This window comes from Streptomyces sp. MspMP-M5 (genome assembly GCF_000373585.1).
Taxonomy (GTDB): domain Bacteria; phylum Actinomycetota; class Actinomycetes; order Streptomycetales; family Streptomycetaceae; genus Streptomyces.
The window spans coordinates 1-55,786 of sequence record NZ_KB891914.1 but is presented as its reverse complement, the minus strand read 5'-3'; the positions used below and the strand labels follow the sequence as shown (position 1 = coordinate 55,786).

56 protein-coding genes (1 of these 56 cut by a window edge) are annotated in these 55,786 nt (G+C 72.8%); 31 read left to right on the top strand and 25 right to left on the bottom strand.

Annotated features, from left to right (window positions below):
- The 14 genes from B073_RS0128315 to B073_RS0128250 all read left to right on the top strand — a co-directional run.
- On the top strand, positions 1-460 hold the 3' portion of the coding sequence (locus tag B073_RS0128315; protein WP_018541460.1) for a hypothetical protein. 566 nt of this gene lie to the left of the window's left edge; 460 of the gene's 1,026 nt are visible here — the last part of the coding sequence; its start codon lies off the left edge, out of view; it ends in the stop codon at positions 458-460.
- On the top strand, positions 457-1,101 hold the full coding sequence (locus tag B073_RS0128310; RefSeq protein WP_018541459.1) for a TetR/AcrR family transcriptional regulator: 645 nt from the start codon (positions 457-459) through the stop codon (positions 1,099-1,101). Before B073_RS0128315 ends, B073_RS0128310 begins: the two co-directional genes overlap by 4 nt.
- A gap of 170 nt (positions 1,102-1,271) precedes the next feature.
- The gene (locus tag B073_RS0128305; protein WP_018541458.1) at positions 1,272-2,459 is read left to right on the top strand and encodes a cytochrome P450 family protein; all 1,188 of its coding nucleotides are present in this window, start codon (positions 1,272-1,274) and stop codon (positions 2,457-2,459) included.
- A gap of 124 nt (positions 2,460-2,583) precedes the next feature.
- Entirely contained in the window at positions 2,584-2,781 is a 198-nt protein-coding gene (locus B073_RS0128300; protein WP_018541457.1) for a ferredoxin, read from the top strand.
- Between the two features lie 3 nt (positions 2,782-2,784).
- A complete protein-coding gene (locus tag B073_RS0128295; protein WP_202487243.1) occupies positions 2,785-4,071 on the top strand; it encodes an NAD(P)/FAD-dependent oxidoreductase in 1,287 nt (428 codons plus the stop codon).
- 757 nt (positions 4,072-4,828) lie between these two features.
- On the top strand, positions 4,829-5,407 hold the full coding sequence (locus tag B073_RS0128290; RefSeq protein WP_018541455.1) for an acyl carrier protein: 579 nt from the start codon (positions 4,829-4,831) through the stop codon (positions 5,405-5,407).
- Positions 5,408-5,462: 55 nt separating this feature from the next.
- Positions 5,463-6,812: a beta-ketoacyl-[acyl-carrier-protein] synthase family protein gene (locus tag B073_RS0128285; protein ID WP_026247808.1), complete on the top strand. Its 1,350-nt coding sequence runs from the start codon at positions 5,463-5,465 to the stop codon at positions 6,810-6,812.
- Between the two features lie 17 nt (positions 6,813-6,829).
- Positions 6,830-8,038, top strand: a complete 1,209-nt coding sequence (locus B073_RS0128280; RefSeq protein ID WP_018541453.1) for a beta-ketoacyl synthase N-terminal-like domain-containing protein — start codon at positions 6,830-6,832, stop codon at positions 8,036-8,038.
- Entirely contained in the window at positions 8,035-9,312 is a 1,278-nt protein-coding gene (locus B073_RS0128275; RefSeq protein WP_018541452.1) for a beta-ketoacyl-[acyl-carrier-protein] synthase family protein, read from the top strand. The genes B073_RS0128280 and B073_RS0128275 overlap by 4 nt, the downstream gene beginning before the upstream one ends.
- Positions 9,302-10,681: a beta-ketoacyl synthase N-terminal-like domain-containing protein gene (locus tag B073_RS0128270; protein WP_018541451.1), complete on the top strand. Its 1,380-nt coding sequence runs from the start codon at positions 9,302-9,304 to the stop codon at positions 10,679-10,681. The genes B073_RS0128275 and B073_RS0128270 overlap by 11 nt, the downstream gene beginning before the upstream one ends.
- A gap of 13 nt (positions 10,682-10,694) precedes the next feature.
- A complete protein-coding gene (locus tag B073_RS0128265; protein ID WP_018541450.1) occupies positions 10,695-13,598 on the top strand; it encodes an aminotransferase class III-fold pyridoxal phosphate-dependent enzyme in 2,904 nt (967 codons plus the stop codon).
- 114 nt (positions 13,599-13,712) lie between these two features.
- On the top strand, positions 13,713-14,459 hold the full coding sequence (locus B073_RS0128260) for a 3-oxoacyl-ACP reductase family protein (RefSeq protein WP_018541449.1): 747 nt from the start codon (positions 13,713-13,715) through the stop codon (positions 14,457-14,459).
- Between the two features lie 10 nt (positions 14,460-14,469).
- Complete coding sequence (locus B073_RS0128255) at positions 14,470-15,279, top strand: SDR family NAD(P)-dependent oxidoreductase (protein ID WP_018541448.1); 810 nt, start codon at positions 14,470-14,472, stop codon at positions 15,277-15,279.
- Positions 15,269-16,105, top strand: coding sequence for a thioesterase II family protein (locus B073_RS0128250; protein ID WP_018541447.1), 837 nt, complete (start codon positions 15,269-15,271; stop codon positions 16,103-16,105). Before B073_RS0128255 ends, B073_RS0128250 begins: the two co-directional genes overlap by 11 nt.
- A 21-nt stretch (positions 16,106-16,126) precedes the next feature.
- Here the strand turns inward: B073_RS0128250 and B073_RS0128245 are convergent, their stop codons facing one another.
- The 6 genes from B073_RS0128245 to B073_RS0128220 all read right to left on the bottom strand — a co-directional run bounded on the left by B073_RS0128245 (position 16,127) and on the right by B073_RS0128220 (position 23,856).
- Positions 16,127-17,659 carry a TraM recognition domain-containing protein gene (locus B073_RS0128245; protein WP_018541446.1) on the bottom strand — a complete coding sequence of 511 codons (1,533 nt, stop codon included), beginning with the start codon at positions 17,657-17,659 and terminating at the stop codon, positions 16,127-16,129.
- Between the two features lie 14 nt (positions 17,660-17,673).
- The gene (locus B073_RS0128240) at positions 17,674-19,149 is read right to left on the bottom strand and encodes an ATP-binding protein (protein ID WP_026247805.1); all 1,476 of its coding nucleotides are present in this window, start codon (positions 19,147-19,149) and stop codon (positions 17,674-17,676) included.
- A 53-nt stretch (positions 19,150-19,202) separates the two neighbouring features.
- Complete coding sequence (locus tag B073_RS0128235) at positions 19,203-20,768, bottom strand: SCO6880 family protein (RefSeq protein ID WP_018541444.1); 1,566 nt, start codon at positions 20,766-20,768, stop codon at positions 19,203-19,205.
- A complete protein-coding gene (locus tag B073_RS0128230; RefSeq protein WP_018541443.1) occupies positions 20,765-22,072 on the bottom strand; it encodes a hypothetical protein in 1,308 nt (435 codons plus the stop codon). Before B073_RS0128230 ends, B073_RS0128235 begins: the two co-directional genes overlap by 4 nt.
- Complete coding sequence (locus B073_RS0128225) at positions 22,062-22,913, bottom strand: hypothetical protein (RefSeq protein ID WP_018541442.1); 852 nt, start codon at positions 22,911-22,913, stop codon at positions 22,062-22,064. The genes B073_RS0128230 and B073_RS0128225 overlap by 11 nt, the downstream gene beginning before the upstream one ends.
- Positions 22,914-23,547: 634 nt before the next feature.
- Positions 23,548-23,856, bottom strand: coding sequence for a hypothetical protein (locus B073_RS0128220; RefSeq protein WP_018541441.1), 309 nt, complete (start codon positions 23,854-23,856; stop codon positions 23,548-23,550).
- A gap of 406 nt (positions 23,857-24,262) precedes the next feature.
- Between B073_RS0128220 and B073_RS0128215 the strand changes: the two genes are divergently transcribed.
- Both B073_RS0128215 and B073_RS0128210 read left to right on the top strand, forming a co-directional pair.
- A complete protein-coding gene (locus tag B073_RS0128215) occupies positions 24,263-25,267 on the top strand; it encodes an NlpC/P60 family protein (RefSeq protein ID WP_026247804.1) in 1,005 nt (334 codons plus the stop codon).
- A gap of 220 nt (positions 25,268-25,487) precedes the next feature.
- Positions 25,488-26,222, top strand: a complete 735-nt coding sequence (locus B073_RS0128210) for a phosphatase PAP2 family protein (RefSeq protein ID WP_018541439.1) — start codon at positions 25,488-25,490, stop codon at positions 26,220-26,222.
- A 74-nt stretch (positions 26,223-26,296) separates the two neighbouring features.
- Here the strand turns inward: B073_RS0128210 and B073_RS0128205 are convergent, their stop codons facing one another.
- Positions 26,297-27,880 (bottom strand): FAD-binding oxidoreductase, encoded by a 1,584-nt coding sequence (locus B073_RS0128205; protein WP_018541438.1) that lies wholly within the window; start codon positions 27,878-27,880, stop codon positions 26,297-26,299.
- Between the two features lie 253 nt (positions 27,881-28,133).
- Positions 28,134-28,319 (bottom strand): hypothetical protein, encoded by a 186-nt coding sequence (locus B073_RS41390; protein WP_037812999.1) that lies wholly within the window; start codon positions 28,317-28,319, stop codon positions 28,134-28,136.
- Positions 28,320-28,571: 252 nt separating this feature from the next.
- Here B073_RS41390 and B073_RS0128195 point away from each other — a divergent pair, with 252 nt between their 5' ends.
- A complete protein-coding gene (locus tag B073_RS0128195) occupies positions 28,572-29,432 on the top strand; it encodes a hypothetical protein (RefSeq protein WP_018541436.1) in 861 nt (286 codons plus the stop codon).
- Between the two features lie 137 nt (positions 29,433-29,569).
- Entirely contained in the window at positions 29,570-29,764 is a 195-nt protein-coding gene (locus tag B073_RS0128190; protein ID WP_234025183.1) for a hypothetical protein, read from the top strand.
- A 19-nt stretch (positions 29,765-29,783) separates the two neighbouring features.
- On the opposite strand, the gene B073_RS0128185 is transcribed toward B073_RS0128190, so the two are convergent.
- Positions 29,784-30,200 (bottom strand): metal-sensitive transcriptional regulator, encoded by a 417-nt coding sequence (locus B073_RS0128185; protein WP_018541434.1) that lies wholly within the window; start codon positions 30,198-30,200, stop codon positions 29,784-29,786.
- Between the two features lie 203 nt (positions 30,201-30,403).
- Here B073_RS0128185 and B073_RS0128180 point away from each other — a divergent pair, with 203 nt between their 5' ends.
- Entirely contained in the window at positions 30,404-31,024 is a 621-nt protein-coding gene (locus tag B073_RS0128180) for a DUF47 domain-containing protein (RefSeq protein ID WP_026247803.1), read from the top strand.
- 10 nt (positions 31,025-31,034) lie between these two features.
- Positions 31,035-32,033, top strand: a complete 999-nt coding sequence (locus B073_RS0128175; protein ID WP_018541432.1) for an inorganic phosphate transporter — start codon at positions 31,035-31,037, stop codon at positions 32,031-32,033.
- A 171-nt stretch (positions 32,034-32,204) separates the two neighbouring features.
- Here B073_RS0128175 and pstB read toward each other — a convergent pair whose 3' ends face one another.
- The 4 genes from pstB to pstS form a co-directional block, all read right to left on the bottom strand.
- Entirely contained in the window at positions 32,205-32,981 is a 777-nt protein-coding gene (pstB, locus tag B073_RS0128170) for a phosphate ABC transporter ATP-binding protein PstB (protein WP_018541431.1), read from the bottom strand.
- A gap of 34 nt (positions 32,982-33,015) precedes the next feature.
- The gene (pstA, locus tag B073_RS0128165) at positions 33,016-34,095 is read right to left on the bottom strand and encodes a phosphate ABC transporter permease PstA (RefSeq protein ID WP_018541430.1); all 1,080 of its coding nucleotides are present in this window, start codon (positions 34,093-34,095) and stop codon (positions 33,016-33,018) included.
- Positions 34,092-35,087 carry a phosphate ABC transporter permease subunit PstC gene (gene pstC / locus B073_RS0128160; RefSeq protein WP_018541429.1) on the bottom strand — a complete coding sequence of 332 codons (996 nt, stop codon included), beginning with the start codon at positions 35,085-35,087 and terminating at the stop codon, positions 34,092-34,094. Before pstC ends, pstA begins: the two co-directional genes overlap by 4 nt.
- Positions 35,088-35,181: 94 nt before the next feature.
- The gene (gene pstS / locus B073_RS0128155; RefSeq protein ID WP_018541428.1) at positions 35,182-36,309 is read right to left on the bottom strand and encodes a phosphate ABC transporter substrate-binding protein PstS; all 1,128 of its coding nucleotides are present in this window, start codon (positions 36,307-36,309) and stop codon (positions 35,182-35,184) included.
- Between the two features lie 441 nt (positions 36,310-36,750).
- On the opposite strand from pstS, the gene B073_RS0128150 reads away from it, so the two are divergent.
- Complete coding sequence (locus B073_RS0128150) at positions 36,751-37,881, top strand: NlpC/P60 family protein (protein WP_018541427.1); 1,131 nt, start codon at positions 36,751-36,753, stop codon at positions 37,879-37,881.
- 542 nt (positions 37,882-38,423) lie between these two features.
- Entirely contained in the window at positions 38,424-39,995 is a 1,572-nt protein-coding gene (locus tag B073_RS0128145) for a PP2C family protein-serine/threonine phosphatase (protein WP_018541426.1), read from the top strand.
- Between the two features lie 81 nt (positions 39,996-40,076).
- Here the strand turns inward: B073_RS0128145 and B073_RS0128140 are convergent, their stop codons facing one another.
- The 3 genes from B073_RS0128140 to B073_RS0128130 all read right to left on the bottom strand — a co-directional run bounded on the left by B073_RS0128140 (position 40,077) and on the right by B073_RS0128130 (position 41,697).
- Positions 40,077-40,421 (bottom strand): DUF2516 family protein, encoded by a 345-nt coding sequence (locus tag B073_RS0128140; RefSeq protein WP_026247802.1) that lies wholly within the window; start codon positions 40,419-40,421, stop codon positions 40,077-40,079.
- Between the two features lie 146 nt (positions 40,422-40,567).
- Positions 40,568-41,209: a hypothetical protein gene (locus tag B073_RS0128135; protein ID WP_018541424.1), complete on the bottom strand. Its 642-nt coding sequence runs from the start codon at positions 41,207-41,209 to the stop codon at positions 40,568-40,570.
- 32 nt (positions 41,210-41,241) lie between these two features.
- Entirely contained in the window at positions 41,242-41,697 is a 456-nt protein-coding gene (locus B073_RS0128130; RefSeq protein ID WP_018541423.1) for a helix-turn-helix domain-containing protein, read from the bottom strand.
- Between the two features lie 188 nt (positions 41,698-41,885).
- Between B073_RS0128130 and B073_RS0128125 the strand changes: the two genes are divergently transcribed.
- The 4 genes from B073_RS0128125 to B073_RS41385 all read left to right on the top strand — a co-directional run bounded on the left by B073_RS0128125 (position 41,886) and on the right by B073_RS41385 (position 45,282).
- Positions 41,886-42,212, top strand: a complete 327-nt coding sequence (locus B073_RS0128125) for a hypothetical protein (RefSeq protein WP_026247801.1) — start codon at positions 41,886-41,888, stop codon at positions 42,210-42,212.
- Positions 42,213-42,218: 6 nt separating this feature from the next.
- A complete protein-coding gene (locus B073_RS0128120) occupies positions 42,219-43,403 on the top strand; it encodes a glutathionylspermidine synthase family protein (protein WP_018541421.1) in 1,185 nt (394 codons plus the stop codon).
- Between the two features lie 190 nt (positions 43,404-43,593).
- A complete protein-coding gene (thrS, locus tag B073_RS0128115; RefSeq protein WP_018541420.1) occupies positions 43,594-44,841 on the top strand; it encodes a threonine--tRNA ligase in 1,248 nt (415 codons plus the stop codon).
- A 120-nt stretch (positions 44,842-44,961) separates the two neighbouring features.
- Positions 44,962-45,282: a hypothetical protein gene (locus tag B073_RS41385; protein ID WP_018541419.1), complete on the top strand. Its 321-nt coding sequence runs from the start codon at positions 44,962-44,964 to the stop codon at positions 45,280-45,282.
- A 71-nt stretch (positions 45,283-45,353) separates the two neighbouring features.
- Here the strand turns inward: B073_RS41385 and B073_RS0128105 are convergent, their stop codons facing one another.
- Together B073_RS0128105 and B073_RS0128100 are read right to left on the bottom strand one after the other, a co-directional pair.
- A complete protein-coding gene (locus tag B073_RS0128105; protein ID WP_018541418.1) occupies positions 45,354-46,253 on the bottom strand; it encodes a maleylpyruvate isomerase N-terminal domain-containing protein in 900 nt (299 codons plus the stop codon).
- 32 nt (positions 46,254-46,285) lie between these two features.
- The gene (locus tag B073_RS0128100) at positions 46,286-47,152 is read right to left on the bottom strand and encodes a putative protein N(5)-glutamine methyltransferase (RefSeq protein ID WP_018541417.1); all 867 of its coding nucleotides are present in this window, start codon (positions 47,150-47,152) and stop codon (positions 46,286-46,288) included.
- A 362-nt stretch (positions 47,153-47,514) separates the two neighbouring features.
- Here B073_RS0128100 and B073_RS0128095 point away from each other — a divergent pair, with 362 nt between their 5' ends.
- From B073_RS0128095 to B073_RS0128085, 3 genes are all read left to right on the top strand, one after another.
- Positions 47,515-47,949 carry a hypothetical protein gene (locus tag B073_RS0128095; RefSeq protein WP_018541416.1) on the top strand — a complete coding sequence of 145 codons (435 nt, stop codon included), beginning with the start codon at positions 47,515-47,517 and terminating at the stop codon, positions 47,947-47,949.
- Complete coding sequence (locus B073_RS0128090; protein ID WP_018541415.1) at positions 47,946-48,317, top strand: transcriptional regulator; 372 nt, start codon at positions 47,946-47,948, stop codon at positions 48,315-48,317. Before B073_RS0128095 ends, B073_RS0128090 begins: the two co-directional genes overlap by 4 nt.
- A 248-nt stretch (positions 48,318-48,565) precedes the next feature.
- A complete protein-coding gene (locus tag B073_RS0128085) occupies positions 48,566-49,552 on the top strand; it encodes an aldo/keto reductase (RefSeq protein ID WP_018541414.1) in 987 nt (328 codons plus the stop codon).
- Between the two features lie 81 nt (positions 49,553-49,633).
- On the opposite strand, the gene B073_RS0128080 is transcribed toward B073_RS0128085, so the two are convergent.
- Positions 49,634-50,008, bottom strand: coding sequence for a VOC family protein (locus B073_RS0128080; RefSeq protein WP_018541413.1), 375 nt, complete (start codon positions 50,006-50,008; stop codon positions 49,634-49,636).
- Positions 50,008-50,589: a TetR/AcrR family transcriptional regulator gene (locus B073_RS0128075; protein WP_018541412.1), complete on the bottom strand. Its 582-nt coding sequence runs from the start codon at positions 50,587-50,589 to the stop codon at positions 50,008-50,010. The genes B073_RS0128080 and B073_RS0128075 overlap by 1 nt, the downstream gene beginning before the upstream one ends.
- A 291-nt stretch (positions 50,590-50,880) precedes the next feature.
- Between B073_RS0128075 and B073_RS0128070 the strand changes: the two genes are divergently transcribed.
- Positions 50,881-51,336 (top strand): VOC family protein, encoded by a 456-nt coding sequence (locus B073_RS0128070; protein ID WP_018541411.1) that lies wholly within the window; start codon positions 50,881-50,883, stop codon positions 51,334-51,336.
- Between the two features lie 45 nt (positions 51,337-51,381).
- Here B073_RS0128070 and B073_RS41380 read toward each other — a convergent pair whose 3' ends face one another.
- The 5 genes from B073_RS41380 to B073_RS41375 all read right to left on the bottom strand — a co-directional run bounded on the left by B073_RS41380 (position 51,382) and on the right by B073_RS41375 (position 55,152).
- Complete coding sequence (locus tag B073_RS41380; protein ID WP_018541410.1) at positions 51,382-51,744, bottom strand: winged helix-turn-helix transcriptional regulator; 363 nt, start codon at positions 51,742-51,744, stop codon at positions 51,382-51,384.
- 134 nt (positions 51,745-51,878) lie between these two features.
- Positions 51,879-52,448, bottom strand: a complete 570-nt coding sequence (locus B073_RS0128060) for an NADPH-dependent FMN reductase (protein WP_018541409.1) — start codon at positions 52,446-52,448, stop codon at positions 51,879-51,881.
- A gap of 195 nt (positions 52,449-52,643) precedes the next feature.
- Positions 52,644-53,075 carry an ankyrin repeat domain-containing protein gene (locus B073_RS0128055; protein WP_018541408.1) on the bottom strand — a complete coding sequence of 144 codons (432 nt, stop codon included), beginning with the start codon at positions 53,073-53,075 and terminating at the stop codon, positions 52,644-52,646.
- 235 nt (positions 53,076-53,310) lie between these two features.
- Positions 53,311-54,339, bottom strand: coding sequence for an asparaginase (locus tag B073_RS0128050; protein ID WP_018541407.1), 1,029 nt, complete (start codon positions 54,337-54,339; stop codon positions 53,311-53,313).
- A 51-nt stretch (positions 54,340-54,390) separates the two neighbouring features.
- A complete protein-coding gene (locus B073_RS41375) occupies positions 54,391-55,152 on the bottom strand; it encodes a hypothetical protein (protein ID WP_018541406.1) in 762 nt (253 codons plus the stop codon).
- A 174-nt stretch (positions 55,153-55,326) separates the two neighbouring features.
- On the opposite strand from B073_RS41375, the gene dtd reads away from it, so the two are divergent.
- Positions 55,327-55,752 (top strand): D-aminoacyl-tRNA deacylase, encoded by a 426-nt coding sequence (dtd, locus tag B073_RS0128040; protein ID WP_026247797.1) that lies wholly within the window; start codon positions 55,327-55,329, stop codon positions 55,750-55,752.
- The last annotated feature ends 34 nt before the right edge of the window (positions 55,753-55,786 follow it).

Sequence of the window (55,786 nt, the reverse complement as noted above, 5' to 3'; positions counted from 1 at the left end):
TGAGCACCGGACGAAGGTGGCGCGGATCGACACGCCGGAGCAGTTCACGCTGCCGCTGGTGCTGGGGCTGGACACGGCGATCACCCGGATCGGGTTCAGTGCGAACTCGTCGACGTCCACGCTGCTGGCGCTGAAGAAGACCGGGTTCTTCCGGTGGGGGCGGGGCGACTCGTTCGAGAAGACGCGGCGGGGGATGCTGTACTCGCCGGGTGAGGGCGGCTGCGCGCTGCTGCGGATCGATGTCCGCGGGCGGGGCGGGGAGCGGCGTACCGCGATCGTCAAGGATGCCGCCGGGCAGGCGCATCTGACCGCGGTGGGCGGGCTGTTGGGGCTGCGCCGGGTGCTGGGTGCGGACGGCGCCGAGGCGCCCACCGGGGTGGTGTTCCCCGAGATGACGCCGGTGCCGCAGGATGTCGTCTCCGCGCTGGAGAAGGCGGGGGTCGAGGTCACGGTGTCATGAGCGAGGAGAAGGGCGGCGGCAAGCCGCAGCTGACGCGGCAGGGGAACCTGCGGCGGACGAGTCTGCTGGATGCCGCCGAGTCCGTACTGGTCGCCAAGGGCAACGCGGATGCGTCGCTGCGGGCCATCGCCGGTGAGGCGGGTGTGCGGGTCGGGCATCTGCAGCACTACTTCCCGACCCGGGCGGACCTGATAAAGGCCGTGCTGGAACGGGCGTTGGACCGCTCGCTGGAGCGGCTGGCGGAGACCACCGGGCTGCGGATGAGCCGGGCGGACCCGTCGGTCATCGAGGTGCCGGAGGGCGGCCGGGCGGAGCCCGCCGAGGTCGTCGCGGTGGTCCTGGCCGAGCAGGAGGACCCCCAGCTCGTCCGGCTGTATGTCGAGGTGTGGGCGCTGGCGGCGCGGGACGACGAGATCGCCGCGGTGGTCCGGGAGTTCTACCAGAAGTACGTGGCGCACGTGGAGGCGTATGTGCAGCAGGGGCGGCCGGAGTGGTCCGCCGGCTTCTGCCGGGCGCGGGCCGAGACGTTCGTGGCGTTGGTCGAGGGGGCGGCCCTGATGCGGTCGGGGATCGCCGGAAGCAGGTCGGGCGCGATGGACGAGCAACTCGCCCGACAGGCAGTGCAGTTGCTCCGGGACTGAGGGCCCGGGCGTCATTTCAGCCGCCGGACGTCGGCGTCCGGTGCGTTTTGCCGTCGGACAGCGGTGTCCGGGGCGGTTTTCTCGGGGCCGGTCGGCCCATGGCCGTGGCGGGTGCGCCGCGGTGTGGGCCGGCGGCCCGTCATCCATGGCACATTCAGGGGGAATTCGTCATGTCCGAGGCAATCGATCTGGCCGAACTGGCGGCCACGGCGGGTCTGGAGCAGGAGCTCGCACGGCTCGCCGCGGACCACGGCATCATCCGTACGCGGCAGTTGAGCGGTCAGGAGACCTGGACGGTGCTGAGCGCGCCGTTGACCCGGGAGCTGCTGAGCGATCCGCGGCTGTCCAACGACGTGCACACGCACGCGCCGCACGGGGCGCTGGTTCCGGGGCTGCAGGTGATGCTGCTGGAACAGGACGATCCGGGGCACGCCCGCTACCGGCGGCTGGTGACCGCGGCGTTCGCGTCGAAGGCGGTGCGGCAGCTGGAGCCCCGGATCGTGGAGATCACCCGGCAGCTGCTGGAGAAGCTGGGCGACAGCGGGACGGTGGACTTCATCGACGCGTTCACCTACCCGATGCCGCTGGAGGTGATCTGCGATCTGCTGGGGGTGCCGCACGAGGACCGGGACCCGTTCCGGAAGTGGGCGATGGACATCTCTGCGGCGCCGTCGCTGGAGGCGATGCAGGCGTCGGCGGGCGAGCTGTTCGCGTACTGCATCGGGCTGATCGGGGCCAAGCGGGCGCGGCCGGCGGAGGACCTGCTCGGTGAGCTGATCGCGGCGCGGTTCGAGGACGGCAGCGGGCTGACGGACGAGGAGTTGTCGTCGTTCGCCGCGGTGCTGCTGATCGCGGGGCACGACACGGTGACGAACCTGCTGGCCAACGCGTTGCACGAACTGCTGACGCACCCGGAGCAGCTGGCGGCGCTGCGCGCGGACCGCTCGCTGGTGGGGGCGGCGGTGGAGGAGGCGCTGCGGTTCCGGGGGTCGGCGATGACCACGGTGAACCGGGTGGCTCTGGAGGACATCGAGGCCGGTGGGGTCACCATCCGCAAGGGCGAGCTGGTGCGGTTCCTGCTGAACGCGGCCAACCGGGACGCGGAGGTGCGGGCGGACGGCCACACCTTCGACCTGGGGCGGGCCACCGCGCAGCATGTCGCGTTCGGGATGGGGCCGCACTTCTGCCTGGGGCAGCGGCTGGCCCGGCAGGAGGCGACGATCGCGCTGACCGAGATCCTGGACCGGTTCCCGACGCTGGAACTCGGGGTGCCGGCGGACGAGGTGCGGTGGCTGGCCTCGGATGCGATCCGGGGGCTGGAGGAGCTGCCGCTGCGCTATGCGCGGGCGGCGGAGTAGGGACGTCGCGGCGGCCGGCGGGGCGGCCCGGTGCGGGTCGTGCCGCCGGCCGGGACGGGTGCGGGTGCGGCGGGGGCGTTCCCCGGTCGCATGACGGGCTTGAGACACAGGGGAGTTGGGGGACATGGCGGTGCGGATCACGGTCGACTACGGGCTGTGCGACGGGCTGGGGCAGTGTGCGCTGGTGGCGCCGGAGGTGTTCGCGCTGGACGACGACGAGCAGCTGGTCGTCGCGCCGGACCCGGGGCCGGAGCTGGCGGGGAAGGTGGCGGCCGCGGCGCGGGCGTGCCCGGTGCGGGCGATCTCGGTCGAGGGGGCCTGAACCTTGCGTGAGGTCGTGGTGGTGGGCGCGGGCCTGGCCGGTGTCCGGGCCGGTGAGGCGCTGCGGGCGCTGGGGTTCTCCGGGGCGCTGACCGTGGTGTCGGACGAGGCGGAACTGCCGTACGACCGGCCGCCGTTGACCAAGCAGGTGGTGGCCGGGACGCTCACCGCGGACGACATCCGGCTGGCGGGCGCCGAGGACTTCGGCGCCCGCTGGGTCCGGGGGACCGCGGCCGTGGGGCTGGACCGGGAGCGGCGCCGGGTGCGGTTGGCCGGCGGTGCGGAGCTGCGGTACGACGGGCTGGTGCTGGCGACCGGGGCGCGGGCGCGGGCCTGGCCCGGGGAGGTGCCGGCCGGGGTGCTGACGGTGCGGGGGCTGGCCGACGTCCGGGCGCTGCGTGCGGCGGTGGACGGCGGGGCCCGTGAGGTGGTGGTCGTCGGGGCGGGTTTCGTCGGGGTGGAGCTGGCGTCGTCGCTGGTCGGGCTGGGGCTCGGGGTGCGGGTGACGTTGGTGGAGCCGTTCGGGCGGCCGTTGCGGGCGCTGGGCGGGACGGTGCCGGACGTGGTGGCCGGGGCGGCCCGGCGGGCCGGGGTGGTGCTGCGGCTGGGCATCGGCGTGACGGGTTTCCGTGCGGAGGGGGCGCGGGTGGCCGGGGTCGAGCTGGCCGCCGGGAGGGTGCTGCCGGCCGAGGTGGCGGTGGTGGCGATCGGGATGGCGCCGGCCACGGGGTGGCTGACGGGGGCCGGGCTGGCGCTGCCGGGCGGGCGGGTGCACTGCGACGAGCGGTTGTTCGCGCGGACGGCGGGGACGGCGGGAGTGGCGGAGGCGGCCGGGGTGGTCGATCCGCGGATCGTGGTGGCCGGGGACGTGGCGCGGTGCGATGCGGTGCGGTCGGCGGACGGGCCGGTGGCGCTGGAGCACTGGAGCAATGCGGCGGCGCAGGGGGAGTTGGCGGCGCGGAACCTGCTGGCGGGGCCGGCGGGGGCCGAGCCGTATGTGCATGTGCCGTCGTTCTGGACGTCGGCGTTCGGGCTGCGGATCAAGTCGGTGGGGCTGCCGGGGACCGGGGACCGGGTGGTCGCCGAGGAGGGCGAGCCGGGGACGGAGAAGCTGGTGGAGGCGCACTACCGGGAGGGGCGGCTGGTCGGTGCGGTGAGTGTGAATCTGGGGAAGCGGCTGGCGGGGTATGCGCGGCGGCTCCAGGAGGAGCAGGGGGCGGCGGGGGTGTCCGGTGAGGCGCTGGCCCGGGTGTCCGGTGAGGTGGCGGCCGGGGGCGGTGCCGCCGGCTGAGCGGCGACATCCGGCCAGTGGCCGAATTTCTGCGCCGTGGCCGGAAAGCGATGGAAGGTAGGGGGGTTTATGGGGGGTAACAGCTGGCGCCTCCGGTTCGAATGGTGAACCCCTATCATTATGAATGGCGCGTGAATTTCTCCATTACCACGGAACTTTCCTCGCGGACCTCTTCCTGAGTGCTCTGGGTCAAGTGACCTATCGCACAAACGAGTGACGATCACGGGTGGCTCTGCTAACGTTTTTATCGCGCCTCCAGTAGAGGCGGAGCGGGCTTTGCGAGTGCGTCACGACGAGGTGGCCACCGGCGATTGACGGCCTGTTCTTGTGTAAGCAGGTGTCGGGGGATCATTTGCTATCGGGGGATGGTCATCATGTGTAACGCCTTCTGCGGCGTGTGAATCGCGGCTTCCGCATCTCCGGAAGCGCTTCCTTTCTCTTGCGCCCGTAGGGTGCGTGCGCCCAACTTTCTGACGGCGCCGAATACTGCCTCGGGTGCGTCATCCATCATCAACTCATCCGTCGTCTGCCGCGCGGCAGCCTGCGATGACGGTCTTCCGTTGAAATTCCGGACGACTTCACACAGGGCTTGCGGAGCGGACTTCCTTCATCGCATTCACTGCGTCCTGTGTATTTCCGGGGGCGCTGGTGCGAGCTTTCGGGAGAACGCTGCCGGATATTTCTGCTGCCGTTTTCCGGGAATTTCCATGGCTGGTCGACGGTGGTCTTCAGAGTGCTCAGAAACGAGGAGAGAACCATGCAGAACCCCTACGAGCCCGAGCAGATCCAGGAGATTGTGCGGGAGGGGCTGGCCCAGGTCCTGGGTACCGGTACCGACGAGATCACCCCGGACGCCACCCTTGTCGGCGACCTCGGCGCGGAATCCCTCGACCTGGTCGAATTCCGCTTCGAGATGGAGACCAAGCTGGGCGTGGCGCTGCCGAAGTCCAACGTCCTGGACCAGCTCGCCGGTGTGCTCGGCGGCTCCGAGCGGCTCTACGACGAGCGCGGCGGCATCACCGAACTGGCCGCCGAGGTCCTGCGCCGCAGCGCGTTCGGCTACTCCGCCGAGCAGGTGCACGCCGGCCAGCGGCCCTACGAGGTCGCCGCGGCGGCCACCAGCGCCCACTGGGCCGCCTTCACCCACGCGATCTTCGACCACCTGCCCGAGAACTGCACCGAGTGCGGCGCCGACAAGGCCGAGCCGGCCGCGTCCGGCAAGGCGGTCTGCGCCGGCTGCGGTGCCGCGCTGGAGGCGGCCACCGGCGACGAGGTGATGGCCGAGGGCGTCCGGAGCGCGCTGGCCGCCCTCGGGCAGGCCCAGCCCGTCGGCTGACCGTCCGGCGGCCGGTGCGGAAGGCGTCGCTCGTCGTGCGAGTCGTGCGAAAGGAATGCAAGTGACACCCCAGATATCCGACGGGGCCGAACACGAGGTCGTGGTGACCGGGATCGGTCTGGTCGCCGGGCAACTGACCGACCCCGAGGCGCTGTTCGACCACATCGCGGAAGGACGCACGCTCATCGCCGAGCACCCCCTCCACAAGGAGTGGGGCGTCCCCTGCGCCGTCTCTGCCCACATCGACCCCCACGTCCGGCAGGCGCTCACGGACGCGGCGCCCGAAGAGGCCGGGCCGCTCGGACCGGCCGGCGTCCTCGCCTGGCACGCCGCCGCCCAGGCATGGGAGCGCAGCGGACTGCCGCGGCGGCTGGACAGCGAGCGCGGCGGCCTCTTCCTCGCCTGCAACCGGATGGTCATGGAACCGGCCGAACTCACCACGCTGGCCGCCCATGTGGACCACGAGGCCGGGGCCCTGGACCTGGACGGCTACCTGGACGCGCTCGACGGCGCCGCGGCGCCCGGCGGAGCCGACACGGCCGGCGGGCTCGACCCGCACCGGCACACCAGGATCCAGCCGGACACCGCCACCGCCGCGCTCGCCGACTACTTCGGCGCGGCCGGCGTCATGGAGACCCACGCGGACGCCTGCGCCGCCGGCGGCATGGCGATCGGCAGCGCCTACCGCTACATCCGCAGCGGCGCGCTGGACGTGGCGCTCGCCGGCGGTGCCGAGAGCCTGACGACGCTGACCTCGATCACCGCCTTCCACGGGGTGGGCGCGCTCGCTCCGGTGGACGGGCGGGACCCGGCAGGGATCAGCCGCCCCTTCGACAAGGACCGCTCCGGCTTCGTCATCGGGGACGGCGCGGCCTTCCTCGTCCTGGAGTCCCGGGCGCACGCCGAGGCGCGCGGCGCCCGCATCCTGGCCAGGGTCGCCGGGTACGCCGGGGTGACCGAGGCGGTGAAGATGACGTCCAGCTCGCGGGACGGCTCGGACTACGCGGAGTGCATGCGGGCCGCGCTGGCCGACGCCGGGCTCGGGCCGGACGACATCGACCACGTCAACGCGCACGGCACCTCGACCGAGGCCAACGACACCTGCGAGGCGGCGGCCCTGCACACCGTCTTCGGGGCGCGCGCGGCGACGCTCCCGGTCACCGGCAACAAGTCCGCCATGGGGCACTCGCTGGCCAACAGCGGGGCGGCCGAGGCGGTGCTGTCGGTGCTCAGCCTCCGGCGGCAGACGCTGCTGCCGACGCTGAACTTCACCGAACCGGACGAGGTGACCGCCGGGCTGGACGTCGTCACCGAGCGGCGCCCGGCACGGGTGACCACGGTGCTGTCCAACTCCTTCGGATTCGGGGGCCAGAACTGCTCCCTGATCCTGGCCGAGGCGGGGTGAGCGCGGCGATGACAGCGATGACAAGGCATCACGTACGGCTGACCGCGCCCGGGCTCTACACCGCGGCCGGCACCGGTCCGGGCGACCTGTGGGAGACCCTGGTCGCCGGCAAGGACACCCGTAGTCCGGCCGAGGCGCTGGCGGGCCCGTGGCCGGAGTTCGACACCGCCTTCCTCGTGGACGACCCGGACGCGGCCACCCTCGGGGTGCACCGCAGGGTCCTGCGCACCTCGGAGAAGCAGGCCCGGATGGCGCTCTACGGGGCGCGGCTGGCGCTCGCCGGCCCGGCGGCGCGCGGCCCGGTCGGCGGCCCCGGGTGGGGGCTCTACCTCGGACTGCCCACCGTGGACGAGGAGTTGCTGCGGTTCTCCGCGCTGGACCGGCTGCACAAGGCGGCCGGTTCGCCGGCGGAGGTCGCCGCCCTCTACGGCCGGGAGGTCCCCCCGTTCAGCGGGCTGTCCCACCTCAACAGCACCGCGGCCGCGCACATCTCGGCGGTCTTCGGGCTGACCGGGGCGATGGCCGCGTACTCGCCGTTCTCCGACGCCGGGCTACAGGCCCTGATCGACGGGGCGCTGTCGGTCGCGGAGGGGGAGAACGAGGCGGCGCTGGTCGGGGCGGTGAGCCCCAAGGTGCATCCGCTGCTCTTCGCGCAGTACGAGGAACTGGGCTGGAACGGGGCGGTGCCCGGAGAGGGCGCGGCCTTCCTGCTCGCCGAGCGGGCCGCCGGCGGCGGCGCGGACGGTGTCGCGAGCGGTGGCGTGGGCTCCGTGGTGGGCGACGGCGCTCCCGGGGCGCGGCTGGCCGGTTTCGGGCGGGCGTTCGGCGCCGGGCCCGAGGACCGGGCCGAGGCGATCGCCGAGGCCGTCCACGCCGCCCTGGAGACGGCCGGTACGGACGCCGGCGGGATCGGCTGGGTGCTGCCCGACGCCGCCTGGACGGCGGACAGCGCACGGGCCCAGCAGGCCGCCCTGGACCGGGTCTTCGCGGGCACCGCGGACCGGCCCGCCGCGTTCACCACCGAGCGCGCCACCGGGGTGCTGGGCCCCGCCCACCCGCTGGCGCACACGCTGCTGGCGCTGCACGGCCTGGCCACCGGGCGGCGGCTGGCCGCCGACGGCGACACGGTGCGCGAGGAGGCGCTGCCCGCCCCGCGGGCCCTGGTGCTGGCCTGCGGCGCGCGCGGCCAGGTGTGCGCCGTCGTACTGGAAGGAGCCGAGAAATGAGCCGCCGCGTCGTGGTGACCGGGCTGGGCGCCGTCTGCGGACTGGGCCTCGACTGGCAGACCATGTGGGACGGGCTGACCGCGGGCCGGTCGGCGATCCGCGCCTGGCGACCGCCCGGCGTCGACGACTTCCCGGTGCGCTACGCCGCGCCCGTCGACGACGCGGAGTTCGCCGCGCGGTACGGCGCCGAGGCGGACCCGGACCGGCCGCTGGAGCGGCGCACCCGCTTCGGGCTGGCGGCCGCCGCGCAGGCGCTGGCCGACGCCGGCCTCGACGCCCCGGGCACGGTGGGCCGGATCGGCACCGCCGTCGGCTCGGGCGTACCGGAGCGGGACCCCTACGAGCTGCTGCACGCGATCGGCGAGGACGGCCTGCCCAGTTGGCAGACGCTGTTCGCCCGGCGCGACCGGCTGGACCGGGCCAGCGGCCTGTTCTGCACCAACGACGCGCTGGCCGCCGGGATCGCGGCCCGGCACCGGCTGCGCGGCCCGGCGCTGAACTTCTCCACCGCCTGCGCCGGCGCCACCCACGCCATCGGCCACGGGCTGCGGATGATCCGGCGCGGGGAGGTGGACGCGATGGTGGTGGGCGGCGCCGACTCGGTGCTGAACCTGCCGACCATGACCGGGCTGCACCTGCTGGGCGCGCCGTCCACCTCCGAGCTGTTCGGGGACCGGCTGTGCCGGGCCTTCGACCGGGACCGCAGCGGGCTGGTGGCCGCCGAGGGCGCGGCCATGCTGGTGCTGGAGAGCGAGGAGAGCGCCCGCCGGCGCGGCGCGGCGGTCTACGCCGAACTGGCAGGTTTCGGCAGCTCGTTGGACGCCTACCAGGTCACCGCCCCGCACCCGGAGGGGCACGGCGCGGCGCTGGCGATGAGCCGGGCGCTGGCGGACGGCGGGGTGGCGCCGGAGGCGGTGGACTCCGTCAACGCGCACGGCACCTCCACCCCGCTGAACGACCCGATCGAGACCCGGGCGATCAAGGACGTGTTCGCGGCCGGCGAGCACTACCGGAAGCTGGCGGTGACCGCCAACAAGACGATGCTCGGGCATCTGATCGCCGCCGCCGGCGCGCCCGAGCTGATCGCCACCGTGCTGTCCGTACGGGACGGCATCGTGCCCCCGACGCTGAATCTGGAGAACCCGGATCCGGCCTGCGACCTGGACTACGTGCCGGAGAAGGCGCGGTACCAGGAGGTGTCGGCGGCTGTGAGCAATTCCTTCGGCTTCGGCGGACTCAACGCCAGTCTGGTGGTGCGTGGTTATGAGCACTGACATCGTTTCGAGTACTGACATCCTTCCCGGCGCCGACCGTGCCGAGAGCTTCGGCAGCGCCTCGCCCGGCGCGTTCGACCCCGACGCGATCGTCGTCACCGGCATCGGCGCGGTGCTGCCCACCGGGCGCGGGCCCGAGGCCCTGTGGACGGCGTGGCGGGAGGCGCGGACCGCGCTCTCGCCGTACCAGGACCCCTACGTCCGGACGAGCAGGATCACCCACTTCGGGCACGTGCCCGCCGAGCTCCAGCAGCTCAGCCGGGACAGCGTTCCCCACAAACTGCGGAAGTTCGGCACCGCGTTCACCTTCAACGCGGTGCTGGCCGCCGAGGACGCCATGGGGCAGGCCGGCGAGAGCTGGCAGGCCATCCCCGAGGAGCGGCGCGGCCTCTACGTCGCCCAGGACGACTCCACCGAACTGAGCGTGGCCGCCTTCCACAAGGCGCTCGACCAGGCCCGTACCGACACCTCGCCGCAGGTCGGCGCGGATCTCACGCGGGTGGTGGCGGAGGCGTTCGGCAACGCCGCGACCTTCAACCCGTTCACCGTCATCCGGGCGCTGAACAACAACACCCTGGCGCTGGTCAGCATCGCCCGGCGGTTCCGCGGCGACTGCGCGGCCTTCGTCCAGGACGCCGGGGCCGCGCTGGGCGCCCTCCAGCGGGCCGCGTTCAGCCTCCGCCAGGGCGACTGCGACACCGCGCTGGTCGTCGGCGCCGGCAGCTACAACGAGCCGCTGAAGCTGGCCGCGCAGTACCGCGCCGGCAACCTCACCGCCGGCGCCGACGGCACCGCCCCGCTGCGCAGCTTCGACGCCGGGCGGGACGGCACGGTGCTGGCCGAGGGCGCGGTGGCGCTGGTCCTGGAGCGGGCCGGGGACGCCGTGGCGCGCGGGGCCCGCCCGCTGGTCACGGTGCTCGGCGCGGCGCTGCGGCCGGCCGTGGACAGCGGTGTCGGCCCGGCCGCGCTGGCCGAGAGCGCCCGCGGACTGCTGGCCGCGCACGGGGTGACGCCGGACACCCTCGGCGCCGTCCTCGCCGACGGCAAGGGCACCGTCCACCACGACGCCGTCGAGGCCGAGCTGCTGCGGGCGCTGCTGAAGGACAGCGGCGTGCCGGTCAGCTCGGTGCGGCCGGTCACCGGCACCCTGGGGGCCGCCGGGCCGCTGGCCGAACTGGCGCTGGCGCCCAGCCTGTTCGCGGCCGGCGAGCTGCCGCCGATCGCGCATCTGGCGACCCCGCCGGACGACGGCACCGACTTCGTCACCGGGACGGCCCGGAAGCGGCGGATCGACACCGTCCTCAGTCTGCACAGCAGTTTCAACGGGTTCGCGGGCGCCCTGCTCGCCGAGCGGCCGCACCTCGTCTAGGAGACCACCAGTCATGTCCACCACGTCAGCGTTCACCGAGTTCGTCCAGCCGCAGATGGGGCGGGTGTTAACCGCCCTCGGGCTGGACGTCGAGTACGAGCGGGCCGAGGGCAACACCCTCTACCACCGCGACGACCAGGGCGAGCAGGTGCCGGTCCTGGACCTGATGGGCGGCTACGGCTCGCTGATCCTCGGCCACAACCACCCGGAGATCGTCGCGCACGCCAGGGAGCTGCTGGACCAGAACCGGGCCGTGCACGCCCAGTTCTCGCTGCGCGGCGAGGCCGGCCGGCTCGGCGCGGCGCTCAGCGACGTCGTCCGCCGGGAGACCGGCATCAAGGAGCCGTACCTCGCCACCTTCGGCAACAGCGGCGCCGAGGCCGTCGAGTCGGCCGTCAAGCACGCCGAGCTGGTCCGGGTGCGCGCGGCCATGGCGCTGGCCGAGGAGGTCGCCGCGCACGTGGCGGCGGCCCGGGACGCGGTCCGCCGCGGTGCGGCCACCGTCGACCCGGACGCCTACCGGCTGCCGGCCCTCCAGGGGCAGGCCGCCCCGGCCGCCGGTATCGAGGGGCTGCTGGCCGCGGTCGGCGCCCACAACGCGGCGGCGCTGGCCACCAAGCCGCTCTTCCTGGCCCTGGAGCGGTCCTTCCACGGCAAGCTCGTCGGCAGCGTCCAGCTCACCTACAACGCCGGCTTCCGCGCCCCGTTCCAGAACCTCGGCACCCGGGTCCGCTTCGTCCCCATGGACCGGCCGGAGCTGCTGGCGGAGATCGCCGAGGACGAGCGGGTGGTGCTGCTCGACACCGAGCTGGCCGACGGCCGGGTGCGGGTCGTCGAACGGGACTTCCCGGCCATCACCGCCTTCCTCGTCGAGCCGGTGCAGGGCGAGGGCGGCATCCACGCGCTCACCGCCGAACAGGGCCGCGCCATCCGGCTGTTCTGCAACAAGGTCGGCACCGCGCTGATCATCGACGAGGTGCAGAGCGGCATGGGCCGCTGCGGCGCCTTCCTGGCCAGCTCGCTGATCGGGCTGCGCGGCGACTACTACACGCTGTCGAAGTCGCTGGGCGGCGGCCTGGCCAAGGTCTCCGCGATGCTGGTGCGCCGGTCGCTGTACCAGGGCGAGTTCGACCTCATCCACAGCTCGACGTTCGCCATGGACGACTTCTCCTCGTCCATCGCCCGCAAGGTCGTCGAGATGCTGGAGGCCGACGACGGGAAGGTGTACCGGCAGGTCACCGAGCGCGGCGAGCGGCTGGTGGAGATGCTCGCCGACCTCAAGTCCGCCTATCCGGACGTCATCGAGGACATCCGCGGCAAGGGCCTGTTCGTCGGCGTCCAGCTGCGCGAGCAGGGCGAGGCCCGCTCCATGGTGCTGCGCGGCAGCGCCTACACCGGGGCGCTGGGCTATCTGCTCTCCGGCTATCTGCTGCGCCAGGAACGCATCCGGATCGCGCCGACCGGCAGCGCCGGCAACGTGCTGCGCATCCAGCCGTCCGCGTACCTCACCGACGAGGAGATCGAGCGGCTGCGCGGCGCACTGGACCGGCTCTGCCGCATCCTGCGCTACGAGGACACCCTGCACCTGGTGCACCCGGCCAGCGACCGGACGATCCCCAAGCCGCGCGCCGAGATCCGCGACTTCCGCGGCGCCATCGAGGGCTACGAGCAGCCCGCGCCGCGCCCGGTGACCGGCCCGGTCCGCAAGGTGGCGTTCGTCAACCACCTGATCACCCCGGCCCATCTGCGGCAGGTGGACCCGGCGCTGGCCGACCTGAGCGACGCCGCGCTGCGCTCGTTCGTGCTCGGCATGGACCCGGTGAAGAAGGCGGCGCCCTACCCGGGCGTGCGGATCGACTCGCCGCTGGGCAGCGCCGTGGAGTTCGCGCTCTACCCGCTGATGGTGGGCTCCGAGCAGATGGGCGGCTATCTCGCCTCCGGCGACGTCGCCGGGATCCGGGCGGACGTCGAGGAGCGGGTGCAGGCGGCCCGCGAGGACGGCTGCGAGGTCGCCGGGCTCGGCATGTACACCTCGATCGTCACCAACAACTGCACCTCCCTGAACGTCCCCGGCATCGCGCTGACCTCCGGCAACGCGCTGACCGTCGCCATGGGCGTGCAAGCCATGGAGCACGGCGCGCGGGACCGCGGCTTCGCGGTCGGCGACGCCACGCTGGCGGTGGTCGGCGCCGCCGGCAACATCGCCTCCGTCTACAGCCAGCTGTTCGCCGAGCAGCTCAGCCGGATCGTGCTGGTCGGCAGCCGCCGGGACGGCTCCGCGCGGCGGCTGCGCACCACCGTGCACGGCATCTACCAGGAGGCATGGGCGCGGATCGTGGAGGGCGGCGAACTGGCCGGCATCCCGGCCCGGCTGGCCGAGGAGCCGCTGATCGCCAAGTGGCTGGCCGACGGGCCGTCCGCCGAGGTCCCGGCCGACGCCGACCGCGGCAAGGAGATCGCCGCCTACCTGGAGGAGCGGTACGGCCAGGACCCGTTCCTGACCGTCACCCAGGACACCGAGGCGCTGCACAAGGCGCAGCTGGTGCTGTGCGCCTCCAACAGCCCCGAACCGTTCCTGACCGGCGAGCACTTCGCGCCGGACGCGGTGGTCTGTGACATCGCGGTCCCCAACAACGCGGTGCCGGACCTGGCCGCACGGCGCCCGGACCTGGCGTACATGCTCGGCGGCATCGTCGCCACCCCCAACGGCGAGAGCCTGCACCCCTCGGCGCGGGCCTTCCTGGAGGCCGGCCAGCTCTTCGCCTGCATGGCGGAGACCGCGCTGATGGGCCTGGCCGGCATCGACCGGCACTACTCCTACGGGAACATCACCCGCCGCCAGGTCATCGACATCGCCGCACTGGCCGACGCCCACGGGCTGCGGCTGGCCGACTACAAGAGCGCGCACTCCGTGTGAGCCCCGGGCGCCGCACGCGACCCGTCGCAGGTTTTCCCGCGTGCGGCGCCCGGCCCTTCGTGCCGTACCCCCCAAAGGGCTTGACCCCAAAGGACTTGAGAGGACGTCAGCGTCATGGAATTCGCAGGCCAGGTGGCACTGGTGACCGGCGGCAGCCGGGGCATCGGCCGCGCCATCGCCGTCAGGCTGGCGGAGCAGGGCTGCGCCATCGCCCTCAACTACCGCAGCGCCACGGCGGAGGCGGAACAGGTCGCCGAGCAGATCGCCAAACTGGGCCGGAAGGTCGAGCTGTACCAGGGGGACATCTCCGACCCCGAGGTGCCGCAGCGGATCGTCTCCGACGTCCGCGCCGCCTTCGGCCGGATCGACGTGCTGGTCAACAACGCCGGGATCACCCGCGACGAACTGCTGGTCAACCAGCGGCTCGCGGACATCGAGGACGTGCTGCGCACCAACCTCGTCGCCCCCATGCTCACCGTCCAGGCGGTGGCGCCCGCGATGCTGCGGCAGCGCTACGGGCGGATCGTCAACATCTCCTCGTCCTCCGCCTCCAAGCCGGGCCGCGGCCAGTCCAACTACGCGGCGGCCAAGGGCGGTCTGGAGTCCTTCACCAAGGCGATGGCGGTGGAGCTGGCCTCCCGCAACATCCTCGTCAACGCGGTCGCCCCCGGCGTGATCAACACCGAGATGACCGACACCATCCGCGCCCACGGCGAGGACGAGATCATGAGCCGGCTGCTGCTGAAGAAGTACGCCGAACCCGAGACGATCGCCGACGCCGTGGCGTACCTCGCGAGCCCGCGCAACACCTACACCACGGGCGAGGTACTGCACGTCGACGGCGGCCTGAAGATGGCGTGAGGAGCCGGCCATGAGTGAACTGGACACCCCCGTAGCAGCCCCGGTACCGGGCGAGCTGGCCGGCCGGACCGCGGTGGTCACCGGCGCCGCCCAGGGCATCGGCCGCGAAGTGGCCCTGCTGCTGGCCGAGTCCGGCGCCGGCCGGCTCGTCCTGCTCGACCGGGACGCCGCCCAACTGGACACCGTCACCAAGGAGGTGCGCGACCTCGGCGCCGAAGCCACCGCGCTCGCCGCGGACCTGCGCGACCGGGACGCGGTCCGCGGCGCCCTGCGCACCGCGCTGCGCGCCGCCGGGCCGCTGCACATCCTCGTCAACAACGCCGGCGTCGCCGACGAGAACGGCCCGGACGACGAGGAGACCTGGCTGCGGGTGCTGGAGATCAACCTCCACGGCACCTTCGCGGTCACCGCCGCCTGCCTGGAACACCTCGTCGACAAGGGCCGGATCGTCAACGTCTCGTCGATCCTCGGCAAGGCCGGCAAGATGCGGAACACCGCCTACTGCGCCTCCAAGCACGGCCTGATCGGCTACACCAAGGGCCTCGCCCTGGACCTCGCCGCCCGCGGCATCACCGTCAACGCCGTGCTGCCGGGCTGGATCGACACCCCGATGCTGCGCCGCGAGATCGCCGCCTCCGCCGAGGAGATCGGCGCCGACCCGGCACGGATGCTGCGCCAGGCGCGCAAGTCCATCCCGCTGCGGCGGCTGGTCGAGGCGCGGGAGGCCGCCGAGCTCATCGGCTTCCTGGTCTCCGACCGGGCGGCCGCGATCACGGCGCAGTCCCTGACCGTGGACGGGGGCTACACCCGTGGGATGTGACCGCGCGACGCTCACCCTGCCGCGGCCCCGGCCGGCCCCCGCCGCCGACCCGTGGCTGCGCCGGCTGCGCCCGGGGCCGGCGCACCCCGCGTCCGGCGCCGCCCGGGTCGTGTGCTTCCCGCACGCGGGCGGCGGCGCCGGCACCTACCGGCCGCTGGCCACCGCCGTCGCCGCCCGCACCGCCGGCGGCCGCCCGTACGAGGTGCTGGCCGTCCAGTACCCGGGCCGCAACGACCGGATCCGGGAGGACCGCGTCGAGGACCTGCGGGCGCTGGCGGCCGGGGTGCACCGGGCGCTGGCGCCGTTGGCCGGCCGCCCGCTGATCCTGCTGGGGCACAGCATGGGCGCCCTGGTGGCCTACGAGGTGGCCCGCCTCCTGGAGCGCGACGGGACCGGCCCGGCGCATCTGCTCGTCTCCAGCGCCTGGGCGCCGTCCCGGGTGCGCGGCGGCACCGTCCACCTCCGGGACGACGACGGCCTGGTCGACGAGATCCGGCGGACCCGGGGCACCGACCCGCGGCTGCTGGACAACCCGGACGTGCTGGCCATGGCGCTGCCGGTGGTCCGCAGCGACTACCGGGCGGTGGAGACCTACCGGCACCGGCCCGGCCCGCCGCTGGCCGCCCCCGTCACCGCGCTGACCGGCGACGACGACCCGCTGGTCGACGTCGAGGAGGTCGCCGCCTGGCAGCAGCACACCACCGGCGGCTTCCGGCTGCGGGTCTTCCCCGGCGGCGACCACTTCTATCTCGCCGGCCACTGGGCCGAGTTGGCCGATCACCTGGTCACCGCGCCGCCGCGGGCGGTGGCGGCGGCGGTCGGGTAGGGCCTGGCCCGGCGGGCGTCCTCAGGCCGGTGCGAAGTCCTGCGGCCAGCGGGCGCGGGCCTGCTCGCGGGAGCGCATCGTGGCCAGCGTCAGCAGCCCGCGCGCCCGGCCCGTCTCCAACAGGCCCGGCAGCGCGGGCAGCGGGGCCAGTGCCGCGATGTCGTCCAGGACGAGGGTGAGTGGTGGGTCGAGCCGACCGTCGGATGACCGTTCGGCCATGCGGCGGCCGTGCTCGACCACGTGCGAGAGGAGTGCGGTGAGCAGCGGCATCGCACCCGGGTCGGTGCGCGGGTCCTCGATGGACTCGCCCACCACGTACAGCGTTCCCCCCTCGGCGATGAATGATTCGAGGACGAGCACATCCGAGCGAAGCGGATTGCTGGCGTCACGGATATGGACCGAGGAGAGCGCGGTCAGCGACCGGCCGACCAACTCCCGCGCCAGCTCCCGGCGTTCGGCGTGCGCCGTGAGCACCGACTCCAGCTCCCCGGCCTGCCCGGCGGCCGCCTTGGTGTGGGTGCGCAGGATGCGGACCGGCTCCTGGGCGCCGCCCGCCGCGTGCGCCCAGCGGTGCAGCTGGCCGAACGGCCGGCCGTCCAGCGCGGCGGCGTGCAGCCAGCAGCGCAGCAGGGTCTGCGCGGCGTCCGCGACGGCCGAGTCCAGGGCACTGGCCGGCCGGACCGGCGCCAGCAGCGCCACGGCCCGGGCGGCGGCGGTGCCGATCTCCTCACAGCCCGCGGTGGGCGACCAGCGCAGCCGGGCCGGGGTGTCCAGGCGGTGCGTGGGGTCGTAGACCGGCACCGGGCCCAGTTTGGCGCGGGCGTCCTTGGTCTCGGCCCAGAGCGCCGGGTCGGTGGTGGCGACGACCAGCGGGCCGGGTGCGGCGGTGGCGACGGCCAGCGTCGCGGCCCGTGCGGCGGCCCGGTCGGGGCCGAACGCTACGCGGGGGAGCGCCGGTTCAGGGCCGGCGGACGCGGGGGCGGGCGCGGACGTCGCGGCCCCGAGCGGCGCCTGCGGGACGACGGGCACGACAGGCGCGGTGGGAACGGTGGGAACGGCGGGTGCGGGCACGGGAGCCGCCGGTGCTGCCGGTGCCGCGGTGGGCTCCGGCGCGGCCGGGAAGGCGGCCTGCGGAGCGACCGGCACGGCCGGCGCCCGCCGGGCCGCCCGGACGGCCCGGTACCGCGCGACCGTCCCCAGCACGAAGATCCCCAGCACCAGCAGCACCAGCAACTCGCCGACGAACAGCCCCCAGAAGAGCCCGTAGCCCGACAGCTCCGCCTTCGGGGTGTGCGGCCAGGCCGCCGCCATGTCGTGCGGCGCGGTGACCAGATGCCGCAGCGCCAGCGGCGTACCGCCGTACGTCACCCCCGACGGCCAGCCGCCGTGCGCGAACAGCCCGGCCAGGCCGGTCGCCGTCCACACCACCAGCGTCAGCCCCAGCAGGAAGCCGATCAGCCCCACCAGCAGGGCGTCGGGCACGCCCCGGCTCCGGGGCCGGCCACCGCCGCGGCCGTACGCGTAGCCGTCCTCGCCGTCGTACCCGCGCTCCACGCCGTATCCGCGACTCACGCCACCGTCTCGCTCGACTCGTCCCGCAACTGCCGTGCCAGCGCGATGGCCTCGGCACGCGCCTCGGCCTCGGCGTCCGCCGCCAGCGACAGGGCCCGTGCCTCGTCCGTCGGCAGGGAGGCCGATTCGGTCATCGCCCGGTCGGTGTAGACCAGCGGCCGCTCGGCCTCGGTGATGAGGTGCTTGACCACCTGGACGTTGCCGTTGACGTCCCACACCGCGATGCCGGGGGTCAGGGTCGGAATGATCTCCACCGCCCAGCGTGGCAGCCCCAGCACCAGCCCCGTGGCGCGCGCCTCGTCGGCCTTCTGCGCATAGATCGTCCGGGTGGACGCCATCTTGAGGATCGCCGCGGCCTCCCGCGCGGCCGCGCCGTCCACCACGTCGCTGAGGTGGTGGACGACGGCCACGAACGACAGGCCCAGCCGACGGCCGAACTTCAGCAGCCGCTGGAACAGCTGTGCCACAAAAGGTGAGTTGATGATGTGCCAGGCTTCCTCGACCAGGAAGATCCGCTTCTTGCGGTCCGGGCGGATCCAGGTGTGCTCCAGCCAGACGCCGACGATCGCCATCAGGATCGGCATCGCGATGGAGTTCCGGTCGATGTGCGAGAGGTCGAAGACGATCAGCGGCGCGTCCAGGTCGATACCGGCCGTGGTCGGGCCGTCGAACATGCCGCGCAGGTCGCCGTCGACCAGCCGGTCCAGCACCAGCGCCACGTCCAGGCCCCAGGCGCGGACGTCGTCTATGTCGACGTTCATCGCCTCGGCGGACGCCGGCTCGGGGTGCCGCAGCTGCTCGACGATGTCGGAGAGCACCGGCTGCCGCCCGCGGGACGCGCTCCTCGCCCCGTTTTCCCCGTCCTCGCCGTCCGCCGTGTCCTCGTAGGGGCTGAGCACCGCCGCGTGCGCCACCTTCAGGGCGAAGCCGGAACGTTCGTCCAGACCGTGCCCCATGGCGACCTCGATGATCGTCCGGAGCAGGGCCAGCTGACCGGTGGTGGTGATCGACGGATCGAGCGGGTTGAGACGGATGCCGCCGTTGAGAGCGGCGGACGGGTCCAGGCGGATGGGCGTTATCCCCAGCTCCTGGGCGATGAGGTTCCACTCGCCGACGCCGTCCTCGCCCTGGGCGTCCAGCACCACGACCTGCCGGTCGCGGAACCGCAGCTGCCGCAGCACATAGGTCTTCTCCAGCGCCGACTTGCCGTTGCCGGACTCGCCGAGGACCAGCCAGTGCGGCGCCGGCAGCTGCTGCCCGTACAGCTGGAACGGGTCGTAGATGTACCCCTTGCCGGAGTACACCTCCCGCCCGATGATGACGCCCGAGTCGCCCAGGCCCGGCGCCGCCGTCGGGAGGTAGACCGCCTGCGCCTGGCCGGTGGAGGTGCGTACGGGCAGCCGTGTCGTCTCCACCTTCCCGAACAGGAAGCTGGTGAAGGCTTCGGTGAGGGCACCGAGCGGATCGAACATGGCCATGACGTACGCGCCTCCCAGGGCTTACAGCGGCGTTGGCGGCTACCGGTCTAGCGGCGGATACCGGTCGCGAACGGAAGGGTGTTCACAAACGCCCGGTGGTGTTCCCGATCGCACCACTCCAGCTTGAGGTAGGACTTGCCCGCCGAGGCACGGATGGTCCGCTTGTCGCGGGCCAGCGCCTCGGGCGAACGGGACGAGACGGTGAGGTAGCCGACGAGGTTGACCCCGGCCGCGCCGGACGCCAGGTCCTCGCCGCGCTGGTCCACCCGCCCGTGGTGCGCCACGTCCCGCGGGTCGACGACCCGGTTCATCTTCGCCGCCCGACTGGCCTCCGCGTCGTCGTTCGTCTTCTCCGTCAGCATCCGCTCGATGGCCACCTCGGTGGGCTCCAGGTCCATGCAGACCGCGACCGTCCGGATCACGTCCGGGGTGTGGACGAGCAGCGGCGCGAGGAAGTTGACGCCCACCGGGGTCAGCGGCCACTCCTTGACCCAGGCGGTGGCGTGGCACCAGGGCGCCCGCGTCGACGACTCCCGGGTCTTGGCCTGGAGGTACGTCGGCTCGGTCGCGTCCAGCTCGGCCGGCCAGGCGTTGCGCCTGCTCATCGCCTGGATGTGGTCGATCGGGTGGTCCGGGTCGTACATGGAGTGCACCAGCGACGCCAGCCGCGCCTGCCCGAGGGGCTGCCGCACCCGGATGTCCGCCTCCGTCAGCCGGGCGCAGATGTCGGTCAGTTCGCGCGCCATCACCACCGCCAGCCCGGCGTCCCGGTCCAGCTTCCGGCGCAGCAGCCCGCTGCGCTGGGCGGCCGCGGCCCGGGCCATGGTGACCGCCTCCGTGGCCAGCTCCCGGGTGTAGTGCATGCACGCGACCAGATAGGCCCGGTGCTGCTCGGAGGACGTGGACACCATCGACTGCAGCTGGTCGTAGGACTCCTGCAGCCACCGCGGGGAGTCGACGGCGCCCCGCTGTGCGACGTCCTTGGCGTGCGCGTCCGGATCGGCGGGCAGCGTCCGCGCCAGCATCTGCAGCCGCGTCACGAAGCCGTCCCCGTTGGCGACGTGCTTCAGCAGCGTGCCGAACCGGTCGACCAGCGCCTCCTGGTCCTCGCTGTCCCGCAGCCCGACGCCCGGCCCCTCGATCTCGATCGCCGCGGTCACCGTCCGCCGGTCGGCGTGCAGCAGCACCGCGATCTCGTCCGGCCCGAACGGCGCCGACAGCCAACTGATCCGCCCGATACCGGGCGGCGGCCCGATCTCCACTTCCCTCCCGTCCAGCCGAACGCCGGCTTCCATCGCCCCGGAGCGGTACACCGCCCCTCCCTTGCGCACCGTACGACGGAAACTCCGCCGGACCTCGAACCACTTGTAGTACGTGCGCCCCTTGTACGGCACGTAGACCACGGCCAGCCCCAGCATCGGGAAGCCGGTCAGCGAGGCGATCCGCAGCGGGAGCGAGGGGACCAGCAGCCCGCACATCATCCCGAGGAACGCCCCGGCGATGATCAGCGCGACCTCGCCGGTCTCCCGGTTCTTGCCGATGACCGCGTTGGGCCGGGCACGGCCGATCAGATACGTGCGCCGCGGCGCGATCGGCTGGGACGGCGCGCTCAACGCCCCTCACCTCCAGGTGCCTTACCGGGGCGGGCGCCGCCGGTACCGGGGTTCGTCCGGGGCGACGGGGCCGCCGGGGCCGACGACGCCGAACGGGAGCCGTGCGCGGCGACGCCGCCGGAGACCGCGTCGGCCGGCCGGGACTGCCCGCCCTGCGCGGCACCGCCGCCGTCCCCGCCCGACCGGCGGGAGCTGTGCGTCTTGATGCCCTGCGACACCAGCGCCGCCGGCGACGAGATCATCGCGGCCGCCTGACTCCCGTCCGTCGCCCGCCCCTTGCTGCTCCGCGCCGACACCATCTCGTCACCGAAGCCCGGCACGAAGCGGTAGATCACCGCACTGGCGAAGATCGCCAGGACGATGATGGCCAGCCCGGACACCACGGCCGAGAAGGCGTTCGGCCCCTTGTCCCCGGACAGCGCGCCGGCGATCCCCAGCACGATCACGATGACCGGCTTCACCATGATCACCGCAATCATGATGCCGGCCCAACGCCGCACATGGCCCCACATGTTCTTGTCGACCAGCCCGGCGTACACCACCGTCCCCAGCAGCGCCCCGACGTACAGCAGCGCGGCCCGGATCACCAGCTCCAGCCACAGCACACCGGCGGCCAGCACCGACACCAGCGAGACCACGATCAGCATGATCGGCCCGCCGCCGATGTCCGTTCCCTTCGTCAACGCCTGCGAGAACGCCCCGAAGAACGTGTCGGTCTGCGCCCCCGTCCCCTTCGCGATGATCTCGGTGACGCCGTCGGTCGCCGACACCACCGTGTAGAGGATCAACGGCGTGAACGCGGACGCCAGCACCGTCAGCCACAGGAACCCGACCGCCTCGCTGATCGCCTCCGTCAGCCGCACCCCCCGCACCGCCCGCTTGGCGACGGCCAGCAGCCACAGCACGAGCGTCAGCACGGTGGACGCGGCGAAGACCACCGCGTACTGCCGCAGAAACGCCGAATTGGTGAAGTCCACCTGCGAAGTGGCCTTCACCGCCTCCGACAGCTTGTCGACAATCCACGCAGCAGCCTTCGCACAACCCTGCGCCAACGAACCGAGGGGGTCTAGGGGGTTGTTGTCCAGGGGGTTGCCGCTGGGGAGTTTGGGTGTACCCGTTCCTGCCTTGTCGCCGTTCTCGCAGAACTGCTTGGCGGCACCGGGCACGAGGTCGCACGTGTCACCGGAGGGTTTGGGGCTCGGATCGGCGAACGCCCGGGTGGCGAAGAGGATCACCGAGGCTTGGACAGCCGCCACCACGGACACGCGGGACAGCGTGCGGCGGCCGAGCGGACTACCGGGCATAGGTGAAACCTCCGTACCCTGCGACCGCTCCCGCGATCTCCTTCGCCCCGGAAGCGGGGACGTCACCGCTGACCGGCGCCGGACCGTTTTTCTCCGAATAGCTCAGTGTCTTCCAGTCGCCGCCGGTCCAGGCCAGCTTCACGGTGAAGGTGAGCCAGTTCGTGGTCACCGGCTTGGTGGAACCCTCGCCGGCCAGGCCGAGCAGGCCGGTGCACCACACTTCGACGGTTGCCGACGAGGCGGAGAACGCGGTGTTCTTGGTGCCGACCGGGATGGTGCGGTTGACGAACGTCATGCCCGCCGGGGCGGTGCCATCCGGTTTCAGGCCCGCGTTCTTGTAGAACTGCGGAGAGTAGAGGGCATCGAGCTTGCTCTGGAAGGAATCGACAGCCGGCGGCGCCATCACCGTCCCGATGATCTGGTGCCGCTGGTCGCGGTTGAACATGCCGCTGGAGCCCAACGCCACCACATAATTCGCCGCCGCCGACTGGGCCCCCTGTTCGGTCTTCGGGAAGCCCGTGGCGATGCCCGCGGAGGTGCCGGTGACCGGCTTGGTGCCGGTGGGGGCGGTGGGTTGGGCCGCGGCCTGGTCCTTGGGGGAGCCGGTGGAGCCGGTGCCGGTCTCGCTGTTGCCGCTGCCGCCGCGGTTGGCGAAGGCGATGGCCGCGATCAGCAGGACGACCACGCCGACGACCGTGACGAGGTTGCGGCTGGAAAGACCGGACCGGCCGCGGCGGGGCGTGCCGTAGCTGTCGCTCTCGCCGTCCGGGAGTCTGGTTCTGGTCTGGCCCGTGCCGGAGCCGCGGCCGTCGCCGTAGCCTCCGTCGTCGCCGATACTCATCGCGCCTGTGCCCCCTCTGCCGCCATCGCCGCTGCCGCCCTCGCCGTCCGTGCCGTTGGTGTGCCGCCTTCATATGACCGTAGCCGCGTGGGCGGCGGCTCGGGTGAAGTGGTACGAGTACATCTCACCGTGACGGGTCCTCAGTTGCTGGGCGACGGGGGCGAATGGGGGACTCTGGGCGGTTTGTGCCCGCGGCCCGTCGCACGCCCGCCGCGGGCTGCCGGTCTCCGGAAGCACCTGTCCCCGCGCTGCGGGCGACCCAATCGGCCCGCTGGTGGCGGGCGTCGTCACGGCGCGGCTCAGGGACCCGCGGGCCGGGGTGTGGGGGCGTCAGCATGGGGCCTCGGGCTGGAGGGTGGGACATCCGGGGGTACGGGAGGGCACGGGACGGCGGAGGGAAGAAGGGCGGGGGCGCACACGGTGCGGCGCCGGGACGCGCGCGTGCCGACGTGCGCGGTGTGGCGACCGGTGGCGGCGGGCAGGGCTGGGGGGCGTCGCCCTCCGTGCCGCCCTCAGTGTGGCCCGCAGTGTGGCCCTCCCGACGCCTGGACGGTGCGGAGTTCGGACCGCGGAGTGCCGGGGCCGGTCGGCGAGCGGGGCGTCCACCGCCCCGGACCGACCCCGCGCAAGCGCCCTAGACCGCCATCCCGTAGACGATGGTGAACAGCGTGCCCAGTGAGCCGATGATGAAGACGCCGGTGAGGCCGGCCACGATCAGGCCCTTGCCCTGCTCGGCGCTGAAGGTGTCGCGGAGTGCCGTGGCGCCGATGCGCTGCTTGGCGGCGCCCCAGATGGCGATGCCGAGGCAGAGCAGGATCGCCACCGCCATGATGACCTCGACCATCACACGGGCCTCGTTGCCCAGGCTGCCGAACGGCCCCCAGTCCGGGGCGATTCCGCCGATGATGGTGGTGATGTCGCCCTTTTCGGCCGCAATGAACATGTGTGAACTCACCGCCCCTTGATGGGTAGTTGCCGAACCGTGCCGTTCGGCACGGGATCAGTCTCTATCTTCGCCGACGAAGACGCCATCAGATGTCGACTTGGCGGCATTCTTCGACGGATCCGGTGGGGGTGTGGTGTCCGCGGGTCCCTGCGTCGCCCGCCCCCGCCCCGTCATCACCGTGTGTATCACGGGCTATAACGCTGAGCAACGACTGTCGGGGTCTTCCGGGTTGAGCGGCAGCGGCGGGGCGGCGGTCGGGTCGTGCCGGAGCGCGGATGTGACGGGGATCGCACACCGTTCGAAGCGCCCCATGCGCCGCCCCGTGCGCCGCGGTGCGGCCGCCCCGCGTGCGGCGGCCGGCGAAAGGGCTGTGAACCGCGCCTGAATGGGGGAGGGTTGGGGGGTGCGGAAATTCTGGGTGGCCGGCGGGCTCGGGGTGGGGCTGATGCTCTGCCTGGTAGGGCTGCTTGTGATCGGTACGTACGGGGCGGCGGCCGGACTGGCGGGGGCCGCCGGCCGGGCGGTGGGGCTGGCCAAGGGCGCGGTGCCGGCCGCGTACCAGTCGCTGGTGCAGAAGTGGGGCACGCTCTGCCCGGCCATAAACCCCGCGCTGCTGGCGGCCCAGCTCTATCAGGAGAGCGGCTGGAACGCGCGGGCCCAGAGCCCCGCGGACGCCCGCGGGATAGCCCAGTTCATCCCGGAGACGTGGGCCACCCACGGCATCGACGGCAACGGCGACGGCAGGAAGGACATCTGGGACCCGGAGGACGCCATCCCGTCCGCCGCGTCGTACGACTGCGAGCTGGCGAGCTATGTGAAGCACGCGGCGGGCAACGCCACCGAGAACATGCTCGCGGCGTACAACGCCGGCGCCTACCGCGTCATCCAGTTCAACGGCGTACCGCCGTACCGCGAGACGCAGAACTACGTGAAGACCATCACGACGCTGGCCAAGAGCTTCGAGGCGCCGGCCGGCCCGGTGGCGCCCTCCCGGCAGGCCGCGGCGGCCATCTACTACGCGCAGAGCAAGCTCGGCACGCCGTATCTGTGGGGCGGCACCGGCACCCCGGACCAGGGCGGGCGGTTCGACTGCTCCGGGCTGACCAAGGCCGCGTACGAGTCGGTGGGCATCGAGCTGCCGCGGGTGGCCAACGACCAGTGGAACGCCGGCCCGCACCCCAAGCGGAACGAACTGCTCCCGGGCGACCTGGTGTTCTTCGCCCACGACCTGAACGACCCGCGCTCCATCCACCACGTGGGCATCTACGTCGGCGGCGGGTACATGATCAACGCGCCCTACACCGGCGCCGTCATCCGGTTCGACAAGATCGACACACCGGACTACATCGGCGCCACCCGCGTCACGTCGGATGGCGCGAAAGCGCTCCCGACCGGGAACGGCGGGTGAACATAAGTCCTGAACTGCGGTGACGTGTCAAGCTTGGATAACGTCCTGGTGATCATCCCGTGGAGAGTGGAACGCCGGGGGTGCGCGGCACGTTTCCCTGGCGTGGGGACACCGCAGCGCGCACGGCAGCACGGGCTCGACGGCCACACAGATCGGCAACGGGGGTTGGTAGCACTAGGCGGCGCTCGCGTGGCGCGCGGAAGATAAGGGGCCACGGTAGATGGCTGGACTCGCATTCGAGGGGCCGAACCCCGACGTCGACGTGCTCGACGGCATCAACGGCCTCGCGAAGGACGCCCCGCACTGGGTGAACGGCGCGATGGAGTTCATCGGTGAGTACGGCATCATCGCCGCCCTCGGAGTGCTGTGTCTGCTCGCCTGGTGGGGCGCCCGCCGCCGGCCGGACGGAGCGGCCGCGATCGCCGGGCTCCTCTGGGCGCCGCTGGCCGCCGGGCTGGCGCTGCTGGCCAACATCCCGATCCGCGGATTCGTCGAGCGGCCGCGGCCGTTCAAGGACCACGCCGGGCTCGCGGTGCTGATCCCCGGCAAGAGCGACTTCTCGTTCGTCAGCGACCACGCCACGCTCACCATGGCCGTCGGCGTCGGGCTCTTCATCGCGCACCGCCGCTTCGGGCTGGTCGGGATCGGGCTGGCGCTGCTCGAGGGCTTCTGCCGGGTCTACATGGGCGTGCACTACCCGACGGACGTGATCGGCGGGTTCGCGCTCGGCACGGCCGTCGCGCTGCTGCTGGCGCCGCTCGCGCAGGCGCTGCTGGTGCCGCTGACGACGGCGGTCGAGCGGTCGCCGCTGAGCCGGCTGGTGCGGGCCGGGGGCCGCCCGGCGGAGCCGGCGGCGGGCGGCGACGAGGCCGGGGCCGGAGCCGGAGCCGGTCCGGTGGCCGCCGCGGAGCCGGCGCTGCACCACCGCGAGCGGGACAAGGACCTGGCCGCCTGACGACGCGCAGGACGACGGCCCGGCCCCTGGGGAAAGGGGCCGGGCCATCGCCTTGTTGCGGGGCGTGTGCGACGTCAGAGGGCCTGGGCGAAGGTGCTGAACAGCCGCTGCGGGTCGTAGGTCTGCTTGACCTTGTCGAGGCGGGCGCCGGCCGCTCCGTAGTAGGCGGACTTCCAGTCGGACAGGCCGGGGTCGGTGTAGTTCTGGTACGCCGCGCCCGAGGAGTGGCGCTGCATCGCGGTGTGGAAGCCGTTCAGCCAGGCGGTGCGGGTGGCGCCGGAGCCCCCGGCCGGCCAGGACGCCAGGTACTGGGCGAGGAAGCGGGAGCGGCGGTGGACGAAGGCGGTGTCGCCGGTGCCCACGCGGTTGATCGCGCCGCCGAGCGCGGTCAGTGCGACATTGCCGGTGACGCCCTTGCGGCCGCCGGCCTCGATCTGCGTCAGCAGGGTGTGGATGCCGGCCGCGGACAGCGAGCGGTCGAAGAAGTGCGAGCGGGCGGCGTAGGTCTCCCGGCCCAGCGTGCCGGCGCCGGTGTGGCCGGGCAGCGTGCCCGGCATGTGGCACTGCGCGGTGGACTTGGACGAGCAGCCGGCGTACGCCTCCATCGCGTCCAGGTAGCCGATCGGGGTGAGGCGGACGTGGGTGGCCGGGCCGGGGCCGCCGGGCTGGTCGGCGAGCTTGTCTAGGGCGTTCTGGAGGTCGCGCCGGCTGCCGAGCGAGAAGGCCGCGACGGAGACGGCCGGGGTGCCGCCCGGCCGGGCGTCGAAGTGGGCCGCGGACCATATCTCGTCGGCCTGGTCCGGGCCCCACTTCTGCCAGGAGCCCAGTACCGCCGCGGCCTTCGACCATGGCCAGGTCAGGTACGCCATCACGGCGCGGGGTGCCGGGTGGGTGCGGAAGCGGAGTTCGGTGACCACGCCGAAGTTGCCGTTGCCGGCGCCGCGCAGCGCCCAGAAGAGGTCGGGGTGGTGGTCCTGGTCGCAGTCGACGGTCTTGCCGTCGGCCGTGACGACGGTGGCGCCGACCAGGCTGTCGCAGGTCAGCCCGTACGCCCGGGAGACCACGCCATGGCCGCCGCCCAGCGTCAGGCCGGATATGCCGACGGTGGGGCAGGAGCCGCCCGGCACCGTGACGCCGTGCGGGGCCAGGCCCTCGTAGACGTCGATGAGTTTGGCGCCGGCGCCGATCCGGGTGATGCCGCCGGAGGGCGCGCCGACCTTGTTCAGCGCCGAGACGTCGATGACGAGCTTGCCGTCGCCGCTGGAGTAGCCCGCGTAGGAGTGGCCGCCGCTGCGGATGGCGACCGGGGCGTTGTAGCGGCGGGCGAAGGCCAGGCACTCGGCTATGTCGCCGGGGTGCTTGACGTAGGCGAGGGCGGACGGCTTGAGGGTGTCGAAGCGGGTGTTGTAGAGGCGTCGGGCGGAGGCGTAGGAGGCGTCGGTCGCGCGTATCAGGTCGCCGTCCAGGCTCTTGCCGAGCGCGCTCCAGGCGGCCTGTGTGGCGGGGCTCTTGGCGGCGGCCGCGCTGCTCATGGTGTTGCCGGCCGTGCCGGTGGCCGCCGCGGCGCGCTCGCCGCCCGGGCCGTCGCAGCCGGTCGCCCAGGCGAGGGAGGTGGCCGCGAGTCCGCCGCCGGCCGTCAGGAGTGTGCGCCGCTTCACTGGGATGAATCCCCCTTGGTTGTCGTACGGTCCGGCCCCGGCCCGCCGTTCGTCCGGCCGTCGGCCGCGGGGCGTGTGCGGGACACCGCACCGGGCGGGACATCGCCCTCGGCGGGACCGGCCGGGCACGTCCCCCTTGTGCCGTTACGCCCGGTATCGCGAGTGAAGTCCGTTGCCGCGCGGTGCTGTTGTGACCCCCACTACCCCCATGAGATGCGCCGCGGGGGGTGCGGGGTTCCCGGAACGGACCGGGTCATTCCGCCGGATGTTCGAAGCCGGCGCCGGAGTCGCCCCGCACGGCGGCCAGATGCCGCTCGGCGTCGGCCCGCGCCTGGGAGCGGGCACGCCGGGCCATCCCCGTCCACCCGCAGTCGCAACGGGCCAGACAGAAGGAACCGCGCTCGATGGTGAAGGTGCGGTGCGGTACTGATTCGGGCACCCCGCCACGCTAGCCCCTGTCGTCGAACTCCCGTCTGCCGGGTCGCCGCCCGGCACGCACTCCGGGCGAACGACGGGAGTGCGACGACAGGGGCTGCGCTCCCTCCCCCCGTGCGTGACGAGGCCCCCCAACGGTCGTTGAACGGAGCGGTCGACGCACCGTCAGACGAGTCGGGGCGGGACGTCCGACCGTCCCGAGGGGACCGGCCGGCCCAGGCGGTCCCGGACACAGCGGCCGAGGGGGCTCGTACGCATGGTGGTGCAGGACAGGCGAGGGGGCGCGGTCGCCGCGGCCGTGGTGTGCGGGACGGGGCTGATGGCGGGGCTGCTGGTGACGACGGGCTGTTCGCCGAACGGGGCGGCGGCGGACGACCAGCTGGTGCCCGGGCCGGCGGCGGCCGCGGTGCAGCTGCGGCGGAGCGTGGAGGCGCTGGTCCGGGCCGGCACCGCCAAGGTGCGCACGGTGATGGAGACGGTCAGCGGCGGGACGCGGGTGGCGATCCGGGGCGCCGGGGGCTACGACTTCGGGGCCGCGAGCGGGCAGCTGCGGGTGGTGCTGCCGGATCTCAAGGGCAAGCCCAGCGGCGGCCACCAGCCGATCACCGAGATCCTGGCGCCCGGCGCGCTGTTCATGAAGAACCGCGGGGCGGGCGTGCCGGCCGACAAGTGGGTGCGGGTGGACACCGCGACGCTCTCCGACGGGAATCTGGTCACCGGCGGGGCCACCGATCCGCTGGCCGCCGCCGAACTCCTGCGCGGCGCACGGGAGGTGACGTACCAGGGGGAGGAGCGGCTGGGCGGTGCGGTGGTGCGGCACTACCGCGGGACGACCGATCTGACCGCGGCCGCCGGGGCGGCGTCGGCCCGGAGCAGGCCCGCGCTGGTGGCTGCGGAAAAAGGGTTCACCACCGACGTGGTGCCGTTCGACGCGTATCTGGACGACGCCGGGCGGCTGCGCAAGGTCCGCCAGCGGTTCCACTTCGCCAACGGGGCGCCGGCCGGGGCGGCGGTGACGTCCACGACCGAGCTGTACGGGTTCGGGTCCAAGGTCGCGGTGCGGCTGCCGGACCGGGAGGACATCTACACCGGGAAGATCGCCTCGGCGTCCTCGTAGCGCGGGAGGCGGGGGATCGCCGGGGCCGCCGGTGCGGAAATGGTCCTTCCGTGCCATGTGCGCGGCGGGCGGCCCTCCCTACGCTGGCGTTAACCACCGCGGCGTGGGAAGGCGCTCGAAGGGAGGAGGTGTCGGACGTGCCCGCCCATCGCCATCCGACCGTTCAGGACCAGGTGGCCCTCGCCGAGATCGATCTCACCGGTGAGCTGATGATCGCGGCCGCGGCCGCGAGCGAGGACCGGCTCAGCACCGATCGGATCGACGAACTCCTGCATGTGGCCGGGCCCCCGCGGGACGGCGGGGCCGAGCGGGAGGCCCCGGACCCGCCGTGACGCGCCGGCCCCGCGGCCGTCAGCTCCGCAGCATCCGCTCGATGGCCCTGGTCGCCTCCTGGACCTTGGCGTCGATGGCGTCCGGACCCTGGGCTGCGGCATCGGCCACGCAGTGCCGCAGATGCTCCTCCAACAGCTGGAGACCGAAGGACTGCAGGCCCTTCGTGCTCGCCGAGACCTGGGTGAGTATGTCGATGCAGTAGACGTCTTCTTCGAGCATGCGCTGCAGACCGCGGATCTGGCCCTCGATGCGGCGCAGTCGCTTGATGTGCGCGTCCTTTTGCTTGGCGTAGCCGTGGCCGCCCGGCGCCGGAGTCTCCACAGCGGTATCGGTCACAGATTCCGGTCCGGTGCGGGGGGCGGATTCCGGCTGGGGGCCGTGGCAGGCCGGTGCGGCTGCGGTGCCGCCGCCGGTGCCCGCGTCCGTGGTCGTCATGGCCATCTCCCGTGGTATTGAAGCGATCCGTATACCCCCAGCGGGTATATCGTACCGAAGTTTGCGGGCACCCGCGGTACCCCGTGCAGAGCATGCTGCCCGATGGGCGACACTGAAGGAATGCCGGTTAGCCGGGTTAGCTGTGGCTGGATGATGCGCCTAGCATCAACTCGACCGAATCCGATGTACCCCGAGGATTTCACGTGCGCTTTCGTCTGACCCCCAGGGAGACGAGCTTCTACGACATGTTCGCGGCGTCCGCGGACAACATCGTCACAGGCTCCAAGCTCCTGATGGAACTGCTCGGGGCGGACGCCTCCGCACGGGCCGAGATCGCCGAAAGGATGCGGGCGGCGGAGCACGCGGGGGACGACGCGACGCACGCGATCTTCCACCAGCTCAACTCCTCGTTCATCACGCCGTTCGACCGCGAGGACATCTATGCCCTCGCCTCGTCGCTCGACGACATCATGGACTTCATGGAGGAGGCCGTCGATCTGGTCGTCCTCTACAAGATCGAGGAACTCCCCAAGGGCATCGACCAGCAGATCGAGGTGCTGGCGCGGGCGGCCGAGCTGACCGCCGAGGCGATGCCGAACCTCCGCACGATGTCGAACCTCACCGAGTACTGGATCGAGGTCAACCGGCTGGAGAACCAGGCCGACCAGATCCACCGCAAGCTGCTGGCGCACCTCTTCAACGGCACGTACGACGCCATCGAGGTGCTCAAGCTCAAGCAGATCGTGGACATCCTGGAGGAGGCGGCGGACGCCTTCGAGCACGTCGCCAACACCGTCGAGACCATCGCGGTCAAGGAGTCCTGAGCCCTCAGCCATGGACACCTTCGCGCTCATCGTGACCATCGGGGTCGCGCTCGGATTCACCTATACCAACGGCTTCCACGACTCGGCCAACGCCATCGCGACCTCCGTCTCGACGCGGGCGCTGACGCCGCGGGCCGCGCTGGCCATGGCGGCCGTGATGAACCTCGCCGGTGCCTTCCTGGGCAGCGGCGTCGCCAAGACGGTCAGCGAGGGGCTGATCGCGACCCCGCACGGTGACAAGGGGATGGGCATCCTCTTCGCCGCGCTGCTCGGCGCGGTGGTCTGGAACCTCGTCACCTGGTACTTCGGTCTGCCGTCGTCCTCCTCGCACGCGCTGTTCGGCGGCATGGTCGGCGCGGCGCTGGCCGGCGGGACGGAGGTGATCTGGTCGGGAGTGATCTCGAAGGTCGTCCTCCCGATGTTCATCTCGCCGGTGATCGGGCTGGTGCTCGGCTACCTCGTGATGGTCGTGATCCTCTGGCTGTTCCGGAAGGCCAACCCGCACAAGGCCAAGCGCGGCTTCCGTATAGCGCAGACGGTCTCGGCGGCGGGCATGGCGCTCGGGCACGGCCTCCAGGACGCCCAGAAGACCATGGGCATCGTGGTGATGGCGCTGGTCATCGCCGATGTCGAGAAGGCCGACGACGCCATTCCGCTGTGGGTCAAGCTGGCCTGCGCGATCACCATGTCGCTGGGCACCTACGCCGGTGGCTGGCGCATCATGCGGACGCTGGGCCGACGGATCATCGAGCTGGACCCGCCGCAGGGCTTCGCCGCGGAGACCACCTCCGCCTCGGTGATGTACGTGGCGTCCTTCATGTTCCACGCGCCGATCTCCACCACGCATGTGATCACCGCCTCGATCATGGGCGTCGGCTCGACCAAGCGGCCGCGGGCGGTGCGCTGGGGCGTGGCCAAGAACATCGTGATGGGCTGGTTCATCACCATGCCGGCCGCGGCGCTGGTCGCGGCCCTGGCGTTCTGGCTGATCAAGCTGGCCTTCGGCTGACGGCCGCCGACCGGCGCCGTAGCGGCGCCCGGCACCCGTAGCGCGGCGAAAGGGCCCGCCCCCACTGGGAGGGGGCGGGCCCTTCGTCCTGCGGTGGCACCGCCATGCAGCACCGCGGGACACCTGGGGGGCCGCCGGCGGTCGCCGGACCGGCCGGGTGCCGGAACCGGCCTAGCCGAAGCGGCCGGAGATGTAGTCCTCGGTCGCCTGGACCGACGGGTTGGAGAAGATCCGCTCGGTCTCGTCGATCTCGATGAGCTTGCCGGGCTTGCCGACCGCCGCCAGGTTGAAGAACGCGGTGCGGTCCGAGACCCGGGCGGCCTGTTGCATGTTGTGCGTCACGATGACGATCGTGAAGCGCTCCTTCAGCTCCCCGATGAGGTCCTCGATGGCGAGGGTGGAGATCGGGTCGAGCGCCGAGCAGGGCTCGTCCATCAGCAGCACCTGCGGCTCGACCGCGATGGCGCGGGCGATGCACAGCCGCTGCTGCTGGCCGCCGGAGAGGCCGGAGCCGGGCTTGTTCAGGCGGTCCTTGACCTCGTTCCAGAGGTTGGCGCCCTTCAGGGACCGCTCGACGATGTCCTTCAGCTGGCTCTTGCGGTACTTGCCGTTCAGGCGCAGCCCGGCCGCGACGTTGTCGAAGATCGACATCGTGGGGAACGGGTTGGGGCGCTGGAAGACCATGCCGACGGTGCGGCGGACGGCGACCGGGTCGACGCCCGAGCCGTAGAGGTTCTCGTCGTCCAGCATCACCTTGCCCTCGACGCGGCCGCCGGGGGTGACCTCGTGCATCCGGTTCAGGGTGCGCAGGAAGGTCGACTTGCCGCAGCCGGAGGGGCCGATGAAGGCGGTCACCGAGCGGGGCTCGATGGTCATGGAGATGTCGTCGATGGCCTTGTGGGCACCGTAGTACGCGTTCAGGCCGCTGACGTCGATTCGCTTGGCCATGGGGATCACTACTTCTTTCGGGATCGGCGGCTGGTCAGCGGCCGGCTTTGGGGGCCTTCCAGCGGGCGATGCCGCGGGCCACCAGGTTCAGGACCATGACGAAGGCGATCAGCACGAGTGCCGCGGCCCAGGCCCGGTCGTAGGAGGCGTCGGAGCCCTGCTGCCACTGCTGGAAGACGTAGAGCGGCAGGGACTGCTGGGCGCCGTCGAAGGGGTTGTTGTTGATCGTCTTGGCGCCCCACACCAGCAGCAGCACCGGGGCGGTCTCGCCGGTGATGCGGGCGATGGCGAGCATCACGCCGGTGGTGATGCCGCCGATCGACGTGGGCAGGACGACCTTGAGGACGGTGCGCCACTTCGGGACGCCGAGGGCCAGGGACGCCTCGCGCAGCTCGTTCGGGACGAGCTTGAGCATCTCCTCGGTGGAGCGGACCACGACCGGCATCATCAGGATCGCCAGCGCCATCGAGCCGGCGAAGCCGGACGGGCCGAAGCCGAGGATCAGGATCCACACGGACAGCACGAACAGGCCCGCGACGATCGAGGGGATGCCGGTCATCACGTCGACGAAGAAGGTGACGACCTTCGCGAGCGTGCCGCGGCCGTACTCGACGAGGTAGATCGCGGTCAGCAGCCCGAGCGGGGCGGCGATCAGGGTCGCCAGGCCGACCTGCTCCAGGGTGCCGATGATCGCGTGGTACACGCCGCCGCCGGGCATCGCGTCGGGGAGCGTGCCCATCGAGTGGGACAGGAAGTAGCCGTCGAGGACCTTGGTGCCGCGGGCGACGGTCTCCCACAGCAGCGAGGCGAGCGGAACCACGGCGAGCAGGAAGGCGGTCCACACGACGCTGGTGGCCAGCCGGTCCTTGGCCTGGCGGGTGCCCTCGACGGCCGCGGTCAGCACGAACGTCACGACGACGAAGAGCAGCGCGGCGATCAGGCCCCACTGGACGGTCGAGTCCAGGCCGGCGGCCAGGCCGGTGCCGCAGCCGGCGCCGACGGCGGCCAGGGCGAGGACCGGCAGGGTCCAGCGGGGGAGCCGGGACTGCTTCAGGCCGAGCGAGGCGCGCGGCTCGGCGACCTTGCGGTGGCGGTGGCTGGTGGCGACGGTCATGAGGAGGCCCCCGAGTACTCCTTGCGGCGGGCGATGATCAGCCGGGCGGCGCCGTTGACGAGCAGGGTGATCACGAAGAGGACGAGGCCGGAGGCGATCAGGGCGTCCTGGCCGAAGGTGTCGGCCTCGCTGAACTTGCTGGCGATGTTCTGGGCGAAGGTGCCGCCGCCCGGGTCCAGCAGGCTGGCGCTGATCAGGAAGCTCGGGGAGAGGACCGTGGCCACCGCCATCGTCTCGCCCAGCGCGCGGCCGAGGCCGAGCATGGAGGCGCTGATCACGCCGGAGCGGCCGAAGGGCAGCACCGACATCCGGATGACCTCCCAGCGGGTGGCGCCGAGGGCCAGCGCGGCCTCCTCGTGCATCCGCGGGACCTGGAGGAAGACCTCCCGGCTGACGCTGGTGACGATCGGCAGGATCATGATCGCGAGCAGGATGCCGACGGTGAACAGCGAACGGGCGGCCCCGTTGCTGTAGCTGAAGAGCCCGGTCCAGCCGAGGTAGTCGTTCAGCCAGCCGTAGAGGCCGCCCAGGTGCGGGACGAGGAAGAGCGCGCCCCACAGGCCGTAGACGATGCTGGGGACGGCGGCGAGCAGGTCGATGACGTAGCCCAGCGGTGAGGCGAGTTTGCGGGGCGCGTAGTGCGAGATGAACAGCGCGATGCCGACCGCGACCGGCACCGCGAGGAGCATCGCGACGAGCGAGCTGACGACCGTGCCGAAGGCCAGCACCGCGATGCCGAACTTGGGCTCGGTGCCGGTGGCGTTCCAGTCGAGGGTGGTGAAGAAGTTGCTCTTGTCGCCGGATATGGCGAGGACCGAGCGGTAGGTGAGGAAGGCCGCGATGGCGGCCATGATCACCAGGAGGGCGATGCCGGAGCCCCGGGAGAGCCCGAGGAAGATCCGGTCACCGGGGCGGACCGCCTTGCCGGAGACCGGGCTCGCGGCCGGTGGCGGTGCGGGTGTGTCGGATATCGGCGATGTCGAGTAGTCCATGGGTTTCTCCGGTCTGCGGAGCCCGCGGGGGCCCCGGCGCGGCGGTGCACCGGAAGGCGGCGGCCCCGGGGGAACCGGGGCCGCCGCCGGCGGGTCAGGAGAGCGTCGCGACGGTCTTGCGGACCTTGTCGGCGATCTCGGTCGGGAGCGGGGCGTAGCCGAGGGCCTTCAGGGCGTCCTGGCCGTCCTTGCTGGCGACGTAGGTGAGGAAGGACTTGGTGGCGGGCAGGGTGTCGGCCTTGTTGCCCTTGTCGCAGACGATCTCGTTGGTCACCAGGGTGATCGGGTAGGCGCCCTCGGCCTTGGTGGCGTAGTCGAGCTTGAGCGCGAGGTCATTGCCCTGGCCGGCCGGCTTGGCCGCGGCGATCGCCGCGGAGGCGTTGTCGACGGTCGCCTCGACCGGGGCCTTGGCGCCGGTGTTGACCTTGACCGTCGGGATCTTGCCGGCGGTGGCGTAGGACAGCTCGAAGTAGGAGATCGCGCCACTGGTCTGCTTGACCTGCGAGGAGACGCCGGCGGAGCCGGACGCCGCCTGGCCGCCGGTGCCCTCCCACTTCTTGCCCGGCTCGTGCTTCCAGGCGCCGCCGGAGGCGGCCTTGAGGTACTTGGTGAAGTTGTCGGTGGTGCCCGAGTCGTCGGAGCGGTGGAACGCCTGGATCTTCAGGTCGGGGAGCTTGGCGCCCGGGTTGAGCTTCTTGATCGCGGGGTCGTTCCAGTTGGTGATCTGCGAGTCGAAGATCTTCGCCAGGGTCGGCGCGTCGAGGACGAGGCCGTCCACGCCGGGGACGTTGTAGCCGACCGCGATCGGGCCGCCGACCATCGGCAGGTCGATCGCCTGGCCGCCCTTGCAGAGCGACTTCGACTTGGTGATCTCCTCGGGCTTGAGCGGGGAGTCGGAGCCCGCGAAGGCGGTCTGGCCCTGGAGGAAGGTGGTGACACCGGCACCGGAGCCGGTGGGCTGGTAGTTGATCTCGGTGCCCTGGCAGGCGCCCGCGTAGTTCTGCACCCAGACGTCCATCGCGTTCTTCTGCGCCGAGGAGCCGGAGGCGAGCAGCTTGCCCTTGCCGTCGCACTTGATGTTGGCGGCCTTGGCGGAGCCGGCGCCGCCGCCGCTGCCCCCCGTGGTGTTGTCGGAGCCGCACGCGGTCAGGGCCAGGGCACCGGAGACGGCGAGAGCGCCAACGGCGAGGGCGCGAACCCGGTTCTTGCGCTGAAGCTTCACTGTCGAGAGTTCCTTCCTGGTGCGCGCCGATTCCGCGGCGTGCGGGGTGTGACAGGACGAAGCGGTGCCGCGCCGCCGTCTCCGGCGTATTGACGCGCACCGAGCACGGCCGAAATTAGGCACGTCAGGTGAAGCAGCCGATGGAGCGGAGTGAACGCACGGTGAACCTCGGCCGTCGGCTGAGTTCGACGCGAGCGGGGTGCAAGCCGGCTCGGGCGGCCGGTTCCGGGGCGTGCGCAGGGGCGGGGTGCGGTCGCGAAGCGCCGCCGGGGAGCGCCCGGTTCCGGTGGGCGGCGCCGCCCGGAGTGCCTCGTTCCGGGTGGGCGTCCCCCTTTCCCCTCCGCGAACCGGCCCGTCGCTCTGTTGGATTACCGGCCGGTATGGCAGCATCCGCGCCGAAGGCGAGCACACGAATCGGTGCGGAACGACCGGAGGTGACTGGTGGGGAGCCAGGGGGCACAACAGGGCGTTCGGGACGCGGGTGCGGGGTGGGGTCTACGGGGCGGGCGGGGCGGCCGGCTGGCGGTCTGCACCGCGGTCGTCCTCTGTGCCACGGGGCTGCTCGGCGGGACGGCCACGGCGGCGCAGCGGTCCCCGGACCCGGCGCCGCCCCCCGACGGCGACGCCCGCCACCTCGACGAGGTGCGCAAGGAGATCGAGGGCCTCTACCGCACCGCGGAGCGGGCCACCGAGGACTACAACGCCGCCGAGGAGCAGGTCCAGCTCCAGCAGAAGAAGATCGTCCAGCTGGCCCGCACCATCGACTCCGGCCAGCAGCGGCTGGCCGCCCTCAAGCGCCGGGCCGGTGCGCTGGCCAGCGCCCAGTACCGCACCGGCGGCATTCCCCCCGAGGCGCGGCTGCTGCTCAGCCCCGACCCCGAGTCCTTCCTCGCCAACGCCGATCTGACCCGCAAGGGGCAGCAGGCCGTCAAGGGCGTGATCAGCCAACTCACGCACCTCCAGCGTGACTTGCAGGGCTACGCCCAGGACGCCGGCCACCGCTGGGGGCAGCTGGACGCCGACCGCAAGAAGAAGGACGCCGCCCGTACGGAGATCAACGACAGGATCGACGCGGCGAAAAAGCTGGAATCCCGGCTGGCCGCCAAGGAAAAGGAGCGGCTGCGGAAACTGGAGGACGACCAGGCTCTGCTCGCCCAGCAGAAATGGCTCGACTCCGGCGCACTCAAGGACATCACCGGCAAAGCCTCCGAGCAGGGCAAGAAGGCGATTTCGTACGCCACTTCGCAGATCGGCAAGGATTACGTCTGGGGCGCGGTGGGCCCGGACACCTTCGACTGCTCGGGGCTGACCCTGCGGTCCTGGCAGGCCGCCGGGCGGACGATTCCGCGCACCTCGCAGGAGCAGTGGCGGCAGCTGCCCCGGGTGGCACTCAAGGATATGCGGCCGGGCGATCTCATCATTTATTTCTCCGACGCCAGCCATGTCGGGATGTACGTCGGCGACGGCGCGATCGTGCACGCCCCGCGGCCCGGCCGGCAGGTGACGCTCACGGGCGCCGGCTCGATGCCCATCCTCGGCGTAGTCCGCCCGGACGGGGACCCGGCCCGCTGAGCGGACGCCCGCCCGGGCTGCCGGCGCCACCCGCGCCGCCGGGCGACGGCGGCGGCAGTCCGGGGAATGATTCCGGACATTTTCCGGCCGCCTCTTCCGGGTCTTCCGCCCCTCCCGTTCCGCCCACCGCCCTCACGCTTTTCCGTTCCGTGCGAGCGGAATGCACGGAATGCGGGGCGGTGCCGGACGGCGCCGCGCGGCCGGATTGTTGAATTCCGAAGAGCGCGCTCGCGGCAGCCGCCGGAGGATGTCTTTCCGTAGTGGCGCGGTAGCTGTCCGGCAGTGAAATGCGTCCGGCCGGGGTGATGTTCGTCATTCCCCGTTCCGGCCTTCGCAGGTGAAATGCCCGCACGGCTCTGGCATATGACGAAGGCCGCGTGCCAAAGGGCATTCCGCGCCCCGTGGTCCGGACGCTATGGTCGCCCTTCGATGCCCGATGGCGCCCCCGCCCGGCTGACCGACGAGCGGGACCGCACCGGGCACGGCGGTGTGCCGGTCGGCACGCCGCCGCACCCCTCGGGGGGAGGGAAGGAAGCAGACCCATGCCCGTACCCGTACCGCGCCCGCGGACGGACGTGCTGCCGCACCAGGCAGGACCGGTGGACCCCGGCTGCGCGGAGACCACCCGCGCCGCCGGCGCCGGCATGCCGGCGCACGGGGGCTGCTCCGGGGCTTCCCATCCGCCGCGGACCGCGCCGGAGGCGCCCACGACGCCCCTCCCCGCCGCCGGCCCCGCCCCGTTGCCCCGCGACCTGCCGGCGGCCGAACTGCCGCGCCCGGCCGCGGACCACCGGCTCCCGGCCGGACGGACCGCTGCCCGCCCGGCGGCCGGTCATGCCCCCGACCCGGCGAACGGCACCGTGTTCTCCGCCACATCCGACGCCCCGGCCGCCGACGAGCCGCTGCCGGAACCCCCGCCCGAGCCGCCCGCCCAGGGGCTGACCCTGCTCCTCATAGGCGAGGACCCGAACAGTCACGTCCCGGAGATGTGGGACTGGGCCGGCCGCAAGGTCCGCCTGCGCACCGCCCGCAACCTCACCGAGGCCGAGCGGCTGCTCACCGACGACGTGCACTGCATCCTGCTCGACCTCACCCCCGCCGAGCCGCACGGCCGCGAGGAGCCCAACGCCGCCGGTGCTTCCGGCGACGAGCTGGCCGCCCTGCGGGCCGTGCTGCGCATGGCGCCCTCGCAGGCCGTCCTCGTCCTCACCTGCGAGACGGACGCCGAGCGGGCCGCCGACGCGGTGCGGGTGGGCGCCCAGGACTACCTCTTCCGCGACGAGCTGGACGGCAAGGTGCTCAGCCGCGCGGTGCGCTACGCCGTGGAACGCAAGCGCGCCGACCTCGCCCAGCGCCAGCTCACCGAGTCCCGGCTGCGCGCCCAGGAGAACGCCCGCCTGGAGCGCGGCCTGCTGCCCACCCCGCTGCTCGACGGCTCCGAGCTGCGCTTCGCGGCCTGCTACCGGCCCGGCCGCAGCCGCGCCCTGCTCGGCGGTGACTTCTACGACACCGTCCGCACTCCGGACGGCACCGTCCACGCCATGATCGGCGACGTCTGCGGCCACGGCCCCGACGAGGCCGCGCTCGGCGTCGAACTCCGCATCGCCTGGCGGGCGTTGACCTTCGCCGGGCTGTACGGCGACGAGCTGCTGGCCACCCTCCAGAAGGTGCTGGAGAACGAGCGCCCCGACGACGAGATCTTCGCGACGCTGTGCACCGTCGACATCTCCGAGGACGGCCGGCGGGCCGGGGTGTGCCTGGCCGGCCACCCCGCGCCGCTGCTGGCCCGCGCCGGGGAGCGGCCGGAACTGCTGCCCTACGAGTTCGGCGGCCCGGCGCTCGGGCTACTGCCGGAGGCCCGCTGGCCGCGCCGCCAGGTCGAGCTGGGCGCCGCCTGGAGCCTGCTGATGTACACCGACGGCCTCATCGAGGGCCGCATCGGCGAGGGCAACCGGCGCCTGGGCCAGGAGGGCATGACCGCGCTCGTCGCCCGCCAGATGGCGAACGGCCTGCAGGGCGAGGAACTGCTGGAGGAGTCGGTCCGCGAGGTCCGCGCCCTCAACGGCGGCGAACTCACGGACGATGTGGCGGTCCTGCTGCTGGACCGGCGCTAGGGCGCTTCTGACGGGGCCGGCCCCGCCGGCCGGCCGGGCCCGGAGCGGAGACGGGCCCGGCCGACACCGGGGACGACGGGCTCAGCGACCGCCGTTGTACGGCCCGTAGGGGCCGTCGGAGCTGGAGCCGCGGCGCGGGCCGCCACGGCCGCCACCGGCCGCCGCGCGCAGCGCCGGCCGGACGTCGACGGTGTAGACGATCACCGCGATCACGCCGATGATCGGCAGGAACGAGAGCATCGGCAGCAGGAACAGCAGCGCGGTGGCCAGGCCCAGGAAGATCAGCCACATGCCCTTGTTCTGCTTGTCGGCCGCGCGGTAGGCGTCCTCGCGGCGGGTGGCCGCGTCGATCAGCATCACGGCGGAATAGACGCCGAGGCCGAGCTGAACCCAGCTCAGAATGCTCTGGAATCCGTAAATCAGCACGCCGTCCACCTGCCGTTAGCCGTTCGCCCTGGGAGCCGGGCTGTCATCGGGGTTCGTGTGGGTCCTGGAGCCCCACCGTACCGGGACAACGGGCCGGACACGTGGGAAGTGCCCGGCCCGCCCGATGGCCGGCGCTCACCGGCGGCTCACTTCGCCGACGGCGGGGTGCTCTTCTTCGCCGGGCCCGCGGCGGGCTTGCGCTGGGCGGCCGGCTTCGGCGCCCCGGCGGCCTTCGGCTCGGTGGAGGCGGTGGCCTTCGCCTCGGGGCGGGTGCCGTTGGCCGGCACGGTCTTGGCACGGCCGCCGGTCTCCGCGCCGTTCTTGGTCTCGGCCTTGCGCTCCGGCTCCGGCTCGATCGCCACCGCCAGCTCCTCGACCTGCTCGGCGGCGCCACCGCGCCAGTTCTGCACCGCGCCGCGGCCGCGCTCGGCCAGCTCGTCGTAGGTCTCGCGGGCCTGCACGGCGACCTCGGCGGCCCGGCCGACGCCGCGCAGCGCCAGCTCCTGCGCCTGGTCGCGGAACTTCTTCAGATCGCCGTCGAGCGAGCCCAGCAGCTCGCCCAGCTTCTCCTGGGCCTCCTTGGCCTGCTTGGTGACCAGGGCCTGGATGTCCTTGGGGTCGGTGCTGCGGACCGACTCGAAGCGCTTGGGGGCCTCGGCCTTCAGCTTCTCGACCAGCTGCGGCACCTCGCCCAGCTTCTCGGCGGCCAGGTCGACGGTGCCGGCCACGGCGTACAGCGGGGTCGCGTCGGTCAGGGCCTTGCGGAGGTCATCGGTGGTGATGGCCATGACGTGGTTCCTCCTGGAAACGATGGGGTTGCTCAGGTGGCGTGCGGGCCGCCGTCGGCCTCTGTCTCATGGGGTTGGTCGCCGTCCTCGGGCCCGTCGCCGGAACGGGGCGCGGTGCCGCCGTCCGGGGCGCCGCCGCCGAGCCCGTTCTCCTTGCGGAAGGACTCGTAGATCTGCAGCAGGACCTGCTTCTGCCGCTCGTTCAACGACGGATCGGTGAGTATCGCGGTCTGCACCCCGGTGCCGTCCGGGGCGCGCCGTTCGTCCAGGATTCCGGCCTGGACATACAGCGTCTCGGCGGATATCCGCAGTGCCTTGGCGAGCTGCTGGAGGATCTCCGCGCTCGGTTTGCGCAGACCGCGCTCGATCTGACTGAGGTACGGGTTGGACACCCCCGCGGCATCCGCCAGCTGCCGCAGGCTCAGCTGCGCCGTGCGCCGCTGCTCCCGCAGGAACTCGCCGAGATTGCCGACGTTGAGTGATGCCATGTATCGATACTGCACGGTAGTGCTAACTATTGCAAGCAAGCGCTAGCAAGAGTGGCGTGTTCCTTGCGGGCGGGCGCCGAACGGCCACGTCGGAACGGGTACCCGCCCCCCCGTATCGAGTCGTGGAGCGGGCACCTAGGGTGGGCGGGCGTCAGGGATTGTTCGCGTACGGACAGACGGGGGTCGGCATGGTGCGCAAGGCGGAATCAGGACAGATGCGGCGGCGGTTGCGTTCCGGCACCGTCATTCTCGGGGGCATGGGCGCGCTGGCCGCGGCGCTCACCTCCTGCGGGTCGGAGCCGGACAGGCGCTGTGTGGACCCCAGGAGCTATGACAGCGTCCACGGATACCGCGTGCTCAGCCCGGCGCAGTGCTCCTCGCCGGGCGCCACGTCCGGCCGCTGGTACTACGGTTCCGGCGGCTCCGGCCGCTATGTCAAGGGCGGCACGTTCGACAAGAGTGCCGCCGTCACCCGCGGAGGCTTCGGCTCCCGGCACGGCTCCTCGGGCGGCTGACACCGGATGCGCCGCCACACCATCGAGCCCCGCCCCGACTGGCAGGGCACCGTCGAGGCCCAGGGGCTGATCTACCCGCTCACCCGTTACCCCGACGACTCGCTGCGCCCCTACTGGGACGAGAGCGCCTACTACTCCTTCTCGGCGGCCGAGATCGACGCGCTGGAAGAGGTCGTCGAGGAACTGCACGGCATGTGCCTGGCCGCCGCCGAGCACATCGTCACCCACGACCGGTTCGCCGACCTCGGCCTCACCGATCCGCGCCTGGCCGCCCGGGTCGCCCAGGCATGGCACCGCCGTGCCGAACTCCCCTCCCTCTACGGCCGGTTCGACCTCCGCTACGACGGCACCGGCCCCGCCAAGCTGCTGGAGTACAACGCCGACACCCCCACCTCCCTGGTGGAGGCCGCCAGCCCACAGTGGTTCTGGATGGAGGACCGCTTCCCGGCCGCCGACCAGTGGAACTCGCTGCACGAGCGGCTGGTGGCCGCCTGGAAGCGGCAGGCGGACCTGCTGCCGCCCGGCGCCCCGCTGCACTTCGCGCACTCGGCCGCCGACGAGCTGGGCGAGGACCTGATGACCGTCGCCTATCTGCGCGAGACGGCCGAACAGGCGGGCCTGGCCACCGAGGCGATCGCCATGGAGGAGATCGGCTGGGACCGGCTCTCCGGCCGCTTCGTCGACCAGCGGCTGCGCTTCGTCCGCGCCTGCTTCAAGCTGTACCCCTGGGAGTGGCTGGCCACCGACGCCTTCGGCCCGCACGTCCTGGACACCCTCGACAACGGCGGCGCCACCGGCTCCACCCTGTGGATCGAGCCCGCCTGGAAGATGCTGCTCTCCAACAAGGCGCTGCTGGCGGTCCTCTGGGAGCTCTTCCCCGGCCACCCCAACCTCCTGCCCGCCTATCTGGACGGCCCCCGCGAACTGCCCGCCGGTCCCGGACACGTCGCCAAACCGCTGCTGGGAAGGGAAGGCGAAGGGGTCACCGTCCATCCGCCGGGAACCCCCGCCGCGCTGCGCGACGAACCCTGCTGTTACCAGGAGTTGGCGCCGCTGCCGGACTTCGGCGGCAACCGGGTGGTGCTCGGCGCCTGGGTCGTCGGGGATGAGGCGGCCGGGCTCGGCATCCGCGAGTCGGCCGGTCTGGTCACCGACGAGTACGCGCGGTTCGTGCCGCACCTCATCCGATGAGAAATCCGGTGCGGCCGCCGGGGCGCCCTGCTACGGTCTGCCACATGCAGCGCGCAGATCTGTTCTTCACGACGACGCCGGAGAGAGTCCCGGCGCGCTGACCGCTGACTTACGAGTCGTCAAGCCCCGGGGCGAGTGCCCCGGGGCTTCGCCGTGTGGTCACTCGCCCCGTACACGCGAGGAGACCGCCATGAACGCCACCATGAACACCGCCCCCGCCCACGACCACCGCCGGCTCGGCCGCGAGCTGGACCTCTTCGACACCGATCCGCTGATGGGCGCCGGACTGCCCTACTGGCTGCCGGCCGGCGCGGCGGTGCGGCACGCCCTGGAGGAGTACATCCGCGAGACCGAGCGCCGCGCCGGCTACCGGCACGTCTACTCGCCGGTCCTCGGCAAGCGGGAGCTGTACGAGATCTCCGGGCACTGGGACCACTACCGCGACGACATGTTCCCGCCCATGGACCTCGGCGGCGAACAGGTCGTACTGCGCCCCAGCCTCTGTCCCCACCACGCCCTCATCTACCGCTCGCGCCCGCACAGCCATCATGAACTCCCGCTGCGGATCGCTGAATTGGGCGGAATGTACCGCTCGGAGCGCTCCGGGGTGCTCGGCGGCCTCACCCGCGTCCGCGCCATCCAGCTCAACGACGCGCACATCTTCTGCACCCTCGACCAGGTCGCCGACGAGGCCCGTGCGGCCCTGGACCTGATCCGCCGCGCCTACGCCGACCTCGGCATCCGCGCCGCCCGCTACCGCCTCTCGCTGCCCGGCGAGGGCGGCAAGTACGTCGCCGACCCCGCGATGTGGCGGCGCGCATCGGCCCTGCTGACCGAGGCACTCGACGGCTCCGGGGTCGCCTACGAGGCCGTCGGGGGCGAGGCCGCCTTCTACGGCCCCAAGATCGACGTGCAGATCGCCGACCGCGCCGGCCGCGAGGCCACCCTCTCCACCGTCCAGGTGGACCTGCACCAGCCGCGCCGCTTCGACCTGTCCTACGTGGGCCCCGACGGCGCCCGGCACCGGCCCGTGATGGTCCACCGCGCCGTCATCGGCAGTGTCGAACGCGCCGTCGCCCACCTCATCGAGGAGCACGGCGGCGCCTTCCCGGCCTGGCTCGCCCCCGTCCAGCTCGTGGTGCTCCCGGTCTCCGAGGGCGAACTGCCGCACGCCGAAGGGCTCGTACGGCGCTGCCTGGAACGCGGCCTGCGGGCCGAACTCGCCGGCCCCGCCCAGGGCACCCTCGGCGCCCGTATCCGCGCCGCCCGGCACGTCCCCTACCAGGCCGTCATCGGCTCCCGCGAGGCCCCCGCCGACCTCGTCGCCCTTCGCCTGCGCGACGGGCGCCGCCCGGCGCCGCTCCCGGCTGCCGAGGCGGTGGCCCGTATCGCGGCTGTGGTGGCGGAGCGTGGTGGGGAGCTCTGGCCGGCGGCTTGAGGCGCTGCCGCGACCGCCCGTTGTCGCACGGGCCCGCTGCCGGTGTCCCGCCCGTCTTCTGTCCGCCGCGTGCCCGTCCCGGGGGTGCCCGCCTCCCGCCGGACCACGACTGTCGGGCGCATGCGGAAGGAACACCGGCCCCGCCGGCTCGTGGTGGGCGATCAGTGCTGGCTGTGGACCGTGCGCCACCGGCACCCCGAGTGCCGGGAGGTCCGCTCGCTGCGCCACGAGGGCACCCGGGGGGTGCTGCGGATCGTCTTCCGCCCCGGGCCCGGCCGCTTCGTCCCCGACGGCCTGCTGCACTCCGGAGCGGTCATGGACGGCCGGCGGCGGCCACTCGACCTCCATGAGCCGGGCGTCGTAAGGCGGTTGCTGGACACCGCGGCGGAGCGCGGCGAGCTGCCCGCGCCCGCCGAAGTACGGGAACTAGGGCGCTTCTGACGGCTGACCGCTCTTCGACGCCGTGGTGCTGGGCGGCACCCGGCCGGCCCGTATCCCGCCCTCGCGCCGCCTCACTCCCTGAGCCAGCGGCCGACGGCCTCCAGCCAGGCGTCGAGCAGCGCGGCCTCGCCGAGGATCTCCACCGGGCCGGTGCCGGCGGCGACCGGGGCGGGGGCGGGGCCGCGGGCGGGGAGCCGGCCGTAGACGAGCAGCAGCAGATCGTTGAGCGCGCCGCGGACGGTGGTGGTGGCCGGTGCGGTGTCCGGGGTGGGGGAGGGCGGCCGCTGCCAGGTGAGGGCGTCGGCGCCGAGGCCGACCAGCCAGTCCGCGGCGGCCTCGGGCGTGCCGTCGGTGGCCTGGAGGCGGAGGGTGCGGCCGGTGCCCAGGAAGGCGGATATGTGGGGGCCGCGCTCCAGTACGGCCGGCAGGGAGCCGAAGGACATCCACGCGTCGAGGGCGTCCACGGCGACGTCCTCCACGACCGCGAACGGGTGGTCGGCCACGGCCGGTCCGCCCGGGGCCTGCGCGATGGCGAACGTGGCGTCCGCGCGGTGCACCACCGTCTCGTGCGTCATCCGCCGGGCCCAGAACGCCGGAGTCCTACCCGGGCCCGACGTCCACACCGCCGTCTCGGGGCCGGTGGCGCGCAGGGTGTCGGCCAGCCGTCCGGCGCCCTCGGTCAGCCAGGCGCCGAGCGCGGACCCGTCTCCGTCGGCGGGACCGGGGACGTCGACGTCGCTGACTCGGGTGTCGGGGACCGGCCCCTCGGGGACCGGGCCGGTGGCTCTCGTCCGGACGAGCCTCTCCGCCCGGCGGTGCGCCCCGCCCAGATGGCGCAGCAGCCGGGCGAGGGTCCAACCAGGGCAGGTGGGCACCGGCGCGGAGAGGTCCGCACCCTCGACCCGGGTCCTCAACAGGGCGGTCTGGGCGACGATTTCGGCACAGTGGCGGTCGTAGCTCATCGAAGCCATACGACCACCGTACGGCGCGCCACCGACAATGCTCAGAAGCTTTCCGGTCCGGCCGCGGCGGGCGGGCGAGTGCCGATCACGACCGTGGCGCAGAGTTCGTCGGAGGCGGCCACGCGGGGGAGCAGCCCGCTGCGGCGGAAGGCCGCGACGGCCCGGTCCACCTGCCGCTCACCGGTCTCGACGAGCAGGTGGCCGCCGGGCGCCAGCCACCGGGGCGCCTCCGCCGCCACCCGCCGCAGCACGTCCAGCCCGTCCGCGCCGCCGTCGAGCGCCACCAGCGGTTCGTGGTCGCGAGCCTCCGGCGGCAGCAGGCCGACCTCCTCGGTGGGGACATAGGGGACGTTCGCCGTCAGGACGTCGATCCGTCCCCGGAGGCCGACGGGCAGCGGGGCGAACAGGTCGCCCTCGTGGACCCGGCCGCCGGCCGCGGCCACGTTGCGGCGGGCGCAGCGCACCGCGGCCGGTTCGATGTCGCAGGCGTGCAGTTCGACCGCGCCCAGCGCCGCGGCCAGCGCGGCCCCGACGGCGCCGGAGCCGCAGCACAGGTCGACCGCGACGGGCCGCCGGCCGCTCCGCGCGGCGGCGCGCCCGAGGGCGACGGCCTGCCCCAGCAGGAACTCGGTGCGCCGACGCGGCACGAAGACCCCGGGGTCCACGCGCACCCGCAGACCGCCGAACTCGGCCCAGCCGAGGACGTGTTCCAGGGGATGCCCGGCCACCCGCCGCTCCACCATGACGGCCAGGTTCTCCGGTGTACGGGCCGCGGCGACGAGCAGCGCGGCCTCGTCCTCGGCGAAGACGCAGCCGGCGGCGCGGAGTCTGGTGACGACGGCGGACGGCAGCGCGGGAAGGGACGACGAATGGGACGACGAATGGGACGACGACAGGAATGACGACATGGTGGTGAGCCTTTCGGGATGCCGAGGGCGCATCCCGGGTCACGGATGTCGGTCGGTCACCTGAGAGGGACGGACGCACGGACGTGAGCCGGGAGCACCTGCCGGGACTGGCGGGGAATCGGTCTCACCTCCTCGGGGCCGTTGCGTACACGGGCGAACGCGGAACCCGTCGGCAACCACACCCGGGTCGCCGACGGCCGGGGCCACAGTACCCGACCTGGTGATCAACGGTCAGGAGGGGAGTGGCCCGCCCGTCGCTGCGTCAGTTCGGACTGGACAGAAAGTACTTGTCACATTGGAAAGTTCTTGTCAGTATGGTGAGTGTCGAAAGCGTGAGCGACGGCAGTGCAGGTGCAGGACTGATGAGGGGGATGGTCATGGGGGAGTACGCGTCCGGTGAAGCGGCGGCCGCGCTGGCCCGCGCGGCGGAGCTGGGGGCAGCGGTCCGCAGGAACTCGAAGTGGTTCGTGTGGTATCAGGTCGTCTTCGGCTGTGCCACGGGGCTGCAGATGCTCGCTGTAGGGCTGCTGAAAGCCCCGTACGGTGCGTCGTTCGGCGGCGTGCTCGTGGGTCTCGCGATGGCGGGGCTCGGGGTCTATGCGGGGCGGCGGCCTGTCGTCCGGCAAGGGCACGGAAGGCGGATGGCCACCATGATGGGCGCCTGGGGCCTGCTCTATGGGGCGGTGTTCATCCCCGGACTCATCTGGTTCCAGGGTGTGGTGGCCTGGTGGGTACCGGGCGCGGTGGCCGTCGCTCTCCCTGGCCTGATAGGCGGATATCTGGAGGCCCGGAGGTGACGGAGGCGCACGAGAGGACCGCGGCGGCCACGGATTCCGCCCCGGCGGGCGGAGCCGCCCCACCGGCCGGAAGTCATCCGCGCCACGGCCTGGACGAGGTCATCCACGCCCCGGTGCGCTTCTCCATCGTGGCGACCCTGGCGGCCGCCGAGAAGGCCGAGTTCGCGTTCGTCCGCGATACGGTCGAGGTGAGCGACTCGGTCCTGTCGCGGCAGGTCGCCACTCTGGAGAAGGCCGGCTATGTCGCCGTCACCAAGGGCTATGTCGGCAAGCGCCCGCGCACCTGGCTCGCCCTCACGACGGACGGCCGGACCGCCTTCGCCGCGCACTGCCGGGCGCTGCGCGCCATAGCGGGTGCCGACGACTGACCGGGGCGTCCCGACGACTGACCGGGGCGTCGGGGATCGACCGGGCGCCGACGAGTGACCGGGCGCGCCGCCCGGGCCGTCGGGCGGACCGGCCGACAGCCACCGCGAGGCGCCGCCCCGAGCCCGTCCCGCCAAGATCGGTTGACTTCGAGTGCACTCCAACTCCTACCGTCATGAACGGGTCGAGGGGCGGCGGCAGTTCGTTCCCCCGGCTCTCCCGTTCGTCGTACGTGCCAGGAGGCAGCAGCATGATGGAGATTCCCACCCGCCACCTCGGTGGACTCGCAGTGTCGGCGCAGGGCCTCGGGTGCATGGGGATGAGCCACGGCTACGGCGCCTCGGACGACGACCAGTCGATCGCCACCCTCCACCACGCGCTCGACCTCGGCGTCACCCTGCTGGACACCGCCGACTTCTACGGGGCGGGCCACAACGAGGAGTTGATCGGCCGGGCGATCGCCGGGCGGCGTGACGAGGTGGTGCTGGCCACCAAGTTCGGCTTCGCCAACCGTCTCGGTGAGCCGGTGCAGATCCGCGGTGACGCCGCCTACGTCCGCGAGGCGTGCGACGCCTCGTTGCGCCGGCTCGGCGTCGACCACATCGACCTCTACTACCAGCACCGCGTCGACCCCGACGTGCCGATCGAGGAGACCGTCGGCGCGATGGCCGAGCTGGTCGCCGCGGGCAAGGTGCGCCACCTCGGCCTCTCCGAGGCGAGCGCGGAGACCGTCCGGCGGGCCCATGCGGTCCACCCGATCGCCGCACTGCAGAGCGAGTGGTCGCTGTGGACCCGCGAACTGGAGCAGGAGATCGCCCCGGTCTGCCGTGAGCTGGGCATCGGCCTGGTGCCGTTCTCGCCGCTCGGCCGCGGGTTCCTGACGGGCCGCTACACCTCGGTCGAGGGCCTGCCGGAGTCGGATCTGCGCCGCACCCAGCCGCGCTTCGCCGACGGCAACCTGGAGCAGAACCTCGCCATCGTGGCGACGCTGGAGAAGCTGGCCGCCGAAAAGGGCGTCACCACAGGCCAGTTGGCACTGGCCTGGGTGCAGCACCGGGGCGAGGACGTCGTGCCGATCCCCGGCACCCGTCGCCAGAAGTACCTGGAGGAGAACCTCGCGGCCCTGGAGGTGCGGCTCTCCACCGAGGAGCTCGCCGCCATCGACGCCGCGGCCCCCGCCGACCAGGTCGCCGGCACCCGCTACGACGCGACGAGCCTGTCCTTCGTCAACAAGTGAGCCAGTGAGCCAGTGGGGCGGTGGGGCGGTGCGGCGGTGGGGCGGTGAGTCCGGCCGTCCGCCCCGTCCGGCCCGTCGGGTTCACGCCGGCGACATCACCTCGTAGAGATGGCCGTCGGCGTCGCGGAAGAACAGGCCGCGGGCGCACAGCGGGTGGTCGGTCCGGCCGTTGTCCGGTTGGCCCGGCTCGTTGCCGAAGGGTATGTCCGCCGACCGGAGGCGGTCGAGGATTCCGTCGAAGGTCTCGGGATCGACGTCGAAGGCCAGGTGGTGGCCCTGGGCGTCCGGGACGGCCATGAAGTCCAGGGTCAGCGTCGCGTTCACCCGGACCGGGGCGAAGTGGCCGTCGCGGCCGTCCGGCGGAAGCTCCGGCAGGCCCATGACGTCGGCGAAGAAGCGGGCCGCCGCGCGGTGGTCGGCGGCCGGGACGATGGTGTGGTTGAGCGTGACGGGCATCAGGCGCTCCGGGGTTCGGTGAGGGTGCCGTGGAGCAGCACGGAGACGAGTTCCTCGGGGGTGAGCGGTCCGTGGGCCGGGCCGGCCGGTGACGGCAGCCGGCTGAAGAGCAGGCCCAGGAAGGCGGCGGCGACCCGCTCGGGGCTCAGTCGCAGCGCCTCCCGGTCCGGTTCGATCAGCTCGACCACGGCGTCCTGCATGGCGCGGAAGGACCGGGTCCGGGCGTCCTCCGGGGGCGCCTCGCCCGCGCGGGGCTCCGGCGGATGCGGACGCTCGCGGCGGTGCCCGGTGGCGTAGAGGCTCCGGACGACGGTGCCCATGCGCTCCATGTGAGCGCAGAGCGCCTCGGCGGCCTCGGTGAGGCGGGTGGTCAGGGGCTGGTCGAGGGGGACGGAGGCTAGCTCGCGCAGGACGTGGTCGACGCCCACCGCCTCGGCCATACAGGCGTCCAGCAGCTCGTCCTTGTCCTTGAACGCGCGGAAGACCGTGGCCTCGCCGATTCCGGCGGCGCGGGCGATCTGACTGGTGGTGACGGCCGCGCCGTGCTCCGCGATCAGCGGGAGGGCGGCGGCGACGATCATGGCTCGCCGCTGTTCGACGCTCATACCGGGGGCACGGCGGCGGGGCGGCCGACTGTCTGCGGTTCGGTTCGCTGACGACATGACGCCAGAGTATGGAGTGAGTACTCACTCCGTCAATGGGTCGGAGTGCGGAAGGCCCGTCAACGGTCGGTGTCGGTGTCGGTGTGCGGGAGGCGCGGCCGCCCGGCCCTCCCTAGACTTCTGAAGAGGCGAGAGGCTCTGACAAACGCGAGCGGAGACCTCGCGAAGGCAGGGCGACCGACACACACCGGCCGAGGCGGGCGACACGCCATGGAATGGAAGCTCGAACTGGTGCCGATTCCGGTGAGCGACGTGGAACGCGCGAAGCGCTTCTACAGCGAGCAGGTGGGCTTCGCCGTCGATCTCGACGTCCGGCTCGACGACGGCGGGCGGATCGTCCAGCTCACCCCGCCCGGCTCCGGCTGCTCGATCGTCCTGGGCGCGGGCGACGGTGTGACGCCGGCGTGGCCCGGTTCGGTGCAGGGGGTGCAGCTGGTGGTGCCCGATGTGGCCGCGGCGCGCGGGGAGTTGCTCGCCCGCGGGGTGCCGGTCGGCCCCGTCCGGCATGTGGAGAACGGGGCGCTCGCGGACGGCCCCGGCGGCGCGTGGAACTCGTTCGTCTACTTCAGCGACCCGGACGGCAACGGCTGGGCGGTGCAGGAGGGGGCGAGTGAACCGACCGGCACGGAGTCCGCCGGTCCAGCCGGCCCCCTTGGCGACGAGTAGGAGACGAGCAGGCAGCGCGCCTCGCCGCTCCGCTCGCGTCTCCGCTCACGCCGCCCCGTCCGGATGCCGTCGCGGATGGGTGGCCTCCAGATGGGCCATGTGCCGCCGACCCCAGGCGCCCAGCGGCACCAGTGCCTCGTTGAGCGAGGTGCCCAGCTCGGTCAGCGTGTACTCGACCTTCGGGGGGACCTGGTCGAACACCTCGCGGTGGACGATGCCGTCCGCCTCCAACTCGCGGAGCTGCTGGGCGAGTACCTTCTCGCTGACCCCCGGCAACTCCCGGCGCAGCCGGCCGAACCGCCGGGGCCCCTGGGCCAGCGCCCACAGCAGCAGCACCTTCCACTTGCCGCCGATGACGTCCACGGCGGCATCCAGGCCGCACTCGTAGGGGCCCTTCCGCCCGCCCACGCCGATCCCCCTCGCGTTCCTGCGCGGACCGCACCGCGCCACCGGGCGCGCCGGTGCGCGCGACCCCGCGTCCAGTATCGGCGATCGGGGGCGGAGCCGGACGCCCGCACGGCGCCCGGCGCGAGGGCGCCGGCTCAGCTGCCGTACGGGCGGGCCAGGCGCGCCTCCCGCAGGGCCACCGCCCACCAGGCCAGCTGGTTCAGCAGGGCGTCGGCGGCCTGGGCCGGCGGGACCGGGTCGTGCAGCCGGCCCTCGTCGTCGAAGAGGCCGCCGGAGAGTACGAAGCTGACCGTCTCCCGGATCGTCGTGGCGTTCAACTCGGCGAACACCAGCCGCAGTTGCTCGACCGCGCGGAGGCCGCCGGAGATCCCGCCGTACGAGACGAAGCCGACCGGCTTGGCCTGCCACTCGGAGCGCAGCAGGTCGACGGCGTGCTTGAGCGGGGCCGGGAAGGAGTGGTTGTACTCGGGTGTGACGACCACGAACGCGTCGGCCTGCTCGACGCGCTTGGCGTAGGCGAGGAACTCCTCGCTGCCGTACCGGAGTTCGTAGGGCCGGATCTCGCCCAGATCGATGACGTCGACGGTCAGCTGCGGGTGGGAGGTGCTGAGGTGCCGGGTGAACCATTCGGTGATGACCGGGGCGAACCGGCCCTCGCGGGTGCTGGCGACGATCACGGCGAGGGTGTAGCGGGGTGCGGACATCTCGGGCCCTTCGTGGCGGGGTGGGTGCGACGCCGACGACGTTAAAACCTCAATCGAACTTGAGGTCAAGCGGCCGGGGGCGGCGGGGCGAGGAGGGGCGAAGAAGGCGACTCGCCCCGGTACCGGCCGGCCGTGGACCCGCGCCGGTACCGGCCGCCGTCGACCCGCGCCGACCCGCGCCGCCGCGGGCCGCCGTCACTCCGCCCCGAACAGCTTCAGCAGCTCCGTCTTCTGGAACATCCGGGCCGTGTCGATCGCCGACGGCGTCCCCGCCGCCGGATCGGCACCATGCGCCAGCAGGACCTTCACGACCTCGTCCGCGCCCTTGAACACCGCGCCGGCGAGGGGGGTCTGGCCCCGGTCGTTGGCGCGGTCCGCGTCGCCGCCGCGCTGCAGGAGGGCCTCCACGGTGGCCGGGTGGTCGTGGTAGGCGGCGAGCATCACCAGGGAGTCGCCCTTGTCGTTCGTCAGGTTGGCCGGCACGCCCGCGTCCACATAGGCGGCGACGGTGTCGGTGTCCCCGTGGCGCGCCAGGTCGAACACCTTGGCCGCGAGCTGCAGCACCTCGGGGTCGTGCGCGTGCTCGATCGCCTCGGGCCCCCGCGGCTCGGAATTCGTGTCGCTCATGTCGCCGGCCTCCTGCTGTGGTCGTGAGTATGCGTGACGGATGCACGGCCACTGTAAGTTTTCCCGGCCCCCCGCGGGGCGGATGCGGGGGCGCGGATTCCGCCGGGTCGGGGCCGGCGACCGGCGCCCGACCAGGGCCGCGACGGGCCGCCGGCCACGCCGGAGCCCGCCGGATCACCCGGCCCGCATGAGCCCCGGCCCGGGCCCGCCGCCCGGTGCCCGGCGCCCGCGGACCTCAGAACGCCGCTCGTATCTCCCCGACCCGGCTGCCGCCCCCGTGCAGCGGCACGTCCTCGATGCGCGCGAGCACCGGGTCGTCGACGCCCAGACCCCGCAGGACCCGCGCGAGGACCGGTCCCAGGGTGCGGGACGCACCGTCGTCGATCTTGAAGGCCAGGGCCCGCCCGTCCGGCAGGGCCAGCGCCTGCACCGCCTCGGCGCCCATCTTGGAGAGAGTGCCGGGAAGGGCCCGCATCAGCCAGGTGTCGGGCCGGCGGGTGCCCGCGACGTACTCGGGGTGGGCCCGCATCGCGTCGGCCACCCGCCGCTCCGGCGTGCCCGGCTCGGCGAGGACGAAGTGGCGGTAGGCGCGGGCCAGTCCGGTCAGCGACAGCGACATCAGCGGCGCCCCGCAGCCGTCGGTGCCTATGTGGGCCACCTCCTCGGCGGCCGCGGTGCGCACCACGTCCAGGACCAGCTGCTGGAGCGGGTGGTCCGGCTCCAGGTACGTCTCCAGGGGCCAGCCGTTCAGCGCGCAGGCCGCGAGCATCGCGGTGTGCTTGCCGGAGCAGTTCATGGCCAGCGGTTCGCGGACGTGGCCGGCGGCGAGGTAGCGCTCCGCCTCCTCCGGGTCCAGCGGCAGGTCGGGCGGCGTCTGAAGGTGCTCGGTGGTGAGCCCGTGCTCGGCGAGCATGGTCCGCACCAGATCGAGGTGGAACGATTCGCCGGAGTGGCTCGCCGCGGCCAGCGCCAGCCGCTCCCCGGAGAGCTCCAGGCCCGCCCGCAGGATCGCCGCCGCCTGCATCGGCTTGTTCGACGACCGCGGGAAGACCGGCGCGGCCACGTCGCCGAGCGCCTGCTCGACGCTCCCGTCGGCCGCCAGCACCACCAGCGACCCCCGGTGCCGCCCCTCGACGAAGCCGGAGCGGACGACCTCGGCGAGCACCGGCGACGGGATCGCGGGACCCGACGGGACGGCGGTCGCCGCGGCCGGCGCCTGCTCGGGTGTCGGGGTGGACGAGGACGAGGTCTTCGACGTGGTCACGGCCGGCCTTCCGGGGACGGGGACCCGCTCCCGGAGGCGGCTCGTGACCGGTCAGGACAGCAGGTCGTCTACTTGTGCTTCGCCTTCACGGTACCGTCGCGCGATTTCCGCACTGCAATCGTCGGTCGTGCGCTGAAGGGACTGCCGGCGCTGAGAGATCTGCCGCTCGTAGCGGATCAGCCGCCCCATCCCGTCCTGCAACTCCTCGTCCGTACGGGCCGTGAGGTCCGACAGCCCGACCTCGCCCAGCATCTCGTCGGCGAGCCGGCGGTACTCCTCGCTGTGCGGGGTGCCCAGCGTCACATGGCGCGCGGACGAGCGCTGGCGCGACGGCAGGTCGGTGAGGATCTCCGGCAGCCGGTCCAGCAGCGGCGAGTGCGAGCCGGTGCGGCGGGCGGTCTCGGCGCGCAGGATGTCGATCCGGCCCTGCAGCAGCCGCCGCAGATAGCTGAGGTCGGCCTCCTCCTGCTGGCAGTCGCGGCGCACCACGCGCAGTTCGGGCAGGGTCAGCCCGGACAGCTCGGGCGGGCCGGACGGCCGGAAGCGGTCGCGCTGCTGCGGGGGGCGGGCGGTCTGTGCCTGGCCTGCCTGGAGCATGGGGCCGTCCTCGATACGGGCGGGCGCGGCCGGAGCCGGCGCCGGGGTGGTGGTGGTCGGGGCGTGCGGGGCCTCCGTGGCGGTCGGGGTCTCCGGGGCGGCCGGTCTCGCACCGCCGGACGGCGGGGTGGGGCGGGCCGGCGGCGGGCTGCCTGCCGGTGCCGTACGGGCGGTTGGCACGGGGCCGGGTGTCCGGCCGGCGCCGAGTGTGGTCATGGATCGTTCCGTCCCCTCGTCCGGTGCCGCATCCAGGGCATGGTGTCCGTGAAACGCACCGCGTGCACGCATCGTGCCACTGTGTGCGGGCCGTGTGCAGGGCCATGGCACTCGAACGGCCCTTGTGGGGGTACCTGCGCCGGGCCGCCGGGGCGGCCGGGCATCATGGCGGGTATGCGAGCTGTGGTGCAGAGGGTGAACGGCGCACGCGTCGACGTGGCGGGCGAGACGGTCGGGGAGATCGTCGGGGAGGGGCTGTGCGCCCTGGTGGGCGTCACGCACGACGACACCCCGGAGAAGGCCGCACAGCTCGCCCGGAAGCTGTGGACGCTGCGGATCCTCCAGGGCGAGAAGTCCTGCTCGGACAACGGGGCGCCGCTGCTGGTGATCAGCCAGTTCACTCTCTACGGTGACGCGCGCAAGGGCCGACGCCCCACCTGGCAGGCCGCCGCCCCCGGCCCGGTCGCCGAACCGCTGGTCGACGAGGTGGTCGCACAGCTGCGGGCGCTGGGCGCGCAGGTGGCGACCGGGCGCTTCGGCGCGGACATGAAGGTGTCGCTGACGAACGACGGGCCGTTCACGGTGCTCGTCGACGTCTGAGCGAGGGTGGGGCAGGGGGCAGGGGGCAGGGGGC

Bases quoted from the DNA above. Each gene is read 5' to 3' on its own strand.
- B073_RS0128310 (WP_018541459.1), top strand. From the start codon at position 457: ATGAGCGAGGAGAAGGGCGGCGGCAAGCCGCAGCTGACGCGGCAGGGG.
- B073_RS0128305 (WP_018541458.1), top strand. From the start codon at position 1,272: ATGTCCGAGGCAATCGATCTGGCCGAACTGGCGGCCACGGCGGGTCTG.
- B073_RS0128300 (WP_018541457.1), top strand. From the start codon at position 2,584: ATGGCGGTGCGGATCACGGTCGACTACGGGCTGTGCGACGGGCTGGGG.
- B073_RS0128290 (WP_018541455.1), top strand. From the start codon at position 4,829: ATGCAGAACCCCTACGAGCCCGAGCAGATCCAGGAGATTGTGCGGGAG.
- B073_RS0128285 (WP_026247808.1), top strand. From the start codon at position 5,463: ATGCAAGTGACACCCCAGATATCCGACGGGGCCGAACACGAGGTCGTG.
- B073_RS0128280 (WP_018541453.1), top strand. From the start codon at position 6,830: ATGACAAGGCATCACGTACGGCTGACCGCGCCCGGGCTCTACACCGCG.
- B073_RS0128275 (WP_018541452.1), top strand. From the start codon at position 8,035: ATGAGCCGCCGCGTCGTGGTGACCGGGCTGGGCGCCGTCTGCGGACTG.
- B073_RS0128270 (WP_018541451.1), top strand. From the start codon at position 9,302: ATGAGCACTGACATCGTTTCGAGTACTGACATCCTTCCCGGCGCCGAC.
- B073_RS0128265 (WP_018541450.1), top strand. From the start codon at position 10,695: ATGTCCACCACGTCAGCGTTCACCGAGTTCGTCCAGCCGCAGATGGGG.
- B073_RS0128260 (WP_018541449.1), top strand. From the start codon at position 13,713: ATGGAATTCGCAGGCCAGGTGGCACTGGTGACCGGCGGCAGCCGGGGC.
- B073_RS0128255 (WP_018541448.1), top strand. From the start codon at position 14,470: ATGAGTGAACTGGACACCCCCGTAGCAGCCCCGGTACCGGGCGAGCTG.
- B073_RS0128240 (WP_026247805.1), bottom strand. From the start codon at position 19,149: ATGTTCGATCCGCTCGGTGCCCTCACCGAAGCCTTCACCAGCTTCCTG.
- B073_RS0128230 (WP_018541443.1), bottom strand. From the start codon at position 22,072: ATGCCCGGTAGTCCGCTCGGCCGCCGCACGCTGTCCCGCGTGTCCGTG.
- B073_RS0128225 (WP_018541442.1), bottom strand. From the start codon at position 22,913: ATGAGTATCGGCGACGACGGAGGCTACGGCGACGGCCGCGGCTCCGGC.
- B073_RS0128220 (WP_018541441.1), bottom strand. From the start codon at position 23,856: ATGTTCATTGCGGCCGAAAAGGGCGACATCACCACCATCATCGGCGGA.
- B073_RS0128210 (WP_018541439.1), top strand. From the start codon at position 25,488: ATGGCTGGACTCGCATTCGAGGGGCCGAACCCCGACGTCGACGTGCTC.
- B073_RS0128195 (WP_018541436.1), top strand. From the start codon at position 28,572: ATGGTGGTGCAGGACAGGCGAGGGGGCGCGGTCGCCGCGGCCGTGGTG.
- B073_RS0128185 (WP_018541434.1), bottom strand. From the start codon at position 30,200: ATGACGACCACGGACGCGGGCACCGGCGGCGGCACCGCAGCCGCACCG.
- B073_RS0128175 (WP_018541432.1), top strand. From the start codon at position 31,035: ATGGACACCTTCGCGCTCATCGTGACCATCGGGGTCGCGCTCGGATTC.
- pstB (WP_018541431.1), bottom strand. From the start codon at position 32,981: ATGGCCAAGCGAATCGACGTCAGCGGCCTGAACGCGTACTACGGTGCC.
- pstA (WP_018541430.1), bottom strand. From the start codon at position 34,095: ATGACCGTCGCCACCAGCCACCGCCACCGCAAGGTCGCCGAGCCGCGC.
- pstC (WP_018541429.1), bottom strand. From the start codon at position 35,087: ATGGACTACTCGACATCGCCGATATCCGACACACCCGCACCGCCACCG.
- B073_RS0128145 (WP_018541426.1), top strand. From the start codon at position 38,424: ATGCCCGTACCCGTACCGCGCCCGCGGACGGACGTGCTGCCGCACCAG.
- B073_RS0128135 (WP_018541424.1), bottom strand. From the start codon at position 41,209: ATGGCCATCACCACCGATGACCTCCGCAAGGCCCTGACCGACGCGACC.
- B073_RS0128130 (WP_018541423.1), bottom strand. From the start codon at position 41,697: ATGGCATCACTCAACGTCGGCAATCTCGGCGAGTTCCTGCGGGAGCAG.
- B073_RS0128125 (WP_026247801.1), top strand. From the start codon at position 41,886: ATGGTGCGCAAGGCGGAATCAGGACAGATGCGGCGGCGGTTGCGTTCC.
- B073_RS0128120 (WP_018541421.1), top strand. From the start codon at position 42,219: ATGCGCCGCCACACCATCGAGCCCCGCCCCGACTGGCAGGGCACCGTC.
- thrS (WP_018541420.1), top strand. From the start codon at position 43,594: ATGAACGCCACCATGAACACCGCCCCCGCCCACGACCACCGCCGGCTC.
- B073_RS41385 (WP_018541419.1), top strand. From the start codon at position 44,962: ATGCGGAAGGAACACCGGCCCCGCCGGCTCGTGGTGGGCGATCAGTGC.
- B073_RS0128105 (WP_018541418.1), bottom strand. From the start codon at position 46,253: ATGGCTTCGATGAGCTACGACCGCCACTGTGCCGAAATCGTCGCCCAG.
- B073_RS0128100 (WP_018541417.1), bottom strand. From the start codon at position 47,152: ATGTCGTCATTCCTGTCGTCGTCCCATTCGTCGTCCCATTCGTCGTCC.
- B073_RS0128095 (WP_018541416.1), top strand. From the start codon at position 47,515: ATGAGGGGGATGGTCATGGGGGAGTACGCGTCCGGTGAAGCGGCGGCC.
- B073_RS0128085 (WP_018541414.1), top strand. From the start codon at position 48,566: ATGATGGAGATTCCCACCCGCCACCTCGGTGGACTCGCAGTGTCGGCG.
- B073_RS0128080 (WP_018541413.1), bottom strand. From the start codon at position 50,008: ATGCCCGTCACGCTCAACCACACCATCGTCCCGGCCGCCGACCACCGC.
- B073_RS0128075 (WP_018541412.1), bottom strand. From the start codon at position 50,589: ATGATCGTCGCCGCCGCCCTCCCGCTGATCGCGGAGCACGGCGCGGCC.
- B073_RS0128070 (WP_018541411.1), top strand. From the start codon at position 50,881: ATGGAATGGAAGCTCGAACTGGTGCCGATTCCGGTGAGCGACGTGGAA.
- B073_RS0128060 (WP_018541409.1), bottom strand. From the start codon at position 52,448: ATGTCCGCACCCCGCTACACCCTCGCCGTGATCGTCGCCAGCACCCGC.
- B073_RS0128055 (WP_018541408.1), bottom strand. From the start codon at position 53,075: ATGAGCGACACGAATTCCGAGCCGCGGGGGCCCGAGGCGATCGAGCAC.
- B073_RS41375 (WP_018541406.1), bottom strand. From the start codon at position 55,152: ATGACCACACTCGGCGCCGGCCGGACACCCGGCCCCGTGCCAACCGCC.
- dtd (WP_026247797.1), top strand. From the start codon at position 55,327: ATGCGAGCTGTGGTGCAGAGGGTGAACGGCGCACGCGTCGACGTGGCG.